The sequence below is a fragment of the Pseudomonas laurylsulfativorans genome, assembly GCF_002906155.1.
GTDB classification, from domain to species: domain Bacteria; phylum Pseudomonadota; class Gammaproteobacteria; order Pseudomonadales; family Pseudomonadaceae; genus Aquipseudomonas; species Aquipseudomonas laurylsulfativorans.
In genome coordinates, this window is record NZ_MUJK01000006.1 from 284,228 (window position 1) to 327,956 (window position 43,729).

At 59.7% G+C, this 43,729-nt stretch carries 38 protein-coding genes and 1 pseudogene (1 of these 39 only partly in view); 21 read left to right on the forward strand and 18 right to left on the reverse strand.

Going from position 1 to position 43,729, the window contains the following annotated elements; all coding sequences use genetic code 11:
• Both B0D71_RS20445 and B0D71_RS20455 read right to left on the reverse strand, forming a co-directional pair.
• A protein-coding gene (locus tag B0D71_RS20445; protein WP_103396354.1) for an imelysin family protein crosses the window boundary here: on the reverse strand, positions 1–1,178 show its 5' portion. It extends 178 nt beyond the left edge of the window; the window shows 1,178 of its 1,356 coding nt (coding positions 1–1,178); its start codon is at positions 1,176–1,178; its stop codon lies beyond the left edge, outside the window.
• Positions 1,179–1,416: 238 nt separating this feature from the next.
• The gene (locus B0D71_RS20455; RefSeq protein WP_103396356.1) at positions 1,417–3,468 is read right to left on the reverse strand and encodes a putative bifunctional diguanylate cyclase/phosphodiesterase; all 2,052 of its coding nucleotides are present in this window, start codon (positions 3,466–3,468) and stop codon (positions 1,417–1,419) included.
• A gap of 1,240 nt (positions 3,469–4,708) precedes the next feature.
• Here B0D71_RS20455 and B0D71_RS20465 point away from each other — a divergent pair.
• Positions 4,709–4,975 (forward strand): DUF6124 family protein, encoded by a 267-nt coding sequence (locus tag B0D71_RS20465; protein WP_103396358.1) that lies wholly within the window; start codon positions 4,709–4,711, stop codon positions 4,973–4,975.
• Between the two features lie 113 nt (positions 4,976–5,088).
• On the opposite strand, the gene B0D71_RS20470 is transcribed toward B0D71_RS20465, so the two are convergent.
• The 3 genes from B0D71_RS20470 to B0D71_RS20480 form a co-directional block, all read right to left on the reverse strand.
• Entirely contained in the window at positions 5,089–5,685 is a 597-nt protein-coding gene (locus tag B0D71_RS20470) for a superoxide dismutase (RefSeq protein WP_103396359.1), read from the reverse strand.
• Between the two features lie 164 nt (positions 5,686–5,849).
• On the reverse strand, positions 5,850–6,452 hold the full coding sequence (locus B0D71_RS20475; RefSeq protein ID WP_103396360.1) for a LysE/ArgO family amino acid transporter: 603 nt from the start codon (positions 6,450–6,452) through the stop codon (positions 5,850–5,852).
• 6 nt (positions 6,453–6,458) lie between these two features.
• On the reverse strand, positions 6,459–6,860 hold the full coding sequence (locus B0D71_RS20480; RefSeq protein ID WP_103396361.1) for an ACT domain-containing protein: 402 nt from the start codon (positions 6,858–6,860) through the stop codon (positions 6,459–6,461).
• A gap of 96 nt (positions 6,861–6,956) precedes the next feature.
• Between B0D71_RS20480 and B0D71_RS20485 the strand changes: the two genes are divergently transcribed.
• From B0D71_RS20485 to B0D71_RS20505, 4 genes are all read left to right on the forward strand, one after another.
• Positions 6,957–7,856 (forward strand): LysR family transcriptional regulator ArgP, encoded by a 900-nt coding sequence (locus B0D71_RS20485; RefSeq protein ID WP_103396362.1) that lies wholly within the window; start codon positions 6,957–6,959, stop codon positions 7,854–7,856.
• A 97-nt stretch (positions 7,857–7,953) separates the two neighbouring features.
• Positions 7,954–8,946, forward strand: a complete 993-nt coding sequence (locus B0D71_RS20490) for an NAD-dependent epimerase/dehydratase family protein (protein WP_103396363.1) — start codon at positions 7,954–7,956, stop codon at positions 8,944–8,946.
• A 117-nt stretch (positions 8,947–9,063) separates the two neighbouring features.
• A complete protein-coding gene (locus tag B0D71_RS20495; RefSeq protein ID WP_103396364.1) occupies positions 9,064–9,936 on the forward strand; it encodes an ATPase in 873 nt (290 codons plus the stop codon).
• Positions 9,937–10,163: 227 nt separating this feature from the next.
• On the forward strand, positions 10,164–11,012 hold the full coding sequence (locus B0D71_RS20505) for a cache domain-containing protein (protein WP_103396365.1): 849 nt from the start codon (positions 10,164–10,166) through the stop codon (positions 11,010–11,012).
• A 104-nt stretch (positions 11,013–11,116) separates the two neighbouring features.
• On the opposite strand, the gene B0D71_RS20510 is transcribed toward B0D71_RS20505, so the two are convergent.
• Positions 11,117–12,634: an MDR family MFS transporter gene (locus B0D71_RS20510; protein WP_103396366.1), complete on the reverse strand. Its 1,518-nt coding sequence runs from the start codon at positions 12,632–12,634 to the stop codon at positions 11,117–11,119.
• A 78-nt stretch (positions 12,635–12,712) separates the two neighbouring features.
• Positions 12,713–13,906, reverse strand: a complete 1,194-nt coding sequence (pobA, locus tag B0D71_RS20515) for a 4-hydroxybenzoate 3-monooxygenase (RefSeq protein ID WP_103396367.1) — start codon at positions 13,904–13,906, stop codon at positions 12,713–12,715.
• 181 nt (positions 13,907–14,087) lie between these two features.
• Here pobA and B0D71_RS20520 point away from each other — a divergent pair, with 181 nt between their 5' ends.
• Positions 14,088–14,984, forward strand: coding sequence for a helix-turn-helix domain-containing protein (locus tag B0D71_RS20520; RefSeq protein ID WP_103396368.1), 897 nt, complete (start codon positions 14,088–14,090; stop codon positions 14,982–14,984).
• 9 nt (positions 14,985–14,993) lie between these two features.
• On the opposite strand, the gene B0D71_RS31500 is transcribed toward B0D71_RS20520, so the two are convergent.
• Both B0D71_RS31500 and B0D71_RS20530 read right to left on the reverse strand, forming a co-directional pair.
• Positions 14,994–15,170, reverse strand: coding sequence for a hypothetical protein (locus tag B0D71_RS31500; protein WP_007986083.1), 177 nt, complete (start codon positions 15,168–15,170; stop codon positions 14,994–14,996).
• A gap of 195 nt (positions 15,171–15,365) precedes the next feature.
• Complete coding sequence (locus tag B0D71_RS20530; RefSeq protein ID WP_205886008.1) at positions 15,366–16,271, reverse strand: LysR family transcriptional regulator; 906 nt, start codon at positions 16,269–16,271, stop codon at positions 15,366–15,368.
• A 222-nt stretch (positions 16,272–16,493) separates the two neighbouring features.
• Between B0D71_RS20530 and B0D71_RS20535 the strand changes: the two genes are divergently transcribed.
• The 3 genes from B0D71_RS20535 (at position 16,494) to B0D71_RS20545 (ending at position 20,092) form a co-directional block, all read left to right on the forward strand.
• Complete coding sequence (locus B0D71_RS20535; protein ID WP_103396370.1) at positions 16,494–17,372, forward strand: MBL fold metallo-hydrolase; 879 nt, start codon at positions 16,494–16,496, stop codon at positions 17,370–17,372.
• A 439-nt stretch (positions 17,373–17,811) separates the two neighbouring features.
• Complete coding sequence (locus B0D71_RS20540) at positions 17,812–19,041, forward strand: alpha-xenorhabdolysin family binary toxin subunit A (protein WP_103396371.1); 1,230 nt, start codon at positions 17,812–17,814, stop codon at positions 19,039–19,041.
• 28 nt (positions 19,042–19,069) lie between these two features.
• On the forward strand, positions 19,070–20,092 hold the full coding sequence (locus B0D71_RS20545) for an alpha-xenorhabdolysin family binary toxin subunit B (protein WP_103396372.1): 1,023 nt from the start codon (positions 19,070–19,072) through the stop codon (positions 20,090–20,092).
• 68 nt (positions 20,093–20,160) lie between these two features.
• On the opposite strand, the gene B0D71_RS20550 is transcribed toward B0D71_RS20545, so the two are convergent.
• Positions 20,161–21,036 (reverse strand): LysR substrate-binding domain-containing protein, encoded by an 876-nt coding sequence (locus tag B0D71_RS20550; RefSeq protein WP_103396373.1) that lies wholly within the window; start codon positions 21,034–21,036, stop codon positions 20,161–20,163.
• Between the two features lie 159 nt (positions 21,037–21,195).
• Between B0D71_RS20550 and B0D71_RS20555 the strand changes: the two genes are divergently transcribed.
• The 6 genes from B0D71_RS20555 to B0D71_RS20580 all read left to right on the forward strand — a co-directional run bounded on the left by B0D71_RS20555 (position 21,196) and on the right by B0D71_RS20580 (position 28,654).
• Positions 21,196–22,833 carry a 5-guanidino-2-oxopentanoate decarboxylase gene (locus B0D71_RS20555; RefSeq protein ID WP_103396374.1) on the forward strand — a complete coding sequence of 546 codons (1,638 nt, stop codon included), beginning with the start codon at positions 21,196–21,198 and terminating at the stop codon, positions 22,831–22,833.
• Positions 22,830–24,278, forward strand: a complete 1,449-nt coding sequence (locus tag B0D71_RS20560; protein ID WP_103396375.1) for an aldehyde dehydrogenase family protein — start codon at positions 22,830–22,832, stop codon at positions 24,276–24,278. The genes B0D71_RS20555 and B0D71_RS20560 overlap by 4 nt, the downstream gene beginning before the upstream one ends.
• Before the next feature lie 297 nt (positions 24,279–24,575).
• Positions 24,576–25,679, forward strand: coding sequence for an extracellular solute-binding protein (locus B0D71_RS20565; protein WP_007978499.1), 1,104 nt, complete (start codon positions 24,576–24,578; stop codon positions 25,677–25,679).
• A gap of 147 nt (positions 25,680–25,826) precedes the next feature.
• Positions 25,827–26,735, forward strand: coding sequence for an ABC transporter permease (locus tag B0D71_RS20570; protein WP_103396376.1), 909 nt, complete (start codon positions 25,827–25,829; stop codon positions 26,733–26,735).
• On the forward strand, positions 26,732–27,580 hold the full coding sequence (locus B0D71_RS20575; protein ID WP_103396377.1) for an ABC transporter permease: 849 nt from the start codon (positions 26,732–26,734) through the stop codon (positions 27,578–27,580). The genes B0D71_RS20570 and B0D71_RS20575 overlap by 4 nt, the downstream gene beginning before the upstream one ends.
• An 18-nt stretch (positions 27,581–27,598) precedes the next feature.
• Positions 27,599–28,654: an ABC transporter ATP-binding protein gene (locus B0D71_RS20580; RefSeq protein ID WP_103396378.1), complete on the forward strand. Its 1,056-nt coding sequence runs from the start codon at positions 27,599–27,601 to the stop codon at positions 28,652–28,654.
• 120 nt (positions 28,655–28,774) lie between these two features.
• Here B0D71_RS20580 and B0D71_RS20585 read toward each other — a convergent pair whose 3' ends face one another.
• Positions 28,775–29,704 (reverse strand): AraC family transcriptional regulator, encoded by a 930-nt coding sequence (locus tag B0D71_RS20585; RefSeq protein ID WP_103396379.1) that lies wholly within the window; start codon positions 29,702–29,704, stop codon positions 28,775–28,777.
• A gap of 339 nt (positions 29,705–30,043) precedes the next feature.
• Here B0D71_RS20585 and B0D71_RS20590 point away from each other — a divergent pair, with 339 nt between their 5' ends.
• Positions 30,044–30,397 carry a putative quinol monooxygenase gene (locus B0D71_RS20590; protein ID WP_103396380.1) on the forward strand — a complete coding sequence of 118 codons (354 nt, stop codon included), beginning with the start codon at positions 30,044–30,046 and terminating at the stop codon, positions 30,395–30,397.
• A 41-nt stretch (positions 30,398–30,438) separates the two neighbouring features.
• Positions 30,439–30,669 carry a hypothetical protein gene (locus B0D71_RS20595; protein WP_103396381.1) on the forward strand — a complete coding sequence of 77 codons (231 nt, stop codon included), beginning with the start codon at positions 30,439–30,441 and terminating at the stop codon, positions 30,667–30,669.
• Here B0D71_RS20595 and B0D71_RS20600 read toward each other — a convergent pair whose 3' ends face one another.
• The 7 genes and pseudogenes from B0D71_RS20600 to B0D71_RS20640 form a co-directional block, all read right to left on the reverse strand.
• Positions 30,670–31,299, reverse strand: a complete 630-nt coding sequence (locus B0D71_RS20600) for a flavin reductase family protein (protein WP_103396382.1) — start codon at positions 31,297–31,299, stop codon at positions 30,670–30,672.
• 185 nt (positions 31,300–31,484) lie between these two features.
• A complete protein-coding gene (locus B0D71_RS20610) occupies positions 31,485–31,676 on the reverse strand; it encodes a hypothetical protein (protein ID WP_103396384.1) in 192 nt (63 codons plus the stop codon).
• A gap of 260 nt (positions 31,677–31,936) precedes the next feature.
• Positions 31,937–33,256 carry an MFS transporter gene (locus tag B0D71_RS20615; protein WP_103396385.1) on the reverse strand — a complete coding sequence of 440 codons (1,320 nt, stop codon included), beginning with the start codon at positions 33,254–33,256 and terminating at the stop codon, positions 31,937–31,939.
• A gap of 296 nt (positions 33,257–33,552) precedes the next feature.
• Positions 33,553–34,892 (reverse strand): annotated as a pseudogene (locus B0D71_RS20620) (sigma-54-dependent transcriptional regulator); the annotation flags it as partial.
• On the reverse strand, positions 34,886–36,652 hold the full coding sequence (locus B0D71_RS20625; protein ID WP_103396402.1) for a sensor histidine kinase: 1,767 nt from the start codon (positions 36,650–36,652) through the stop codon (positions 34,886–34,888). The gene B0D71_RS20625 and the pseudogene B0D71_RS20620, both read right to left, overlap by 7 nt.
• A 480-nt stretch (positions 36,653–37,132) precedes the next feature.
• Positions 37,133–37,351: a hypothetical protein gene (locus tag B0D71_RS20635; RefSeq protein ID WP_103396388.1), complete on the reverse strand. Its 219-nt coding sequence runs from the start codon at positions 37,349–37,351 to the stop codon at positions 37,133–37,135.
• A 165-nt stretch (positions 37,352–37,516) separates the two neighbouring features.
• Positions 37,517–39,040, reverse strand: a complete 1,524-nt coding sequence (locus B0D71_RS20640) for a fumarate hydratase (RefSeq protein ID WP_103396389.1) — start codon at positions 39,038–39,040, stop codon at positions 37,517–37,519.
• A 433-nt stretch (positions 39,041–39,473) separates the two neighbouring features.
• Here B0D71_RS20640 and B0D71_RS20645 point away from each other — a divergent pair, with 433 nt between their 5' ends.
• The 4 genes from B0D71_RS20645 (at position 39,474) to B0D71_RS20660 (ending at position 43,473) form a co-directional block, all read left to right on the forward strand.
• Entirely contained in the window at positions 39,474–40,580 is a 1,107-nt protein-coding gene (locus tag B0D71_RS20645) for a GGDEF domain-containing protein (protein ID WP_103396390.1), read from the forward strand.
• Complete coding sequence (locus B0D71_RS20650; RefSeq protein WP_103396391.1) at positions 40,573–41,508, forward strand: iron-sulfur-binding ferredoxin reductase; 936 nt, start codon at positions 40,573–40,575, stop codon at positions 41,506–41,508. The genes B0D71_RS20645 and B0D71_RS20650 overlap by 8 nt, the downstream gene beginning before the upstream one ends.
• Before the next feature lie 29 nt (positions 41,509–41,537).
• Positions 41,538–42,287: an enoyl-CoA hydratase-related protein gene (locus tag B0D71_RS20655; protein ID WP_103396392.1), complete on the forward strand. Its 750-nt coding sequence runs from the start codon at positions 41,538–41,540 to the stop codon at positions 42,285–42,287.
• Positions 42,288–42,444: 157 nt separating this feature from the next.
• The gene (locus B0D71_RS20660) at positions 42,445–43,473 is read left to right on the forward strand and encodes an IS110 family RNA-guided transposase (protein ID WP_103392895.1); all 1,029 of its coding nucleotides are present in this window, start codon (positions 42,445–42,447) and stop codon (positions 43,471–43,473) included.
• The last annotated feature ends 256 nt before the right edge of the window (positions 43,474–43,729 follow it).

Below are 43,729 nucleotides of genomic sequence, written 5' to 3' on the forward strand. Positions count from 1 at the left end.
TCAACCATGATCTGGATCTTGGCTTCGGTGGCGGCCAGGTCGTCTTTGAGCGCGGTGTCGGCAGCCGGGTCGGCCTTGGCCACCAGGGACGACAGGCTTGCGCCGGTCATTTTGGTGCCGTCGACACGGGTGTATTCGCCCAGGTACACGTTACGAATGCCCTTGGCATCGTAGAAGTGCGAGTTGTGGGTGTTGTCGCTGAAGCAATCCTGTTCGTCTTCAGGAGAGTTGGCTTCCAGGGACACCTTCATGCGCTCGCCCGCCAATTCGCCCAGGGACAGGCTGCCCATGCCGAACAGCATTTTGCGCAGGCCGGTTTCAGCCGGTTCTGCTTCCAGAGTGGCGCGGTAGTTGTCGGCCACGTTCGGCGTCCAGTTACCGACCATTTCTTCCAGGTCGCTGACCAGCAGCTGGGTCACGGACTTCAGGTAAGCACGACGACGGTCGTTGTGACCGCCAGTAGCGCCTTTGCCTTCCAGGTAGTCCGAAGCCGGACGGTTGCCGGCGCCAGGGCCGGTGCCGTTCAGGTCCTGGCCCCAGAGCAGGAATTCGATGGCGTGGTAGCCGGTGGCAACGTTGGCCTCGGAACCGCCCAGCTCGTTCAGGCTGGCGAGTTTTTCCGGGGTGATGTCTTTGACATCGACCTTGTCTTCGCCGATCTGTACTTCAGTGTTGGCGATGATGTTGGCAGTGGCACCCGGGTTGCCCAAGGCGTGTTCGTAGGACTTGTCGACATAGTCGATCAGGCCTTCGTCCAGTGGCCAGGAGTTCAGCTGACCTTCCCAGTCGTCAACGATGGTGTTGCCGAAGCGGAACACTTCGCTCTGCAGGTAAGGCACGCGAGCGGCAACCCAGGCAGCCTTGGCGGCTTTCAGGGTGTCGGCGTTCGGCTTGGCGAGGAAGGCGTCAATGGCGGTTTGCAGGGTCTTCGCAGTGGATTCGGCATCGCTGTAAACGGCGAAAACGATGTCGGCGTAATGGGCGACAACGGCTTTGGCGGCAGCTTCGTCGACTTTACCGGCAGCGGCAGGCGCAGCAGCTGGAGCAGCCGGGGCAGCCGCAGTGCTGGCAGCTGGCGCAGGCGCGGCAGCTTTCTCTTTGTCTTTACCTTCGCCACAACCGGCAAGGGAAATAGCGATGGCCAACAGACTGGCGGTAGCCAGAGGCATACGAATCATGGCGAACATCCTGCTTCGATAGGGGGTGGATGCATGCTGTGCGCACGCAAAACTGCGACATAATGCAAATCTTTCGCATTATGTGTAAAGAGTTGTAGGTGGAAATATTTCGTATTCACGGAATCGTGCGTTTCACCCTGTGCGAGCCTGCTCGCGATGAACGTCGAGGCACCGTGTGCATTCAGACTGCGCGCGTCGTCGTTCACGTCCATCGCGAGCAGGCTCGCTCCTACAGGGTTTACAAAATAGCGGCGTTACTGCGTTGCGCCTGCTTCAGGTAAACGCCCAGTTCCCGTGCCGGCAACGGCTTGCTGTAGTGATAGCCCTGACCTTCGTGGCAGCCTTCGGAAATGATGTAGGCCTCTTGCTCGGCGGTTTCCACGCCTTCGGCAATCACCTGCATGCCCAGGCTCTTGCCCAGCTGGATGATGGCGCGAACGATGGTCGCATCGTCGTCGTCATCAAGCAGGTCCTGAACGAAACTCTTGTCGATCTTGATCTTGTCCAGCGGCAGGCTCTTGAGATAGCTCAAGGACGAATAGCCGGTTCCGAAGTCGTCGATGGCGATCAGTGCGCCGGAGCGGCGCAGGCTGAGCAAGTGCTGGGCGGCAGTGCTGATGTCTTCCATCAGGCCGGTTTCGGTGACTTCCAGTTCCAGGCTGCGCGGTGGCAGGCGGTACATCTGCAGCAGGTTGTTGACCACCCGCGGCAGTTCGGCGTGGTGCAATTGAACCGTGGACAGGTTCACCGCCATGCGCAGGTCGCTGAAACCCTGGTCATGCCACTCGCGTAGCTGTTTGCAGGCCTGGTCCAGCACCCATTCGCCGATGGCAATGATGGTGCCGTTCTGTTCGGCCAGCGGGATGAACAGGTCTGGCGGCACCAGGCCGTGCTCGGGGTGTTGCCAGCGAATCAGGGCTTCGACGCCCACCACGCGGTTATCGCGATAGCTGATCTGCGGCTGGTAGACGAGGTAGAACTGGCTGCGGATCAGCGCATCGCGCAGGTCTTTTTCCAGCTCGCGGCGGCGGCGCATTTCGGTGTCGACGCTGGCGATATAGAACTGGTAACGGTTGCGCGAGCGGGTCTTAGCCAGCGTCATGGTCTGCTCGGCCTTTTGCAGCAACTTCTCGGTGCTGTCGCCGTCCTCGGGGAACAGAGTGATGCCGATGGTGGCGCGCAGGCGGATCTCCTGATGGTCGAGGGCAAACGCCGCTTCCAGATCATCAAGAATGCTTTGCGCCAGCTCGGCGGCTTCGTAGGGTTGCTCGATATCGGCCTGGACCAGGGCGAACTGGTCGCCACCGAGGCGGGCGAGGGCGCCCAGGCGACCGCTATGACCGCGCAGGCGATCAGCCAGGGCCAGCAGCAACTGGTCGCCGGTCTGGTAGCTGAACTGCTCGTTGATGCCCTTGAAGTCGTCGAGGCCGACACACAACACCGCGACCCGGCGCTGCAGTCTGCCGGCATCGATGAGGATCTTGTCCAGTTGCTGCTGCAATTGCTGCCGGTTCGGCAGTCCCGTCAGGAAGTCGTACTGAGACATGCGCAACAGGCTGTTTTCCGCTTCGTGGCGCAGATGGGTATTGCGTTCGATGGACTCGAGCAGCTGGTTGGCGGTGTTGATCCAGATGCCCAGTTCGTTTTTCTCGTGCCCCTTGAGCAGCGGAATCTTGTGTTCGCTGGGACGATCCGGGTTGATTTCCGTGAGGTGCTCGATGATCCGTGACAGCGGTTTGGTCAGCAGCCAGTGATAGACCAGGTACAACACCAGTGCCATTGCCAGCGCGCGCAGTACACCGGAGATGAAGATGATCACCGAGCTGACAATGAATCCCTGGCCGTAGGTAGCGGTATCGAGGGTGATGCTCAGGTCGCCGTAATACTCGCTGTAAGGCCCGCGACCGACCAGTTGGGTGGTGAAGGTGCGTTCCTTGCCAAGAATCAGGTCAGTCAGCCAGCGACTGCTGGAGTGCTGCAACTCGCGGGATTTTTGCGCGAGCATGGCTTCGTTGGGATGGCCGATAGAGGCCTGGCGCACGGCGTCGTCCTGAAACAGGCCTTCGATGACCTGCATGCCCATTTCCCGGTCCAGGCTGTAGACGGCCTGGGTCGAGGGGTCGCGAAACATGTCGAGGATGCGCTCGGCATCGCTGGCGACGGCCTGGCGTGTTTTATAGGCATCGAACACGATCTGCGCGCAGCTCAAGACCACGCCGACGATCAATGCCGACAGGAGCACGACCCGGAGCAACTTCACCGACAAGCTGTTCTTGAGTTCCAGCTTCAAAGGGTTATTCCTTGTTCCGTGCGGGTAGCATCAAGTTGCCATGAGTATTGGCAATCCCGTGATAGCAGTCAAAGAGACAATCATCCTTGGGGGATTTTGCCTGCAGCTTGGCCGATTTGCAGTTGTCTTGACGAGTTAGGCTATTAGCACTGTGTCGGTTGTCGAGTGCTTCAACTTGAGGGGCGGGGTGTAGATATTTTCCTTTTGTCTGATGTTAGCCGTCTGTGGCTGTGGGGCAAGGAGGTGCCGGCCTGTTTCATCGTCGGAAAATGCCTTGGGTTTTGTGGGGTGGGTTGGTTTTTTGACGGAGTACATATCCGTTTCTTTGGTAACGGCGACTTATGGTTTTGCCCTTACGGCGAGTCACTTTTAACAAGCGCCCGGAATGCCGGCCCAGTTAAAAGTAACCAAAAGCGCTCGCCCCTTGCGTCCGGCCCCTCGCTTAGGCTCGGCGTTCCTTCGCTCCGGTATCCATCCGGGGACACTGCCCTCCGGTCGGCTTCGCTTCGACCTACATGCAGCGTGTTCGACTGCGTCAAACGGCGCTGCGCGCCAATCCCCGGATGAACACCGGAACGAGGCCTCCCGAGGGGGGGCGGGTGGATCAAGATCAAGAGTTGCAGGCGAGCTAACGCTCGGCCCTGTAGGAGCGAGCTTGCTCGCGATGGACGTCAACGATAACGCGTGCTGCCTGAATTCCCGCGTTGTCCTGGCGTTTTTCGCGAGCAAGCTCGCTCCCACGGGGATCTTCAGCGGCCAGGAGTCCCGACTAAAAAACGGGGGGGCAATGTGAGCGAGCCTGCTCGCGAAGATGGCGGGACAGTCGACATTGCATTTTCAGCCACACCCCAACATATCGTTTCCACACGACCGCGTGGGAACGCTGCCAGAGAAGCTCCGCGTTACGTTTTTGCGAGATGGCGCGGTGTAGGAAAGCGCCAGAAGTTTCCCACGCAGTTTTCAGGTTGCCCGTCGGAAGCGGGCTCAATAGCCTCTGACTGTCGCTGAAAGCTCAGCGATCGGGTGTGAGAACCCGGCAAGTCATAGTCATCCAGTGCCAGTGTCCGCATAATTGCCGCCAGCTTATCCGCTGTCTGTAAGTGCGTTATGGCGGCTGTGTGCGGGCAGACTTTTGTCTGGCCGGGTGCCTATGACCGGTTTTCTCACCTCGCACATAGCTGCCACCTCTTTGCCGTGTGAGAACGGCATTGGGTGGCACCCACCGCATAGGAATATTTCAGTGGATAAATTAATCCCCGATCCGCCCTTAAATAAAGCCAAACCCTACACCCCCAACACCATGTTCATGATCGTCCCGGACATGGATACCGAATCCCTGCTGGCCCACGCTTGTGAGTCACTGGCTTCGGCCAACGTCATGGCGAGTGATTTTGCCACTTTCCTGACCGGCCCCCAGCGCAACACGGCGTTGGCCATTGCGCAGATCATCATGCTGGCGGAACTGGCGGTGAATCGCGCGTTGGATAACGTCGATCCGCAGGGATAGGTATTCAGTCAGGTTGACCGCGTTATCGTTCTTCGCGAGCCTGCCGAACGCTGAAAATCCTGGGCAATAAAAAACCCGGCTAAAAAGCCGGGTTTTTTTGACTGGCGTCGAGCTTAAGCGGTGAAGGTTTTGCCTTCGAACTGCTCAGCCACGAATTTCCAGTTGACCAGGTTCCAGAACGCTTCGACATACTTTGGACGAACGTTGCGGTAGTCGATGTAGTAAGCGTGTTCCCAGACGTCGCAGGTCAACAGCGGGGTGTCGCCGTTGGTCAGCGGGTTGCCGGCGCCGATGGTGCTGGCCAGGGCCAGGGAACCGTCAGCCTTTTTCACCAGCCAGCCCCAACCGGAGCCGAAGGTGCCGATGGAAGTCTTGCTGAACTCTTCCTTGAACTTGTCGAACGAACCGAAAGCTGCGTTGATGGCTTCAGCCAGCGCGCCGGTTGGTTGACCGCCAGCGTTTGGCGCCAGGCAGTTCCAGTAGAAGGTGTGGTTCCAGACCTGAGCAGCGTTGTTGAAGATACCGCCCGAGGAAGTCTTGACGATTTCTTCCAGGGTCTTGCCTTCGAACTCGGTGCCTGGCACCAGGTTGTTCAGGTTCACGACGTAGGTGTTGTGGTGCTTGTCGTGGTGGTATTCCAGGGTTTCCTTGGAAATGTGCGGCTGCAGGGCATCGTGTGCGTACGGCAGCGGCGGCAATTCGAAAGCCATAATGATTCTCCTAATCAGGTCAGTTGCGGTGAGCGCAAGGCCGATCACGGGCGGCCAGACAAGCGCCGGGGAGTTTGTACTCTTTGCGGCGCAGGGAGTCGGATCATAGCACCGGGGGGGCGGCATAACCACGCAACAACTGTGTGGAATAGAGGTTCCGCGAATCAGATGGCCGTGATCAACTGCAGCGCTACGGCAAACATCATCACCGCCACCAACAGATCGAGAATTCGCCAGGTGCTGGGGCGGGCGAGCCAGGGTGCCAGCCATGCCGCGCCGAGTGCCAGGGTGAAAAACCACAGCAACGAGGCACTGGCCGCGCCCACTACATAAGCGCCGGGCTCGGTTTGTTGTGCGCCCAGGGAGCCGATCAGCAGGACGGTGTCCAGATACACGTGCGGATTGAGCAACGTCACCGCCAGCGCACTGAGCATCACTGCCCGCAGTGAGCGTACGGTCTGGCCCTCGCCCTGCTCAAGGCTCTGCTTCGAAAAGGCCCGGCGCAGTGCCTGGCTGCCGTACCACAACAGGAAAGCTGCGCCACCCCAACGGGCAATCGCCAGCAGTGTCGGGTTTTGTGCCAGTACCGTCGCCAGGCCGAAAACCCCGGCCGCCACCAACAGGGCGTCGCAGGCCACGCAGAGTGCCGCGACCGGCAGGTGATGTTCACGCCGCAGGCTTTGCGCCAGGACAAACGCATTCTGGGTGCCGATCGCCATGATCAGGCCGAAGGCCACCAATAGGCCATTCACATAACTTTGCCACATGATTTTTTACTCCGCGTTGGCTGCCAGATCCCGCAGCACTTGTAGGGCGCGGTCGGCGTCGGCCTGGCCGACAAACAAGTGGTCGTGGTAGTAGCCGGCAATCACGTTGCAGCTGATGCCGGCTTTGCCCAATGCCGTGGCGAACGCGGCGGTCAGGCCAACGGCTTCGAGGGCTGAATGCACGTTCAGGGTGATCCAGGCGGCGATGTAGTCGAAGCTGAATCCGGCTTTTTCGGCGTGGGAGCGTTCGAGAATCACGGTCAGGCCTTCCTGCTCGCGGAAGCTGCCGACAATCTCCAGATCCGCAGGCAACTTGCTGTCGCGCAGGGTGCAGAACACGTATTCGCCGGCGTTGAGTTGCGGGCTCATGCTGCGCAGCAGCGTTGCCAATGAAGTTTCGCCAGCCATGTGGGTGATCCTTGTTCAAGAGTTCTTGCTGGTCATTGTCCTTGCGAAGGCTGTATAAGAAAAACCAATCTTGCTGATCGCTCATTAGGAAAACTGATGTTCGACTATAAATTGCTTTCTGCCCTGGCCGCCGTGGTCGAACAGGCCGGTTTTGAACGGGCGGCCCAGGTGCTGGGCTTGTCGCAATCGGCGATTTCCCAGCGCATCAAGCTGCTGGAAGCACGGGTTGGCCAGCCCGTACTCGTGCGGGCCACGCCGCCAACGCCGACGGAAATAGGCCGGCGACTGCTCAACCATGTGCAGCAGGTGCGCTTGCTTGAGCGGGATTTGCAAAGCCTGGTGCCGGCGCTGGATGAAGAGGGCCTGCCGGAACGCCTGCGGATCGCCCTTAACGCCGATAGCCTGGCCACTTGGTGGGCGCAGGCGGTGGGCGAGTTTTGCGCCGAGCAACATCTGTTGATGGATCTGGTGGTCGAAGACCAGACCGTCGGCCTCAAACGCATGCGCGCCGGTGAAGTGGCGGCCTGTGTCTGTGCCAGCGAGCGCCCGGTGGCCGGCGCGCGCAGCGTGTTGCTAGGAGCCATGCGTTACCGTGCACTGGCCAGCCCGGCCTTTATTGCCCGGCATTTTCCACAAGGTGTACGCGCCGATCAGTTGGCCCGCACCCCGGCGCTAGTGTTCGGCCCGGACGATTTCCTGCAGCATCGCTACCTTGCGTCCCTCGGTGTCGAGGGTGGTTTCGAACACCATTTATGCCCGTCCTCCGAAGGTTTCATTCGGCTGACGGAAGCCGGACTGGGCTGGGGACTGGTTCCGGAGTTGCAGGTACGCGAGCAACTGCAAAGGGGCGTGTTGCAGGAATTACTGCCAGATAAGCCGATCGATGTGCCGCTGTACTGGCATCATTGGCGTAATGGCGGCCAGTTGCTGGGGTTACTCACCGATCAATTGGTACGTGCGTCGAAACAATGGCTGGTGCCCTTGGAGCAGCCTTGAGCGTCAAGCTGCAAGCCGCAAGTGAAGCGCTTGCGGACCGTTTTTAATTTGCAGCGTGCAGTTTTGAAACTCGCGACTGCATTTGTTGGAGCAATTCATGAAGATTCTGGTTACCGGCGCAAGCGGCTTCATTGGCGGGCGCTTTGCGCGTTTTGCCCTGGAGCAGGGCCTGGACGTGCGGGTCAACGGTCGCCGGGCCGAGAGTGTGGAACATTTGGTACGCCGGGGGGCCGAGTTCATCCAGGGGGATTTAAGCGATCCGGAACTGGCGCGCGAACTGTGTTCCGACGTCGAGGCCGTGGTGCATTGCGCCGGTGCTGTCGGTTTATGGGGACGCTATCAGGACTTCCATCAAGGCAACGTCCAGGTCACCGAGAACGTGGTCGAAGCCTGCCTGAAGCAACGGGTTCGGCGGCTGGTGCATTTGTCGTCACCCTCGATCTATTTCGATGGTCGCGATCACCTGGGCCTGACCGAAGAGCAGGTGCCCAAGCGCTTCAAGCACCCTTACGCCGCCACCAAGTATCTGGCCGAGCAAAAAGTCTTTGGTGCCCAGGAGTTCGGCCTCGAAACCCTGGCCCTGCGCCCGCGTTTCGTGACCGGGGCCGGCGACATGAGCATCTTCCCGCGCCTGTTGAACATGCAGCGCAAAGGGCGCCTGGCAATCATCGGCAACGGTCTGAACAAAGTTGATTTCACCAGCGTGCAAAACCTCAACGAGGCGTTGCTCAGCAGTTTGCTGGCCAGCGGTTCCGCGTTGGGGAAGGTTTACAACATCAGCAACGGCACGCCGGTTCCGCTGTGGGACGTGGTCAATTACGTCATGCGCAAAATGGAAGTCCCACAGGTCACCCGCCACCGTTCCTACGGCCTGGCCTACAGTGTGGCGGCGCTCAATGAGGGTGTGTGCAAGTTGTGGCCGGGGCGTCCCGAGCCGACACTGTCGCGCCTTGGCATGCAGGTCATGAACAAAAATTTCACCCTGGACATCAGCCGCGCCCGGCATTATCTGGATTACGATCCCAAGGTCAGCCTCTGGACGGCCCTTGATGAGTTCTGTGGCTGGTGGAAGGCTCAGGATATTCGCTGACGCTCGAACAACCGCCCCTCACTGAACCTGATACGGGACTACAGGGTCAATGGTTGCGGCTGTGGGGTTTATACTGCGCGGCATAACGCCATTATTTGATTCATTAAGGTTGATTCAATGTCCATGCGTAACGATGCCAACGACGACTTCGACGATGTACCGAGCCTGCGTGCAGACGTTCTCGACGACGACTTTCCGCCCACCGTCCGCACGGTCGCGCATCCGCGCACGGCGCCGGTGGTGAAGGTCAAGGCGGCGAGCACCGGCCCCCTGTGGGCGTTGGTCGGGGCGTTGTTCTTTGCGTTCGCGGGCCTGGCCTGGTGGAGCTTTCAGCAGATTTCCCTGATGGAGCAGCAACTGGTGGCGACCCAGGAAAGTTTCGCCCGGATCAGCGAGGAAGCGGCCGGGCGCCTGCAGGATATTTCCGGCAAGGTGGTTGCCAGCCAGACCAGTGTCACCACCGACAGCGAAGCCCTGAAGCTGCAAATCCGTCAGTTGGAAAGCAAACTGCAGGACCAGAGCGCCCAGCAGCAAGGGGTTGCCGGCCAAGCCTCGGAGCTGGACAAGCGACTGGCACAAATGACCGCGCAAACCACCGAAGTGGACAAACGCCTGGTGCAGTTGACGGCTCAGGAAACCGAACATCAGGCTGCCAATACGCAGTTGCAGGCCGAGGTAAAAGCCTTGAGTGCTGAATTGGCTGCACTGAAAAGTGCCCCGTCCGACTCGGAAAAATTCGATGCACAGCTCAAGAGCCTGGGCGCCGATATCACCGCGCTGAAGAAGCAAGGCAACCCGAGCGCTGCCATCGAGCGTCTCGAGCAAGACATGATCGTGGTCAAAAGCGTGCTGGATAACCGTCCGGCCCCCGCACAGGGCTCGACCAACACTGCCGAGTTCGATGCATTCCGCAGCCAGGTCACCCGCAACATCAATACCCTCCAGGCGCAGATCCAGAACCTTCAGCAGCAGCTGCGCGCCAAGCAGTAAGCACTTGTGGCGAGGGGGCTTGCCCCCGTTCGGCTGCACAGCAGTCGCAAAACAGGTAAGCGCGGTGTGCCAGACCATCACCGATCGCAGATTTTAGCGCCGCTTCGCAGCGCAACGGGGGCAAGCCCCCTCGCCACATAAGCTTCGCGCTGCGTTTTCCTGAATATCCATACATCCCCCATAGCCGTCTACGCTCTTGAAACACCATCAGGAACGAGGGATGCGCAATGGGGTTTTTGCATAGGTTCGCCTTGCTGTGCGGCATGTTTTTGTTGTGTCTGGGCCAGGCGCAAGCCGCCGGGACGGAAAAGGACGACAGCAAGGCGGCCATCGCCCTGCTGGAAAAAGCCTTGGCCTACTACCACCAGAATGGCGACAAGGCCTTTGCGGCGTTCAGCCGCCAGGGCGAGTTTGTCGACAAGGACCGTTATGTCTTTGTGCTCGACACCAAGGGCGTGATGCTTGCCAGCGGCGGGCCGTCGTCGGCGCTGATTGGCCGGGACGTGTCTGAAGTGCTTGGGCCGGACCTGCAGAAAACCTTCAAGGACGCCCTGAAAGTGCCGGAAGGCAATGGCATTCAGCAGGCGGAATATCGCTGGCAGAACTGGAACGACGGCAAGGTCGAGCGCAAGCATGTCTACTACCAGCGCATCGGCCAGCGGATTCTGGCGGTCGGCTATTACCTGCCCCGGGCCTCCGCCGAACAGGCCATGGCCCTGCTGAACAAAGCGGCAACCGATCTGGCCAAGGACGAGAAGGGCACCCTGACGGCGATCAATTCCCTCAAGGGCGGCTACTTGCAGGATGACCTGTACGTATTTGTCGTTGACCTGGACACCCAGCGTTACGTGGCCCACGGCACCAACCTGCGGCTGATCAATACCGACTTCAGCAAGATCGTAGACCCGGAAGGCAAACCGGTGGGCGAGCCGATTCTGGCGTTGATGGCCAAACAGGATTATGGCGAGTACGAATATCGCTGGAAAAACCCGGTGACTGGCAAGGTCGAGAACAAGCATGCCTACCTGAAGAAGGTCGGGCATTTCCTGGTGGCGGTGGGGTATTACAGCCCTTGATTTTGAGGTGTTTGAAATGACGTCATCGCTGGCAAGCCAGCTCCTACAGGGTCGGGTAATTCTGTAGGAGCTGGCTTGCCAGTGATGGTCGCACCCCGGTCTATCTATCGAACCTTGTCCTCACGTCCACGCAACAACATGTTCGGCATGGCAATTGCTGCCGCCAACCCCAGCAACGACACCGCCGCGCTGACCGTCAGCAAATGCCGGAACGTCAACAACAGCTCGGCACGCAAAGCGTTTTGCGCGTCACCTGGCGCGGCGTTCAAGCCGTCCAGCAACACATTCCCCGAACTGCCTTCGGCAATCAGCGACGAGCCGGCCAGGTGCGCGAAGCTTGAATCCTGCAACAGCGCCAGCAGCAGCGCCGACATCAATGCCACGCCGACCGCGCCTCCCAGCGAACGAAACAGGTTGGTGGTGCTGGTGGCCACGCCGATATCCCGCTGGTCCACAGAGTTCTGAGTACCGACCAATGAAGTGGGGAACTGCATGCCGGAAGAGATCCCGCAGAGCAGCATGAACAGGCTGCTCATGATGAATGACTGCGGTGGGCTGAACGCCATGCCAATAATCGCAATGGGCATCAGTGCCGCGCCGGTGAGGATCATCGGTTTGTAGCGCCCGGTCACGGAAGTGCGACGACCAGCGAAATACGCACCCATCGGCAGGCCCATGGCCAGCGGCAGCAGGTGCAGGGCGGCGCTGTCGGCACCGGCGCCAGTCACGCTCTGGAAGCGCAATGGCATCAGCACGATCAGCGAGATGGCCTGGAAACTGGTGAAGAAAATCGTGCACCAGCACAGGATCGCATTGCGGTTGGCAAACAGATGCATAGGCAGCAACGGCTCCCGCGCCCGCCGCTCATGGACGACGAACAGCCCCAGAACCAGCACTGCACTAGCCAGCAGCGCCAGCACTTCGGCACTTCGCCACGAATGGCCCTGACCGACCTGGGTGATACCCAGCAACAACGCCGTCAGCCCAATGATCATCAGCACGGTACCGAGATAATCGATGATCGGCTTGCGTTGCGGAATCGGCAGGCCCACCAGCGTGCGATAGGCCACCAGCCAGGCGCCCAGGCCCAGCGGCAGGTTGATCAAAAATACCCAGCGCCAGGACAGGTATTCGGTCATATAGCCGCCAAGCACCGGACCGGCCACGCTGGCCACCGCGTACATGCTGCTGAAATAACCCTGATAACGACCGCGTTCCCGTGGTGGCACGATGTCACCGATGATCGCCTGACTCACCGAAATCATCCCGCCGGCCCCGATGCCCTGGAAGATCCGCGCCAGGACCAGTTGCTCCATGCTCTGGGCCATGCCGCAGAACACCGAGGCCAGTGTGAACAGGCCCATGCCGAACAGCATCAGCTTGCGCCGCCCGTACAGGTCGCCCAGTTTGCCGTAGATCGGCACCGCCACGGTCATGGCCACCATGTAGCCGGAAATCACCCAGGCGAGCAGGCTGACATCCTTGAATTGCGCGGAAATGGCCGGCATTGAAACGGCGACGATCGTCTGGTCCAGTGCCCCGAGAAAGATCGCCAGCATCAGGGCGATCAGCACGCTGCGGATGGCGGGTTTGGGCGTTTCAGGCAGTTGGAGATTGGTCACGGGAAAACCTGCGGGCAGTGATTGACCCGCACGAGGCAAGGCGAGCGGGAATGCTCGCCAGTGTAAGTCGATAGCAGCCTATTCGATAGCCTCATAAGGAAGCCCGACGTAGTTTTCTGCAATGGTCTTGCGACCCGCCTCGGAGTCGATGAAATAGTCCAGTTCCGACTCGGCAATGCGCTGGCTAAAGGCATCGTGATCATCGAAGCGGTGCAGCATCGAAGTCATCCACCAGGAAAACCGCTCGGCCTTCCACACCCGACGCAGGCAGATCTCAGAGTACTTCTCCAGCAGATCAAGGCGATCTTCGCGGTAGACCTTGAGCAGGATGTTGAACAGTGTACTCACATCACTGGCCGCCAGGTTCAGGCCCTTGGCGCCGGTGGGCGGGACGATGTGCGCGGCATCGCCGACCAGGAACATTCGCCCGTATTGCATCGGTTCGACCACGAAGCTGCGCAGTGGCGCGATGCTTTTTTCGATGGACGGGCCAGTGACCAGTTTGTCTGCCAGCTCTTGGGGCAAGCGCGACTTGAGTTCGTCCCAGAAGCGTTGATCCGACCAGTTGTCGACATGATCGCTGGTGGGCACTTGCAGGTAGTAACGGGTGCGTGTCGGCGAGCGCATGCTGCACAGGGCGAAACCGCGCTGATGGCGGGCGTAGACCAGCTCTTCGTGGACCGGCGGGGTATCGGCCAGGATCCCGAGCCAGCCGAACGGATAGATCCGTTCGAAGCCTTTCAGGCTGTCGGCGGGAATCGATTGTCGCGCCACTCCATGGAAGCCGTCGCAACCGGCGATGTAATCGCAATCGAGGCGATACTGTTCGCCGTCTTTCTCAAAAGTGACAAACGCTTCATCGGTTTTCATGCCGTGGGGAACGACGTTCTCGGCTTGATAAATCGTCTGCGCGCCAGCCTCCCGACGAGCGGCCATCAAGTCGCGAGTGACTTCGGTCTGGCCGTAGATCATCACGGATTTTCCACCCGTCAGGGCATGCAGATCGATGTGTACCCGGCGCCCATCGAGGGCCAGTTCGAAGCCGTCATGCACCAGTCCCTCGGCGTCCATGCGCTGACTCACGCCGGCTTTACGCAACAGCTCTACCATGCCTTGTTCAAGCACGCCGGCGCGGATTCGGCCGAGTACGTAATCCGGGGTCTGGCGTTCGAGAATGAGGGTGTCGATACCGGCGTTGTGCAGCAGTTGGCCGAGCAACAGGCCTGAAGGGCCGGCGCCAATGATGGCGACCTGGGTTTTCAGCGTTTTCATTGTTTTTATGACTCGCAAGCTTCACGCGACCAGGGCCGGTGAGTGATTTTTATGGATCGAGTGCTTGCATTTTTCCTTTGCGGGTCTGTCAATTGAAGGTGAAAACTGAGCCGATAGCTGTACATTCTGCCAATCGGTGCGATTATCGCCCGTCATCTACTCCGAAGCCTGGATTGAAGTGATGAACAAGCCTGACCTGCCTTCGATTCCAGTGTTCAAGCTCTACGGTGAAAGCCTGGATTGGCCGACCCCGGACTTGCTGCACTGTGAAACCATTTCCAAACGCAGCCGCGAACATCATTGGGAAATCAAACCCCACCGCCACGCTGATTTGTGCCAGTTGCTCTTCGTATTCAAAGGTCAGGCAGAGCTTGAAATCGAAGGCAAGCGTACGCAACTGGTGGAACCGGCCATCCAGATCCTGCCACCGCTGTCGGTGCATGGCTTTCGCTTTTCCGAAGACGTGGAAGGCTTTGTCGTGACCCTGGCCGCGCCGTTGATCGCCCACCTGCAGATGCAACTGGGGCACTCGGTCAATGCCCTGGCCCAGTCCGAAAGCTACCCGGCAGGCAAGGATGCCGAGTACCTCAACAGCCTGTTCAGTGCGTTGCAGAACGAATACACCAGCCATCAACCGGCGCGGGAAATGCTCATGCACTCGCTGGTCAGTGTGATCGTGGTGTGGGTCAGTCGCCAGGTGATCCAGCGTCGCACCGCCATGGCGCGACCACAGCGGGCCAGGGAATACCTCAACGGTTTTATTCAACTGGTGGAAGAGACCTATCGCCAGCACGTCAAGGTCGAGGATCTGGCGCACCGGCTGGGGATTTCCGTGTCCCACCTCAACGGCACCTGTCGTGAGCTGGCGGGGCAACCGGCGTTGCAGATCATGCATGAACGGCAATTGCTGGAGGCCAAGCGTTTGCTGACCTACACCAGCATGACCATTTATGAAATGTCCGACGTGTTGGGGTTTTCCGATCCGACTAACTTCACGCGCCTTTTCCGGCGTCGTGTGGGGATTTCGCCAAAGGCGTTCCGCGACCGCTTGAAGGCCGATCAGGACAACGAAGCCTGACCCCCTTCGTTACCGGAGGGCGTTGAGGGTCGCGTTGTGGGGAATGCAGCGCTCGAAGTTGCAGCTCGCGTATTCACGGGGCAGGTTGCGCAGTTGCTCGACGCGCCAGGCGGCAGCGCCATATAGCCCGAGCGTGACCGCACAGGTGATGAAAATCGCGAGGTATCTTCTTGTTCTGATGTTCATGGCGTTGACCTCTGAACGAATACCTTTCGGTATTACTTTGAGCATAGGTCAGTGCCAGTGAGTTGCCAGCCATAGCGCGCCATTCAGAACGTTGATGCCCTTGTAGGAGCTGGCTTGCCAGCGATGGGGGCATTGGATGTTGCGTAGGTCTTCAGGACGCCATCGCTGGCAAGCCAGCTCCTACAAGGTCGGTGTTTACAGGCCTGCGTCCCACGTTGGTTCTTCGGGAAACCTAAGCACCAGAAAATCCAGCAAGCTGCGCAATGCCGCTGGCATGTGCTTGCGCGAGGCATACACCGCATACACGTTCATTTGCCGGGGTTCGGCCGCCGGCAACAGGCGGATCAACTCGCCGCTGTGAATGTGCACACCGGCCTGATACGTGGGCAGCATCGCCACCCCGGCGCCGGCGATCGTGGCGCGCAACAGCGTGCTGGCCTCGTTGGCGCTGATGTTGCCCTGCACCGGTACTGAAACCTGCTCGCCGTCCTGCTCGAAATGCCAGAGGCTTTTGCCGAAGTAGGAGTGGGTCAGGCAATTGTGCAGGCTCAGGTCCTCGACCCGTTGCGGCACCGGATACTCGCGCAAGTAAGCAGGGGAAGCGCAGATCACCGAGCGGCAAACCGTCAGGCGACGGGCGATCAGGTTCGGGTCCAGGTCGTTGCTGGTGCGGATCGCCAGGTCGATGCGCTCATCCACCAGGTTCACGGTGCGGTCGAGCATCTGCATGTCAATGCTGACGCCGGGGTAGCGCTTGACGTACGCGGCCATGGCATCGGCCAGTTGCGCCTGGCCGAAGGAGGTGCTGACACTGATCCGTAACAGTCCGCGCGGTGCGTCATCCGGCTCACTGACAGCGGCTTGCATGTCGGTGGACAAGTCGAGCATTTGCCGGCAGCGCGGAAGGATTTCGTTGCCCGCGGCGGTCAGGCTCAACTTGCGTGTGGTGCGGTGCATCAGGCGCGCGCCGACCCAGTTTTCCAGTTCCGCCAGATAGCGCGACACCACCGGCCGTGACAGCTCCAGGTGATCGGCGGCGGCCGACTGGCTGCCGAGGTCGACCACCGTGACGAACACCCGCATTGCTTGAAGACGATCCATGATTTGCCCGCTTTCAGAAACAAACTATGTTCAAGCATCGCATTTTTTGTACCGAGTCAGGCAACTAAGCTCTGTTCCACCGTAGGAGCGAGCTTGCTCGCGATGGCCGTTAACGATGACGCGTGCTTCCAGGATGGCCGCGGCGCTTTTGCGTTCATCGCTGGCAAGCCAGCTCCTACAAAGTCATCGGCCAGGAATGGTCAACGAATAACGGAGCTATACATGATCGGTTTCACCACTCTCAAGCGGGTTTTACTGGCAAGCGCTACCCTGGGTTTCGTCGCCCATGCAGCCGCCTCGACCTTGACGCTGGACGTCTACAACCCCGGCGAAAAGGCCATCTTCCCAGTGACCTCGGTGCTGGTCAGTGGCGAAAAAGAAGCGATCCTGGTGGATGCGCAATTCGGCAAATCCCAGGCCGAACAGGTGGTGGAAAAGATCCGCGCCAGCGGCAAGCAGCTGACCACCATCTACATCAGCCACGGTGACCCGGACTACTACTTCGGCCTCGATACCCTGACGACCGCGTTCCCTCAGGCCAAGGTCCTCGCTTCGCAGCCGACCGTTGACCACATCAAGCAAACCGTCGACGGCAAACTGGCCTTCTGGGGGCCGAAAATGGGTGCCGATGTGCCGGCAAAAACCATCGTGCCGGGCGTGCTCAAGGGCGACAGCCTGATCCTTGAAGGGCAGAAGTTGCAGGTGCTTGGTCTTGAGGGCCCACAGCCGGATCGCAGCTTTGTGTGGATTCCGTCGATCAAGGCGGTAGTCGGTGGTGTCGTGGTGGCGCAGAATATTCACCTGTGGATGGCTGATACACAAACTGCGCAGTCCCATGCCGATTGGCTGACTACGCTGCATTCCATTGAAACCCTGAAACCGCAGACCGTGGTGCCGGGTCATTACCTCGGCGAGAGCGATCGCTCACTCACGGCCGTGCAGTTCACCGCCGCTTACATCAAGGCCTTCGATGAAGAATCCGCCAAAGCCAGGGATTCTGCCGCACTGATCGCCGCGATGAAAAAGCGCTTCCCGACCCTGGGTGATGAAAGTTCCCTGGAGCTGAGTGCCAAGGTCGCCAAGGGTGAGATGAAGTGGTGAATCTTTAATTGTTCCCACGCAGGTGGGGATAGACCCGCGCAAACACCTCGAATGTTCGGGGTGTTTGCGCAGAATCATAAAGTTAATCAGTAGTTCGAAGCACAGATCATTCTCCCAGCCGACAATGAGATGTGCTTCGTTTTTTATTGTGGAGCGTTTTTTGAGGGCCTTGCGAATTACATGATTCGCATAAATGATAAAAACTTCGGCGTGTATTGGTGGGGTATATAAGTGTCGCTGATGTGATTAGCTTTGAGGTTGTTCTTGTGGGCGTTTTTAATCGGTGGCGATAAGTCCTACGTGGCCTGGCGCAGACGGATGATAGTAGGTCGGTAGTTGGATGCGTATTATTTCCTGGTCGTGAACGCCATCGTTGCTTTTTGATGCGTGTGAACATTAATTCAATCGTTATCTTATTGTTAGAGGGCCTGGAAAAAATATGGAGATTGATCTGGAGGCGGCTGCCAAGGAGTTGGAGGCCAGGGGGGAGCAAGTTTTTTCAAAGTTGGAAGGTCTTAGTAGCATAGTTGATGCCGCCAGATTTGTACCTGTGCAGTACTTTGAAAAAAAGGTGGAGAATATTGATGATGAAACATTTATCGTCAAAAAAAATCATGTGGTAATGATTAAGCGGTATGTTCGTGCCGGGCTTTCGCTGCCAGTGAATATTAGCGAGATTGAAACGTATCTTGGGTACAAAAATGTGGGCCACCGGCTGCTTGAGCCGACAAGCATGCAGCAGTTTTACCAGGAAATTCATTCGCATGCTTTATCTTGGTCAACGTTGGAGCGAGAGACTAAGAATGTCGGAAACAGGCTGGACTTGTTTGCCAGTAATTTTTTTGAAACCGGTTCGGCGATCATCAATCTTTTGAAGGAGACCGAAACCTACAAACGCGTAGAAGGCAACATAGACTCACTGAGCGATGATGAAAAAACACAACTAGCGTCCATTCCACTGAGTAGTACCGATACAAAACGTGTTGAAAGCCTTCGCAAGGCGCTTAAGTTCGCAAAAAAAGATGTTGCGGAGTTTTACCTCGCGGTTGCTGATGTCAATGCTTTGGCTGTTGAGTTTTCTCGTAAGATATCGGATGAGTTATTGATCAAGCTTGCACTCAAAATGAATGCTGTCGATGAGGAAAGCATCGACAAGCATGAGGGCATTGACGAGCTTCGCAAGCAGATAAAAGAGCTTGATGAGACGATTGCTGAAAAGCAAACAGAGTACGACTATCAGGTAGGGTATGCCTTTACGGGTTTGGTATTCGGTCCACTGGGTCTGATAGTGACAGGCGGTATATTCGGCGCCGATGCTGAAAAAACCAGAGCGCAGAAAAATGAGTTGCTAGAGCAAAAGAATCGATTGGTTGTTCAGATGTCGGCTGCTCGACTCTCTCAAAATTTAATAACGCTGACGACAAATTTTTCCGAGATGCGCGCATTAATGAAGGATGCTGAAAATGGTATCAAGTGCATCGAGGATGTACTTGGTATTGTCTGGAATAGTCTGGGTGTGTCTTTGGATGGGTTTGAAGACGGAGCGAGTGACCTGGATTTGATTTTGTTGGTGCTGAACCTTCAAGCGATTTTTAATCCGTGGAAAACCATTCAAGGGCATGCTCATGCGCTGTCCACGGTTTTTAATCAGGTCGTTGAGGGTGAGTAAATATTTTGGTTCAAGGAGGAACCCTGCTATGAAAGACCATGAAGTTATTACAAGTAATCATTATGTGGTGCCCGATACAGGTGCGATGAGACGTGCCAAGGACCGATTGAATATGAGTGTGAATGATGGGGGATTTGATTTTTTGCCCTCGTCACGAGAGAAGTTATTGAGTGTCGGTAGTGACCTGAATGACGCACATCAAAAGTTATTTGATGATGTCAAGAAAATTGCTGCGTTGTTGGCCAACTCTGGCTTGGAAGCAACGCTGACGAGCATTGAGGAAATGCATAGCAATATTGCCTTGTCTGCCTTGCAGAAAAATGAGCACGTAAGTCGGCTGCTTGAGCATGGAGCTGCACGAGTTGCTGAATCTCAGATTGCATTAGTGGTTGCCAATAATTATCTGGCGCGGGTAACCGAAGATCTTGTTACGATCAGTTTCACCGAGTCAACCGTTAGCTTGCGTCGTACCTTTGATAGTGAAGTGAGCGCTATTGAACAGCGGATTGGGACTGACGAGGCCGACCTCGAAGTATTAAAGAAGGATAAGCAATTTATCGACGACGCTATCCAGAGATTCAAGGCCCCGGGCTGGCGGGATATTGTCAATAGTCTGCTGCCGAGTGCAGAGGAAATCGAGGCCGCTATAAAGTTGGTTGCCACCCGGAAACCGGATAAGGAATTCCTGCAAATAGTATTGAACAAGCTTCAAGGCAACTTTGAATCGCTCGACCGGGGGCGTCAATTCACCGATCTCGCCCAAGCCCGGGACGCAGTGCGCAATAGAATGAGCGAGCTGAACACGAGCATCAAGTCGGATAAATCGCAAGTTCGCGAGTTGCAGCGCAAGCTCGGCGCGCTGGATGAACTGGGCGAACTGGACTCGGTACTTTTCAGTTGGTCGGAGCAAGTCGCAAAGGTCGCTGAGGCATACACGCATTTTCTCCGGGTAAACAACCCCAGATCGATAGCGGATGTGCCGGCGTTGAAGGGCACTGCCGAGCGTTATGAAGTATTTTTGAGTTATTTGAAGTCCATCAAAAAAAGCTGAATCGTGATATCAGCAAAAGGCCATGCCTCGTGCATGGCCCGTTCGATTGAATGGGCGAACGCCAAGGTTCATCGCGCCTGTTCCACCAACCACTCCATCAACTCGCGCAGTTTGGGCGAAGGTCCGGGTTTTTCCGGGAACACCAGGTAATACGCCAGACCTGTTTTCACCTTCAATTCAAAGGGCATGACCAGCCGCCCGGCACTCAGGTCATCGCCGATCAGCGACCAATCGCCAATTGCCACACCCGTTCCCTGGGACGCCATCGACATCGCCAGGTCCAGTGTTTCGAAATGCTGGCCCTTGCCGACATTCGTCAGCTGTACATCCGCTGCTTTCAACCAGGCCTTCCAGTCCCGTTCATCGCGGGTCGGGTGCAGCAGCAAGTGTTGTTGCAGATCGCCAGGTGTCTGCAGAGGCATGGGGCCTTCGAGCATGGGCCTGGAACACACCGGCGTGAGTTGTTCATCGAAGAGTTTTTGCGACATCAATGAATCGTCCGGCGGTGTGCCGTACATCACCGCCGCATCGAACTGCTCGCGATGAAAATCCACGCCGTGCTTGACCGTGGTGGTCAGTTCCACCGGCACGTCCGGGCGCTCCCTTTGCCATTGCAGCAGGCGCGGCAGCAACCAGCGCATGACGCAGGTCGGTGCCTTGAGTTGCAGGGTTTCGCGTTTCTCGCCGATCTGCTCCACCGCCTCGTCGATCAGGCCGAAAATCTGCTGCACCCGTGGCAGCCACTCCCGCCCTTCGGCCGTCAGGTCCAGGCCTCGGGCCTGGCGAATGAACAGCTCATAACCGAGATGATCTTCCAGCCCGGCGATCTGTCGGCTGACCGCGCCCTGGGTGATGTGCAGTTGTTCGGCAGCCCGGGTGAAGTTGCAGCACTGCGCGGTAATCAGAAAAGTGTGCAGCGCCGGCAGGGGAGGCAGTCGTTTCATTGGGATCCAAGGTATGACGTGAGGACATGGCTAGTATGACTTTTTATCCATTGTTGCGGCTACGTGTCGCCCGTTCCAATGAGGCCATTCCCGGGCCTGCGAATCCATCATAAACACAGCGCATGCCCGGCGTCTCAAACGAACAAGAAGGGCAAAGACATGGCGACGTGCGGCGAAGTATTGGTCAAGTTACTCGAAAACTACGGAGTCGAGCAGGTGTTCGGCATTCCGGGGGTTCATACCGTGGAGCTGTATCGCGGGCTGGCCCGTTCGAGCATCAACCACGTCACGCCGCGCCATGAACAAGGCGCCGGCTTCATGGCCGACGGTTATGCCCGCACCAGCGGCAAACCGGGTGTGTGCTTCATCATCACCGGTCCTGGCATGACCAACATCACCACCGCCATGGGCCAGGCCTACGCCGATTCGATCCCGATGCTGGTGATCTCCAGCGTGCAATCGCGCAGCCAGTTGGGCGGCGGTCGCGGCAAGCTGCATGAACTGCCGAACCAGGGCGCACTGTGCGCCGGTGTCGCGGCGTTCTCTCACACCCTGATGTCGGCGTCGGAGTTGCCGGGCGTGTTGGCTCGCGCCTTTGCATTGTTCCAGGCTGGCCGTCCGCGTCCGGTGCACATTGAAATTCCGCTGGACGTTCTGGTTGAAGACGCTGACGACTTGCTCGCCAGCCTGCCGGTCAACATCGACCGCGCCGGTGCTTCGCCGAGTGCCGTGTCGCGCATGACCGATTTGCTGGCCGGTGCCAAGCGTCCGCTGATCCTCGCCGGTGGCGGTGCCATCGATGCCGCTGCCGAGCTGACGGCGCTGGCCGAACTGCTGGACGCGCCGGTAGCGCTGACCATCAATGCCAAGGGCATGCTCGCCTCCGGCCACCCGCTGCTGATCGGTTCGACCCAGAGCCTCGTCGCCACCCGTGCGTTGGTTGCTGAAGCCGATGTGGTCTTGGCCATCGGCACCGAACTGGCCGAGACCGACTATGACGTGACCTTCGCCGGTGGCTTCGAGATTCCAGGCCAACTGCTGCGCGTGGACATCGACCCGGACCAGACTGTGCGCAACTATCCACCGCACGTGGCACTGGTGGCCGACTCGCGCAACGCCGCCCAGGCCTTGCTCAGCGCCTTGTCGCATAAATCCCTGGCCGAGCGCCGCAACGATTGGGGCCAGGTACGTGCCGCTCGTCTGCGTGAAGACCTGGCCGCCACCTGGGACGCACCGACCCTGGCCCAGACCCGATTCCTGGAAGCCGTGCTGCACGAACTGCCGGATGCGGTGTTCGTCGGCGATTCGACCCAGCCTGTGTACACCGGCAACCTGACGTTCAACCCGGAGCGCCCGCGTCGTTGGTTCAATTCGTCCACCGGTTACGGCACCCTCGGTTACGCCTTGCCGGCGGCGATTGGCGCCTGGCTCGGCGGCAGCGCTGAAAACGGTCATCGCCCGCCAGTGGTGTGCCTGATCGGCGATGGTGGCCTGCAGTTCACCCTGCCGGAACTGGCCAGCGCTGTCGAAGCGCGCACGCCGGTCATCGTGCTGCTGTGGAATAACCAGGGCTACGAAGAGATCAAGAAATACATGGTCAACCGCGCCATCGAGCCGGTCGGCGTGGACATCTACACCCCGGACTTCATCGGTGTGGCCAAGGCACTGGGTTGCGCTGCCGAAGCGATCAACAGTGTCGAGCAACTGCGCGGCGCATTGCGCGTGGCGGCGGATCGCCAAGGCCCGACCCTGATTGAAATCGATCAGGCCGAGTGGATGAAGGCGGTGTCGAAATGACTTTCCCGACTACCCTGGATGGCCTGTACATCAACGGCCAATGGTCGGCCGGTAACGAACACCTGCGGGTGATCAACCCGGCGACCGAAGCCCTGTTGACCACGGTCAATGGCGGCGATGAGCGCGCTGTTGATCAAGCGGTGAGCGCGGCGACCCTGGCGTTCGCCGACTGGTCGAAAACCACGGGTGCCGAGCGCGGTGCAATCCTGCGCAAAATCGCCACTGGCGTGCAGGCCAACCGTGAAAAATTGATGCACTTGCAGTCGAGCAACAATGGCAAGCCGCAATTTGAAGCGGCGATCGACGTCGATGACGTGATCGCCACGTTCGAGTACTACGCCGGTCTGGCCGAAGGGCTGGATGCTAAACAGGACAGCGTAATTGAACTGCCAACCGACGACTTTAGCGCTCGTCTGCGCCGCGAGCCGTGCGGTGTGGTCGGGCTGATCGTGCCGTGGAACTTCCCGATGGTCACCACCGCGTGGAAACTCGCCCCGGCCCTGGCCGCCGGTTGCTGCGTGGTGCTCAAGCCTTCGGAAGTGACGCCGCTGCCGGAGCTGGAACTGGCGGCAATCATCGCCCAAGCCGGCGTGCCGGCGGGCGTGTTCAACCTGGTGTCCGGCACCGGCCTGGCCGTTGGCGCTCCGCTGTCGGCAGACCCGCGCATCGCCAAGGTGTCGTTCACCGGCAGCAATGCGGTCGGCGTGCAGGTCATGCAACGTGCGGCGGAAACCGTCAAAGGCGTAAGCCTGGAGCTGGGCGGCAAATCTTCGCTGCTGGTGCTGGCCGATGCCGATATCGACCTGGCGGTGGAAGTGGCCTGCGGCGGTGGTTTCTTCAACGCCGGGCAGATGTGTTCCGCCACCAGTCGCGTGCTGGTCGCCGATGAACTGGCCGATGAATTCCTCAGCCGCGTTAAGGCGCGTGCCGAAGCCATTCGCGTGGCCGACCCGTTCGACCCGAATGTGGAAATGGGCGCACTGGTCAATCAGGCGCAATACCAGCGCGTGCTCGGCCACATCGATCGCGGCTTGAGTGCCGGTGCCAAGCTGGTTTGCGGCGGTAATCGCCCGGCCGACCTGCCGCGCGGATATTTTTTGCAGCCGACAGTTTTCACCGACGTGCCCCTCGACAGTGCGCTGTGGTGTGAGGAAATTTTCGGCCCGGTAATCTGCGTGCGCAGTTTCACCTCCGAAGCCGAGGCGATTGCCCTGGCCAACGACAGTCAGTTTGGCCTGGTGGCCAGCGTGGTGACGCGCAATGCACAGACCGCTGACCGCGTCGCCAACGCTTTGCAGGCGGGGCTTGTGTGGATCAATGCGCCGCAGGTGATCTTCCCGCAGACCGCCTGGGGCGGCTACAAGCAGAGCAGCATCGGCCGCGAATTGGGGCCGTGGGGCTTGCAGGCTTTCCAGGAAATCAAACACGTGATTCGGGCCGTCTGACGCCCCTCCTTGTGTAGGAGCGAGCCTGCTCGCGATGGACGTCAACGATAACGCGGGGAGTCAGACAGCCCGCGTGTTTCATGCGTCATTTGCGAGCAAGCTCGCTCCTACATGAGGCATGCACAGGCGTCATGGCTTCGATGAGTTTTTATCGATAGTCAGGTGTTTTACACGACCTCAGGATGAACTCACTGGTTCAACCAACCCCCCGAAAATAGAGGGGCCAACGCTGATCCAGTCGCGCGGATACAACAGTTTCGACCTGCCTCATACCTACAAAAACAAAGGGAGTCCGTAATGGGCGAGCATGATCTGAACAGACGTCAATTCATCAAGACCGTGGGCGTAGCCTCGGTGGCAGCAGCGGCGATGAGCATGCCGTTCATCAAGGCTAATGCCAGCGACACACGCTTTGCGGGCAAGACCCTGCGTTTGCTGACCTGGTCCGACGATACCGGCCTGGCTGCACTGCGCAACATCGCCGCGACTTTCGAAGACAAGTACGGCTGCAAGGTCATCGCCGACCGCACCGGCAGTACCTCGGAAATGGTCGCCAAACTCAAGGCCGGCGGTGATCGTCCGCAGTACGACATCATCACCCTGGCCGGCGTCGGTGCCGAAGGTCTGGCCGCCGCCAACCTGTTGGAAAAACCCGACCTCAACCGCATTCCCAACCTGGTCGATGTACCGGAAAAATACCGCACCGGCGCCAATGGCCACGGTATCGGTTACCTGTTGTGGTGCAACAGCCTGGTCTACAGCACCCGCACCCAGAAGGAAGCGCCAACCAGCTACGCCTCCCTGTGGGACGCCGACGCGGCGCCGAACATCTTCCTGCCGCCGCCGAACTGGACCGAGGCCATGGACCTGATCATCATCGCTGCCAAACTGGCCGGTGGTGACGAGCACAACATTGAGCCGGGCTTCAAGAAACTCGCTGAACTGAAGGATCGTGTGGTGACCCTGGGTGAAAACCCGAACCAGATCGCCGAACTGTTCCGCACCGGTTCCCTGGACATGGGCGGCCTGTACGCGCCAGCGTTCTTCCCGAAACAGATCCGCGATCCGAACTACGGCCTGGGCGCCACGTTCGGCATGAAGGAAGGTTTCTACACCGACCTGATGCTGTCGGTGATGCCGAAGAACCGTCCTGGCGATACCGACATGGCCTATGCCTTCATCAACCACTCTCTGGACCCGCTGGTGCAGGGCAAGATGGCTGAAGACATCTACAACGGCCCGGTCAACGCCAAGGCGATCATCTCCGCCGAAGCACGCAAGAGCCCGTACATCCTCACGCCGGAGCAGATTGCCGAGAAGGCGATCATGCACGACAACGCCTTCCTGGCGACTGTGCATGACCAATGGATTCGTCGTTACACGGAAATCTTTTCTTCCTGATCTGAATGGCAGGGAGGCTCTTCGAGCCTCATCGCCAGCAAGCCGGCTCCTACAAGGGCAGCGCATGACCTGTAGGCGCTGGCTTGCCAGCGATTGAGTGCGCAGCACTCGCCATGCGCCTGATCTTCCATTGACGAGACCTTTGCTATGGAACACCAACCTCTGACCCATCCGGTGAGTGCCGCCCCCGTGCGCGCCGCTCAGGGTGTTTCACCCACGACGCGCGCCTGGCTTTTCCTCTCGCCGTCGATGCTGTTTCTAGGCGTATTGATTGCCGCGAGCCTCTTGGTACTGCGCATGAGCGTGGGCACCAAAGGCGCGGAATGGTCCGGGTTCAGCCTGGCCAGTTACGCCCAGCTGCTGGAACCCTATTACCTCAAATCGCTGATGCTGACCCTGCGCCTGGCGCTGATCAGCGCGGTGATCGCAGTGATTCTGGCGATCCCGGTGGCCTACACCATGTCGCGCCTGACCTCGCCATTCGTGCGGCGGATCTTCCTTGCGGCGGTGTTGCTGCCATTGCTGGTCAACCTGCTGCTGCAAAGCTACGGCTGGCTGGTGATCCTCGGTCCCGGTGGCATGCTCAACCAGACCCTGATGGGCCTGGGCCTGATCAAGCGTCCGATCATGCTGTTGTACAACCAGAACGGCGTGTTGATGGGCCTGGTGCAAACCGCCTTCCCGCTGGCCGTGTTGCCGATTGCCAGCGCCATGCGCGGCGTCGCCCGCAGCTACGAAGAAGCGGCCGCCACCCTCGGCGCCAGTCGTTTCCAGGTGTTCCGCCAGGTGGTACTGCCGATGAGTCTGCCGGGGATCATCACCGGTGCGACCCTGGTGTTCGCCTACAACGCCAGCAGTTTCGTGGTGCCGTTGCTGCTCGGTGGCCGGCGCGTGCCGATGCTGGCAGTGATGGTGCATGACCAGATCGCCCCGCTGATGAACTGGCCCGCCGCGTCCGCTGCCGGCGTGGTGCTGATCGTCACCACCCTCGCGATCATGACCTTGTCCGAATACATCACTGGCCGTCGTCGGCGCATGCTGGAGGCTTCCCAATGAGCACCCTGACCAAGAAGCGTTATGGGCTGTTGCCCGGCGAGACCGGCAAGTTTGCCGGCATCCTTTCGGGCTTCATCCTGCTGCTGGCGGTACTGCCGATCCTGACCATGATCGTCATGTCGTTCAGCGGCGCATCGAACCTCGACTTCCCCCCGAGCAGCTACAGCCTGCAATGGTACAAAGCCGCCTGGCACACCTTTGTGTCACCCGATTCCAGTGACGTGCTGAGTCTCGGCCAAGCCATGACCACCAGCCTGATGGTGTCGTGCCTGACCATGATCTTCGCCACGCTGATCGCGGTGCCCGCGGCCTACGCGCTGACCCGTTGCGAGTTCCGCGGCAAGGCCGTGGCGCTGCAACTGATGTCGTTGCCGCTGGTGTTCCCGATGGTGGTGTTGGGCCTGGCGCTGCTGCTGGTGTTCGACAGCCTGCCGTTCCATATGACCACCTCGCGCCTGGTGATTGCCCACGTGATCCTGGCATTGCCATTCGTGGTGAAGAACTGCACGGCGGCGATGCTTTCAATCGGCACTGAAGTCGAGGAGGCCGCGCAAATGCTTGGCGCTTCGCCGATGCGGGCGATTGTCGATGTGGTGGTGCCATTGATGAAGTCGGGGATCCTGGCGGGCATGCTGCTGGCGTTCATCGTCTCGTTCAACGAATTCACCGTGACCTACTTCCTCTACACCATCGATGTGATGACCGTGCCGATCTGGATGTACAGCCGCACTGTGTCTTCGCTCGACCCAACCGTATTTTCGTTTGCCGTGCTGATTGTGTTGATCGACTTCGTCCTGATTTGGGCGCTCGAAAAACTGGTTGGTGAAGGTGGCGTTTCGTTCTGATTTCTTGAGGTGCTTCTTATGTCTGGTTTGATTCTGGAAAACGTCGAGAAACATTACGGCTCGGCCTGCGCGGTAAAGGATGTGAACCTGCATTTGCCCGAAGGCAAACTGGTGTGTTTCCTCGGCCCTTCGGGCTGCGGCAAGACCACTCTGCTGCGCATGATTGCCGGCCTTGAAACCCTGACCGGCGGCGAGATCCGCCTGGACGGCGAGGACATCGGCCACACCCCGGCGCACCTGCGCAACTTCGGCATGGTGTTCCAGTCCCTGGCACTGTTCCCGCACATGACCGTTGGGGAGAACATCGCCTATCCGCTGAAGCTGCGCGGGGTCAGCAAGGCTGACCAGCAGGCGCGGGTGGTGGAGTTGCTGGAACTGATCCAGCTGCAACCGATGATCAATCGCCCGGTGGCCAAGCTCTCTGGCGGGCAACGCCAGCGCGTGGCGATTGCCCGGGCGATTGCCAATCACCCGAAAATCCTCCTGCTCGACGAGCCGTTGTCGGCGCTGGACGCCAAGCTGCGCGAGTCGATGCAGGTGGAAATCCGTCAACTGCAACAGCGCCTGAACATCACCACCATCATGGTGACCCACGACCAGCGCGAGGCCATGACCATGGCCGATATCGTGGTTGTGCTGGGTGAGCATCGGGTGCAGCAGGTGGGCACACCGATTGAAATCTACCGCCATCCGGCCAACGAGTTCGTCGCGGATTTCATCGGCTCTGGCAACATCTTCCCGGCCACGGTGCTGGGCAACGGCAAGGTCAGCCTGCCGGGTGGCGATGCGCTGCAAGTACCGATCTGCAGCAGCATTGCGGCTGGGGAAAAGGTCAAGATGCTGATTCGCCCGGAAGACCTGCAACTGTCGGCTCCACAGGCGACTGCGGGCAACCGCTTGCTGGGCAAGGTGACGTTCGTGCGCGATATCGGCGCGACCATCGAGACCACGGTGGAGTGTTCCGGGGTGTCGTTCACCGCGCTGAGCACGCCGTGCCAGGGCTTTGGCTTGAGCGTTGGGCATCCGGTATCGGTGACCTTGCCGGTGGAGGCTTGCCGGGTACTTGGCGCCTGATGTTCCGGGGGGCTGCTGCGCAGCCCATCGCTGGCAAGCCAGCTCCTACAAGAATCGCGATACTCCTGTAGGAGCTGGCTTGCCAGCGATAGCGCCATCTGCAGCACCACAGCCTCCTGATCAGACCGTCAAACGCAACCGCGCCAAATCCCTTAACGGCGGCGCCCCAAACAACCGACTGTATTCCCGGCTGAACTGCGAAGGGCTTTCATAACCAACTCGATACCCCGCCGCCGAAGCCTCCAGCCCTTCGGCCAGCATCAACCGCCGCGCTTCCTGCAGGCGCAACTGTTTCTGATACTGCAACGGACTCATCGCCGTCATCGCCTTGAAGCGGTGATGCAGCGTCGACACGCTCAGGTTCACTTCCTTGGCCAGATCATCGATGCGCAATGGCTGTTCAAAATTGCCATTGAGCCACTTGATCGCCTGGCTGATGCGATGGCTCTGACTGTTGGTGATGGCGATTTCATACAACCGATGCCCCTGTTTGCTGCGCAACAGTCGATAGAGGATCTCCCGGCGAATCAGCGGCGCGAGCATGGCGATGTCTTTCGGCGTGTCCAGTAACCGTGCCAGGCGCAGCACGGCATCGAGCATGGCGGTGTCGAGCCGTTCGACGTACAGCCCGCGCCCGGTCGGCCGGGTGGGTACGCCGAGGGGGCCGGCGTCGGCGATCAATGCAGTGATTTCCGCCGGGTCGATGTCCAGGCGCAAGGCCAGGATCGGTTCTTGGGCCGAGACATCCACTACCCGTCCACTCAGCGGCATCGAAACCGAGACCACCAGGTAGTTCAACGGGTCGTAGTTGAAGTACTCGTTGGCCAACTGAACTTCCTTACGCCCTTGGGCCATGATGCAGAGCGCCGGTTGTGCGAGCACCGGTGCGAACTCGTGGGACTGGCTGTGGCGGGACATGAACAGCGAGCCGATGGCCGTGGCATAACTGCCATCTTCGGCGGTGCTGCGGCGGATGATGGCTGCCAGCTCCGCGCGCTGCTTTTCCATGTCGGTGTCCAGCGGGGCTTGAAAGTGATCGAGCGACGACATGCGCGGCATCCTCGGCAAGGCATGGAAGGAATGGGGCAGAGCATATGTTTGTGCAAGTGACAGCGGTAGACACATCCTGCCGGATGCTTGCCTGATTCTGCCCGGGGTCGACCGGCGGTGTAGCCACTAGAGCCTTGTACCTGCAGAACTTGCTTGAAACGCGTATGGCAGAACCGTGACAGGGTTTTACCGTTTGTTACAGGCTTGTCATGCAGTTTCGCAGGATTGTGCAACGCCCCGGCAGGAATCGACTAACGAGACAGGCGTCGCAGCCCTTAACCTTTGATCCTGTCGCAGCCCGTCCCCCGGCTGCCACGCGACTCCCCGGGAGGGTTGAACATGTCCAAGCAGATCCCCGTCAGTCATATGGCCTTCGTTCGAGCGCGCGCCGGGCGTTCGGCGGAACTCGGTGTGCGCCTCAGCGCCCTGATCGAACCGTCCCGCGCAGCGCCAGGCTGCCTGAGCTTTGCCTTGCAGCATTCGCAGTGCGATCCGCAGTTGTGGCTGGTGTCCGGTTTTTGGAGCAATCAACAGGCCATGACCGCGTACTTCAGCACGCCGGCGATGGAGATTTTTGCCGAGCTGGTGCAGGAACTGGTGGTCAACAGCCTGGATTTTCACACCTTCAAGGATGTCTCGGCGGCGCAGGCCTTGCATCAGTCCGGGGTGACGGTACACAAACTGGCCGGTTGAGGGTTTAATGACGGCATTCTCAACCAGCCAGGATTCGCGACATGGCACGTAAAGCCTTTGAACACTTCGAAGCTGTTTCCGCTGTAGTACCGGGCGAGGGTGGTTACCACGCTGCTATCGCCGTCAAAGCGCTGGGTGGTTCCGGCGCCCCGCGTTTTCACAAAGTGCTGGAAGGCCAGGTTTTCAAAACCGCCCATGACGCCGATCTGGCGGCCGCCAAGGAACTGACCCACCTCAAGGACGTCAAGGAAGACACCGACCTGCTCTGGTGATTACTTCACCGCCCCCGGGCGGTACATCTTGAACAACGCCTCAGGCCCCAGCTGGAAGTAATCCGCCGGCCCGCCGCCGCGCAGAATCGGTTCTGCCGCGGCGGTGTCGTATATCCCGTCTTTCAACAGCCACTTGGCGATATGCACGGCGACCACTTCGCCGAGGATCAGCCAGCTCGGCACCACGTTGCCATCCGCCCGCTGCAACTGAATGATCTGCGTGACCTTGCACTCGAAGGACACCGGGCTTTCGGCCACCCGTGGCACCTGAATCACCTTCGAGGCAACGGTCGTCAGGCCGGCCAGTTCGAACTCGTTGACCTCCGGCCCGACCATGGCGCAGCTCTGGTTCATCTGCTCGGCCAGCGGCCGGGTGGCCAGGTTCCAGGCGAACTCGCCGGTTTGCTCGATGTTGTTCAGGCTGTCTTTGCGCCCGACGCTGGAAAACCCAATGATCGGCGGAATGTAGTTGAAGGCATTGAAGAAACTGTAGGGCGCCAGGTTCAAGCGGCCCTCGGCATCCTGTGACGAGATCCAGCCGATGGGGCGCGGGCCGACGATGGCGTTGAACGGATCGTGGGGCAGGCCGTGGCCGTTGGCGGGTTCGTAGAAGTGGATGTCGTCGGACATGGAAATTTCCAGAGCTTGCGGGGAGACGTGCATGGTGCAAGCACGCGCCGCGGATTTCCAGTCTGATGAAGATCACTGTAGGAGCGAGCCTGCTCGCGAAAAACTCAAGGGCACCACATTTCTCCAGGATTCTCGCGTTATCGTTGACGTCCATCGCGAGCAGGCTCGCTCCTACAGGTTTGAGGTCAGCCGATAGCTTCAGCGCTACCGGTTTTATCAAAACCGTCAGAGGCATAGGTGCCGGGCTGGCTGTGTTCGATGGCGGCACTGGCGCCGGAACCGAACGAGGCCGAACCGGTTTTGTCGTAGCCGTCGGCCGCAAAGGCATTGGCAGCCAGCACGGAAAGGGTCAGGGCAAGGATCAATCGGGTTTTCATGGCAGGTACTCCAGGTACGTTCGCTGTGGGTTCGTTCAGACACTCCTTCGAGGCCTGTAACGGATATACGTGCGTCCTGTTGATTTGGATGCAGTCAGCAGCAGGGTGCTGCCGGTGCATTAACCGATGATTATCTTGCCGGAGGGGGAGACAAATGGTGCCCTTCACGAGCAAGCCCGCTCCCACACTGAAGCCATGCGGTCAGTGTGGGAGCAGGCTTGCTCGCGAAGAGGCCAGTACAGCCAGGCTCTATTGATCTGTCAGTCCGTGACGATCCGCGAGTGCTTGCGGGTGTCTTTCATGGTGACGTACACCAGCAACGACACGGCAATACACGCGGTCACGTACCAGTAGTAACCCGTTTCCATGCCGATGCTCTTGAACCACAGCGCGATGTATTCAGCGGTGCCGCCGAAGATCGAGACGGTCAGGGCGTACGGCAGGCCCACGCCCAGGGCGCGGATTTCGGTTGGGAACAGTTCGGCTTTCACCACGGCGTTGATCGAGGTGTAGCCGCTGACGATGATCAGCGCCGCCATGATCAGGAAGAACGCGCCCCACCAGGTCGTGATGGTGTGCAGGGTGGTGAGGATCGGCACGGTGAACAGCGTGCCGAGGATGCCGAAGGCAATCAGGATCGGCCGGCGACCGATTTTATCCGACAGCCCGCCGATGACCGGTTGCAGGCACATGAACAGGAACAGTGTGGCGGCGGAAATGGTGGTGGAGTCGGAAATGCTCATGCCGACGGTGTTCACCAGGTATTTCTGCATGTAGGTGGTGTAGGTGTAGAACGCCAGGGTACCGCCCATGGTCAGGCCGACCACGGTCATCAGCTCCTTGGGGTGACGCATCAAGGTGCGCATCGCGCTTTCCTTGGCCTTCTCTTTCTTGGTGAACGACTCGGTTTCTTCCATGCCACGACGCAGGTACAACGCCACCACGGCACACAGCGCGCCGATGGCGAACGGGATGCGCCAGCCCCAGGCGTAGAGCTCTTCGGTGGTCAGGAAGTTCTGCAGGACAATCAGCACTGCCAGGGCGATGAGCTGACCGGAGATCAGGGTCACGTACTGGAAGCTGGAGTAGAAGCCGCGGCGTTCCTTGGTCGCCATCTCGCTCAGGTAAGTGGCGGAGGTGCCGTATTCGCCACCCACCGACAGGCCTTGCAGCAAGCGCGCGAACACCAGCAGGATCGGCGCGCCGATGCCGATGACTTCATAGCTCGGGCTCAGGGCGATCAGCAGCGAGCCGAAGCACATCAGGTACACCGAGGCCATCAGGGCCTTTTTGCGCCCGACCTTGTCGGCATACAGGCCCATCAGCCAGCCGCCGATCGGACGCATCAGGAAGCCCACGGCGAAGATCGCGGCGGTGTTGAGCAGTTGGGCGGTGGTGTCGCCTTTGGGGAAGAAAGTCTTGGCGAAGTACAGGGAGAAGGCGGCGTAGACGTACCAGTCGTACCACTCGACCATGTTGCCAACGGAACCGCTGAAGATCGATTTGATGCGACTGGAGGTGGTTCTTTCTTTGACCGGCGCGGCGGCCGACCCAAGCGGCAGGGAGTTGGAGTTATCCATTGAAGGATCCTTCATTTAATTGTTTTTGTGGAGCGCGATGAAACGCAGCCTGCAGGGGCTATAGCAGGAGCTGTGCCAAGGGGGAGAGGGCCGGTCTAGAGGGGTGAGGGTGTTTCGGTGAGCGGAAATCCGCCTATAAAAGTTTGGTGGTGAGCGGAAAATTGCTGATTCGATTCGTGGATTATCACTGTTTGCACTGGCCTCATCGCTGGCAAGCCAGCTCCTACAATGACCGAGTTGAATGCAGATTGTTGTGCACGACACAGAACCTGTAGGCGCTGGCTTGCCAGCGATGAGGCCGGTTCAGACGCTACAGGAACATCTCCCTGCTCAACCCATGCCGCTGCATCTTTTCATTGAAGGTCCGGCGCGGCAGTTGCAGTTCTTCGAGCACCGCTTTCACATCACCCTGGTGCCGGGTCAATGCCGCACGCAGGCATTGCGCCTCGAACGCTTCCTGCTGTGCCGCCAGCGACTGGCCAGGTTCGATGCCCATCGGTTCCGGCTCACCCAGTCCCAATACCTGACGCTCGGCGACGTTCGCCAGTTCGCGCACGTTGCCCGGCCAGTCATGGCTCAGCAGATGGCTCAACTGCGCGCCGCTCAACGGTGGAAATTTACGCCCCAGCCGTTCGGCGGCGTTTTGCGCAAAGGATTCGAACAGCAAGGGTATGTCTTCACGGCGTTCACGCAAGGGCGGCAGGCGGAGTTCCGCGACGTTCAATCGATAAGCCAGGTCTTCGCGGAAACGTCCGGCCCGCGCTTCGTCCAGCAGGTCCGGCTTGGTCGCGGCAATGATGCGCAGATCCACGCGGATGCTTTGGTTCGAGCCCAGTCGCTCAAGCTTTTGCTCTTGCAACACCCGCAGCAGTTTTACCTGCTGGGCCAGCGGCATGCTTTCGATTTCGTCGAGAAACAGCGTGCCACCGTCGGCGTATTCGAGTTTGCCGATGCGCTTGCCGGACGCCCCGGTGAACGCACCGCTCTCGTGACCGAACAGCTCGGCCTCGAACAATTGCTCGGGGATGGCCGCGCAGTTGAGTGCGACAAAGGGCTTGTCAGCTCGCGGCCCGAAGTCGTGCAGGCAGCGGGCGACCAGTTCCTTGCCGCTACCGGTTTCGCCGCGAATCAGCACGTTGACTGGCAGTGCTGCCAGGTCCAGCACCTGTCGCCGCAGGGTCTGCAAACCCCGGGATACGCCGAGCAGCGTGGCATCCAGTTTGGCGCGGTTGTCCGCCTGCTCGTGCAGGGCGCGGTTTTCCAGCACCAGCCGGCGCTTGTCGAGGGCGCGGCGCAGGCTGCCGAGGAGGGTTTCCGGGCTGAAGGGTTTTTCGAGGAAATCGTAGGCGCCATCACGCATGGCCTCGACGGCCATCGGTACATCGCCGTGTCCGGTGAGCAGGATCACCGGCAAATCGGCATCCCGACGCTGTACTTCGGCCAGCAGTTCCAGGCCGGTCATGCCAGGCATGCGCACATCGCTGAGAATCACCCCGGCAAAATGCCTGGGTAATTGCGCCAGGCATTCATCGGCGCGGCTGAACAACTGCACCTCGAAGCCCGACAGGCTCAACCACTGCTCGACGGCGCTACGGATGCTGCTTTCGTCGTCGACCACGATCACTGAGTTCAGCATGGTTCATGCACCTCCAGGTCGATGGGCAAGGTCACGGTAAACACGGCACCCTTGTCATGATTGCCGGCACACAGGCGACCGCCGGATTCGTGGACGATGGCGAACGATACGGCCAAACCGATCCCTAGGCCATCGCCCACCGGTTTGGTGGTGAAGAATGGATCGAACACCTTGGGCAGGTTCTCTTCGGTGATACCGCTACCGTTGTCGATCACGCTCAGCCGCCACAATTGTTCGTCGGCTTCGAGGCGGATTTCCAGGCGTTTGCAGGGTTTGTCCTGCATCGCATCAAGGGCGTTGCGCAGCAGATTGATCAGCACCTGTTCCAGGCGAATCGCATCGCCGCGCACCCAAGCCGGGCGGGTCAGGTGCAGCACGGTGCTGACCTGCTCGTCACGCAACCGTGTATCGAGCAGTTGCAGTGACTGGTCCACCACCGCCGCCAGGTCCAGTCGTTCGCGCAAACCGCTGGGGCTTTTGCGGGCGAAGGTTTTCAGGTGGCCGGTGAGGGCGGCCATGCGCGTGAGCATTTCATCCACCAGTCTGAGCGCCTTGTAGGCGTCGTCGACGCGACCGTGGTCGAGCAGCAGGCGCAAGGTCGCCAACTGCATGCGCTGGGCGGTGAGCGGCTGGTTGATTTCGTGGGCAAGGGCGGCGGACATCTGCCCCAGTGCCGCGAGTTTGGCCGATTGCACCAGACCTTCCTGGGCGGTGCGCAGGTCGCGGGTTCTCTCTTCTACGAGCTGTTCGAGTTCTTCACGACTGCGCTGGCGCAATTTGGCCAGGCGCCAGCGCTGGTTGAGAAACAGCAGCAGGAACACCAGGGTCAACCACAGCCCGGCTGCGGCAAGCGCGGCGTTACGGCTGTCTTCGAAGGCGACTTGCGGGCGACGCAGCAGGTGCAGGGTCCAGCCCTCGGCACTCAGCGGCAGGGATTCCCACAGGTAATCCGCCTTGCCGTCCGGGCCATCGACCCGGGCCAGGTCACTGTTGTCATCGAAGCGCCGTAGCGATTGAAACTCAAGCGGCGTGAGCGGCTGCTTGTCGTACTGGCGGGTGGTCTTGAGTTCGGCATGATCGCTGTCACTCAGCGGCTTGAGCAGGCGATAACGCCAGCCCGGCTGGTTGGCGATGAAGATGATCCCGCGTGCGTCGCTGACCAGCAGCGTGTCGCTGCCCTGGCGCCACTCGCGTTCCAGTTCGGGAAACTCCAGCTTCACCACCATGGCGCCGAGGAACTGGCCGTCGTCATCCGTGACCGCGCTGGAAAGGAAGTAGCCAGGAATCCCGCTGGTCACGCCCACCGCGTAAAAGCGCCCGGTGCCCTGGGTGCGGGTCTGGTTGAAATAAGGGCGGAAACCGTAGTTGTGGCCAACATAACTGCTGGGCAAACGCCAGTTGCTCGCCGCCACGGCGAGGCCAGTGCGGTCGAGCAGTTCCAGGGTCGAGGATTCGGCCGCGCCATTGATTTTTTCCAGTTTGCGGTTCAGTGCTTCCTGCTGCTCCGGGCTCACCGCCCCCTTGAGCGCCGAACGCAACTCCGGGTCCAGCGCCAGCACCGCGGGCAGGGCGCGGTAGCGTTCGATCAGGGTATGCAGGGACGTGGCGTACAAGGCCAGTTGTTGATTGGCGCGGCCAGCATCCTCGACCATTGACTGGCGCACGGCGTGGCGCATGGCCAGGGTGGCGGCGAGGGCGGCGCCGGCGATGATCAACAGGGTGTAGAGCGCCAGGCGCAGGGATCTGGAGGTCGGGAGCATCGAACGGAAGTCGGACAAAAGATAGGAGGCGCAAGATAGCATGCGGACTATCTTGCGCCAGTTCTCATCTCACTGCGCCCGAGTCGATACCTTGAGCTTTCAACGATTGATGTTTCGTCTCATCTGTTCCAGTTCATCTGTCAGTTTCCCCAACGAAACGACCGAGTTCCTGGCGTTAATCAGGTCGTCATTGTTCAGGTGTGCTTCATGCATGCTGTTGGCTAGCCCGGTCTGTTCAGATGGGCTGTCACCAGGATCCTGATTGGCTCCACGGGTTCGATAAAGGGCGATCCGGTGAAAACGCATGAGTGTTTCACGGAGGAACGTTTCCCATGCTCAGGGGGAAACTCAACGGGTAGATGGCCGCTGATGAGTCGCCTTGTGCGGCGTTACCCCGAGAACATTCCCAAGCGTTTCACTGTGAAACGCTTCGAATGACCAGCACCTCACGCACGGCACCGCCCTCGAGCATGGCGCGCATCAAAACAACCCCGCTTGGATTTTTTGCTGCAGCAGCGCAGCCAGTTCCCGGCTGGGGTATTGGGTTTGCAGTCCCCAGGCTTTACAGCCGAGTGCATGCCGAAAAGCGCCGGCGTCCATGAGGTCCTGAACGCTCCCACACAGCCGACAGCGCACCAGCGGGCCGTCGAGTGTCCAGTGTTTATTCCAGGCTTCCAGCGGCAGGTAGGTCACGGACATTCAAAACTAGGCCTTTGGCGAGGTACGACAGGGGCTGCGTGCGCGTAAAACCACTCATTACAAGTGATGGTAGGCCAGTCCCCGGGGGTTGGTGACCAGCAGGCACAAAAAAAGCCGCGCTGTCGTACAAACAGCGCGGCTCTTTTTTAATCAGCGGTTAAGTGCTTACTGCACTTCCACCGCCAGGCTTTCACTGATCTTTTTCTGCCAGATGGCAGGACCGGTGATGTGTACCGACTCGCCCTTGCTGTCGACCGCAACGGTCACAGGCATGTCTTTTACGTCGAACTCGTAGATCGCTTCCATGCCCAGTTCGGCGAAAGCTACCACGCGGGATTTCTTGATCGCTTGCGCCACCAGGTAAGCCGCGCCGCCGACTGCCATCAGGTAAACGGCTTTGTGGTCCTTGATCGCCTCAATCGCGGTCGGGCCGCGCTCGGATTTGCCGATCATGCCCAGCAAACCGGTCTGCTCGAGGATCTGACGGGTGAACTTGTCCATCCGCGTGGCGGTGGTAGGACCGGCCGGGCCAACCACTTCGTCACCGACCGGATCGACCGGGCCGACGTAGTAGATGAAGCGACCCTTGAGGTCCACCGGCAGGGTTTCGCCCTTGTTCAGCATCTCGACCATGCGCTTGTGCGCAGCGTCGCGACCGGTGAGCATCTTGCCGTTGAGCAGGACGGTTTCGCCCGGCTTCCAGCTCTGTACTTCTTCCGGGGTCAGGGTGTCGAGGTTGACGCGACGGGCCGACGGACCGGCTTCCCAGACGATTTCCGGGTAGGCGTCCAGCGGTGGCGCTTCCAGCGAGGCCGGGCCGGAACCGTCGAGCACGAAGTGCGCGTGACGGGTGGCGGCGCAGTTCGGGATCATGCACACCGGCAAGGAAGCGGCGTGGGTCGGGTAGTCCATGATCTTCACGTCGAGCACGGTGGTCAGTCCACCGAGGCCTTGGGCGCCGATGCCGAGTTGGTTGACCTTCTCGAACAGCTCCAGGCGCATTTCTTCAATGCGGTTCTGTGGGCCACGTGCTTTGAGTTCGTGAATGTCGATGGATTCCATCAACACTTCTTTTGCCATGACAGCGGCTTTCTCGGCGGTGCCGCCGATGCCGATGCCGAGCATGCCCGGTGGGCACCAGCCGGCGCCCATGGTCGGAACGGTCTTGAGCACCCAGTCGACGATCGAGTCGGACGGGTTGAGCATGGCCATCTTCGATTTGTTCTCGGAACCGCCGCCCTTGGCCGCCACGTCCACTTCCACGGTGTTACCCGGAACGATCGAGTAGTGGATAACGGCCGGGGTGTTGTCCTTGGTGTTCTTGCGAGCGCCCGCCGGGTCGGCGAGGATCGAAGCACGCAGGACGTTTTCCGGCAGGTTGTAGGCGCGACGCACGCCTTCGTTGATCATGTCGTCCAGGCCCATGGTGGCGCCATCCCAGCGCACGTCCATGCCCACACGGACAAACACGGTGACGATGCCGGTGTCTTGGCAGATCGGGCGGTGGCCGGTGGCGCACATGCGCGAGTTGATCAGGATCTGTGCCATCGAGTCACGGGCCGCTGGCGATTCTTCGCGCAGGTAGGCTTCGTGCATCGCCTGGATGAAATCCACGGGGTGGTAATAGGAAATGAACTGCAGGGCGTCGGCAACGCTCTGAATCAGGTCGTCTTGCTTGATCACGGTCATGAGTCGCGCTCCTCTAAAAGACGGGAACATTCAATAAGGTGCTTGCAGCTTGGGTGCATCGGTCGGTTGCAAGCACCTTTCAAGGCACGCCGGGCAAGCTGGCGCGACGCTAAAAAGGCGCGGCAGTATACCGCGCCTCGTTGAACGGCACACGCGCCAGTGGTCAAACCTTGGTCTCATTGTCGAACTCGAACCCTGTAGGAGCTGGCTTGTCGGGTCGCCGCATCGCAGCGAAAGCGGTGGATCAGCCTCCATCCGTATCGCCTGCGAGAGCGCCTTCGCTGGCAAGCCAGCTCCTACAGGGGGCGTGGCGTGGCAGCTGTTTTAGACCCGACGAAAATTGAATGGTCATTTATCGGCCACGCCACTAAAGTGACATTCGGTCTGTAGAGTAGGACGCTCTGTCAGTCTCCTTTCATTTGGTGAGTCACGATTGACCCATAACGCCATCCAGCGCCTGTTGCTCAAACGTTTCGCCCTCGCGGCCGGCACCTATGCCCTGGCATTGCTGTTGTTGTGGCTGGCATTTTTTACCGGTCACTACGACGCGCCGCTGTCCAGCGTCGCCATCGGCAGCGCACTGGTCGTGACCAGCCAGGCCATCCTGTTTGCCGTGTTCTACAGCGGCTGCAACCTGCGTTTCGCCGACCCCAGCCTGACCGAGGCGCAAGTGTTGCTGGGGCTGGGCTGGCAAACCTGGCTGATCGCCCACCTGGACGAAGCCCGGGGTGCGTTTCTGGTGTTTTACGTGCTGATCCTGCTGTTCGGCCTGTTCCATCTGTCGCGCCGGTCCTTTGTGCGTTGCGCGCTGCTGGTGTTCTTCAGTTTCAGTGCGATCACACTGTGGGAGGGCTATCACTTTCAGTTGCCCGACCCGGCCATGGCGGTGTTGCAGGTCTGCGTGCTGTTCATCGTGCTGGTGTGGCTGGTGCTGTATGCCCGCTATGTCCAAGCTTCGCGGCAGCGTATGCGCCAGCGGCGTTTTGCGTTGCAGGCGCACCAGGACACGTTGCGCGGGATGATGCGTCAGCTCGAAGACCTGGTGGCCACCGACGAGCTCACAGGCCTGTTCAATCGCCGGCACTTCCTGCATCTGGCTTCCCGCGAGCTGGACGCCATGGACGCCGATGTGGTGCATGGCCTGGCGCTGATCGACCTCGACCATTTCAAGCGCATCAACGATCTGCACGGGCATGCTGCGGGCGATCAGGTGCTGCAAGCCTTTGCCGGCGTTGCCACCGCGTGCCTGCGCGACGGTGACGTTCTGGCCCGTTACGGCGGTGAAGAGTTCGTTATTCTGCTGCCCGATTGCGATGCCGATAGTTTGACCTCGTGCTGCGAACGGCTGCGCATTGCGTTCACCGATGTCGAATTGATTGGTCTGAATGTGCGCAACCTCAGCCTATCCGCCGGCATGACCCTGCTGGAGCGGGGTGATGACCTCGATGACGCCCTGCAACGGGCCGATCAGGCGCTTTATCGCGCCAAGCGTGACGGTCGCAACCGATGCGCGGCAGCGTGGGAGAACATCGATGCCTGAGCTGCGGGTCGGCGAGCGCCACTGGTCGGTGGCGGTGGGCAGCAACCTGCTCGATGCGCTGAATCAGAACGGCGTGCCGGTGCCTTACAGTTGCCGCGCCGGCAGTTGCCATGCGTGCCTGGTGCAATGTGTGCGGGGCCTGCCTGGCGACAGTCGCCCCGATGCCCTGAGTGCACAGCAGCGTGATCAGGGCTGGCGCCTGGCCTGCCAGTGCCAGGTGGTCGAGGACTTGCAGGTGCATGCCTTCGACCCGCAAACCGATGGTCGACCGGCCGAAGTGGCTGCGGTCGATTGGTTGAGCGCCACGGTCCTGCGTCTACGCGTAGTCCCTCAGCGCCCGTTGCGCTACAGCGCCGGCCAGCACCTGGTGTTGTGGGCGGGAAGCGTAGCGCGGCCGTACTCCCTCGCCAGCCTGCCGCAAGAAGACCGGTTTCTGGAGTTTCATCTCGATTGCCGCAAGCCCGGGGAATTCAGCGATACCGCCAGGCAATTACGCATCGGCGACCCGATACGCCTCGGTGAACTGCGCGGCGGCGCCTTGCATTACGACCCGGACTGGCACGCCCGGCCGTTGTGGTTGATGGCCGCAGGTACCGGGTTGGGGCCATTGTTTGGCGTATTGCGCGAAGCGCTGCGCCAGGATCACCAGGGCGCCATCCGTGTCATTCACCTGGCTCATGATGCCGATGAGCACTACCTGGCCAAACCGCTGCAAGCCATGGCCGCCAGCCGTCCGAACCTGAGTGTCGAACTGTGGACCGCGGCTGAGTTGCCAGCGGCTTTGGCGCAACTGCGGCTTGTTTCCCGGCAAACCCTGGCCTTACTCTGCGGAGCCCCCGACAGTGTCGACGCCTTTGCCCGGCGCCTTTATCTGGCGGGATTGCCGCGCAATCAACTGCTGGCCGATGTGTTCCTGCCCCGTGGTTGAGCGCTGACTTTTCAGACGCGAGACCTGTCATGACCGATGCCATCCAAGTTGAACGCGAACGCGGCCTGTTGACCCTGCGCCTGAATCGCCCCGAAAAGAAAAACGCCCTGACCCGCGCCATGTACAGCCACCTGGCCGAAGCGCTGAAACAGGCCGACAGTGACCCTGAAATCAACGCCGTGCTGATCACCGGTTCCGCCGAATGCTTCACCGCCGGCAACGATATCGCCGATTTCGTCCAGCAACCGCCGAGCAACCTCGACAGCCCGGTGTTCCACTTCATGCTCAACCTGCTCGAATGCCGCAAACCGGTGATCGCCGCCGTGGCTGGCGCGGCAGTGGGCATTGGTACGACGATGCTGCTGCATTGCGATCTGGTCTATGTCAGCCGCGATGCGCGGTTGCGCATGCCATTCGTCAACCTTGGCCTGTGCCCGGAATTTGGCTCCAGCCTGATTCTGCCGCGCTTGCTCGGGCAGGCGAAAGCGGCGGAGTTGTTGCTGCTCGGTGATGGTTTCAATGGTGAACAGGCTGCGGCGTGGGGCATTGCGTCCGAAGCCTTGGGCAGTGGTGAAGAAGCCTTGGCCAAGGCGCGGGAGATGGCGTTGCGTTTTGAGTCGCTACCGCCGGAAGCGGTGCGCATCAGCAAGCAGTTGATGAAGGCGCCGGACCGGGAGCTATTGCGCAAGGTGATTGAAGAGGAGGGGGCTTTGTTTACCCAGCGGCTGAGATCGCCGGAAGCGTTGGCGGCGTTGACGGGGTTTATCAAGCGGCATTGAGTCTTTTGCTGGCTGGGCCGGCCCCATCGCGAGCAAGCTCGCTCCTACAGGGTTCGTATGAACGCCGCCAATCAACTAATGAAATGGCTACCCCCCCCCGCTGCCCCCTGTGATCGCCCACTAAGCTTTCACAGAGGGCTCATCGGAGATCATTGCCATGAACAACGTAGCTATTGCCGCCATCGACCTCGGAAAACATTCCTTTCATCTTCATGCTCAAGATGATCGCGGCCACGAGGTTCACCGCAGAAAGTTTACGCGCGCAGCACTCACCCAATATCTGGCGAAACTGGAACCCTGCACCGTCGTGATGGAAGCCTGTGGCGGCGCCCATTTCATGGCGCAGGAAGTCGCCAAGCTGGGGCATACGCCCAAGCTTATTGCGCCACATCTGGTACGCCCTTACGTGAAGAGCAACAAAAACGACTTCGCTGATGCCGAAGCGATCTGCGAGGCGGCGACCCGGCCCACAATGCGCTTCGTGCACCCCAAAACCCAGGCTCAGCAGGCGCTGGCGATGCTCAATTCGGTTCGTGAGTCGTTCATCAAAGACCGTACCGCCACCGTCAATCGGATTCACGCAGCCCTGCTGGAGGTGGGTATCAGCCTGGCTCCCGGCTTCAAATCCATCAAAGAGCTTCCAGCATTGCTTGAGATGAGTTCATTTTCCGGCTCCATCAAAAAAATTCTGATGGGGTTGCATGAGCACTTCAACTATCTGGATGGGAAGGTCAAAGCGCTGGACAAGGAGGTGGAATGCCAAGCAGCTGAAGATGATCTGGCGGCTCGTTTGATGACCATGCCGTGTGTCGGCCCGATCACCTCCAGCGCCTTGGCTGCCGAGTTGGGCGATGGCAAACAGTTCAAATGCGGCCGAGGCTATGCGGCGTCGATCGGGCTGGTACCCAAACAGCACGGTACGGGCGATAAAACCGTGTTGCTCGGCATCAGTAAACGCGGCGATCGAAATCAGAGGCGCCTGCTCATCCAGTGCGCCCGTGTGTACTTGATACAACTGGAACGACAGAAAGGCGCCTTGGCGGACTGGGTCCGCCAACTATTAGCTTCCCGCCATCACTCCAATCTCGTGGTCTGCGCACTGGCCAACAAGCTGGCAAGAATCGCCTGGGCGATAGCCGCACACCACACTGAATTCGATGCGGGGCCAGCCGCGATGAACGCCTGACCCCGCTGTCACCCGAGCACCACCCACCTGGTTTTGCGATGCTGGATAACTGATGACGTGAACGGCCAACCGGCCTGACGACAACCCTGGGCTCCTACACGGCTGTAAGGCCGTTCAACTAATTAGGGTCGTTGGGCATCGATTCTCATCGAGGCGCGGGGCGACACCCCCACTCAGACGCCGGATAGATGAAAGCAAGCCAAACACGCATCAAATACAGTATTGCAGAAAAGGGGGTAACCATAGATGTAGGAGC

What these genes read in the sequence shown, in the direction of transcription:
- B0D71_RS20595 (WP_103396381.1), top strand. Translation starts at nt 30,439, where the DNA reads ATGGCACGTAAAGCCTTTGAACACTTCGAAGCTGTTTCCGCTGTAGTA.
- B0D71_RS20650 (WP_103396391.1), top strand. Translation starts at nt 40,573, where the DNA reads ATGCCTGAGCTGCGGGTCGGCGAGCGCCACTGGTCGGTGGCGGTGGGC.
- B0D71_RS20480 (WP_103396361.1), bottom strand. Translation starts at nt 6,860, where the DNA reads ATGGCTGGCGAAACTTCATTGGCAACGCTGCTGCGCAGCATGAGCCCG.
- B0D71_RS20490 (WP_103396363.1), top strand. Translation starts at nt 7,954, where the DNA reads ATGAAGATTCTGGTTACCGGCGCAAGCGGCTTCATTGGCGGGCGCTTT.
- B0D71_RS20535 (WP_103396370.1), top strand. Translation starts at nt 16,494, where the DNA reads ATGATCGGTTTCACCACTCTCAAGCGGGTTTTACTGGCAAGCGCTACC.
- B0D71_RS20590 (WP_103396380.1), top strand. Translation starts at nt 30,044, where the DNA reads ATGTCCAAGCAGATCCCCGTCAGTCATATGGCCTTCGTTCGAGCGCGC.
- B0D71_RS31500 (WP_007986083.1), bottom strand. Translation starts at nt 15,170, where the DNA reads ATGAACATCAGAACAAGAAGATACCTCGCGATTTTCATCACCTGTGCG.
- B0D71_RS20615 (WP_103396385.1), bottom strand. Translation starts at nt 33,256, where the DNA reads ATGGATAACTCCAACTCCCTGCCGCTTGGGTCGGCCGCCGCGCCGGTC.
- B0D71_RS20505 (WP_103396365.1), top strand. Translation starts at nt 10,164, where the DNA reads ATGGGGTTTTTGCATAGGTTCGCCTTGCTGTGCGGCATGTTTTTGTTG.
- B0D71_RS20520 (WP_103396368.1), top strand. Translation starts at nt 14,088, where the DNA reads ATGAACAAGCCTGACCTGCCTTCGATTCCAGTGTTCAAGCTCTACGGT.
- B0D71_RS20570 (WP_103396376.1), top strand. Translation starts at nt 25,827, where the DNA reads ATGGAACACCAACCTCTGACCCATCCGGTGAGTGCCGCCCCCGTGCGC.
- B0D71_RS20600 (WP_103396382.1), bottom strand. Translation starts at nt 31,299, where the DNA reads ATGTCCGACGACATCCACTTCTACGAACCCGCCAACGGCCACGGCCTG.
- B0D71_RS20655 (WP_103396392.1), top strand. Translation starts at nt 41,538, where the DNA reads ATGACCGATGCCATCCAAGTTGAACGCGAACGCGGCCTGTTGACCCTG.
- B0D71_RS20495 (WP_103396364.1), top strand. Translation starts at nt 9,064, where the DNA reads ATGTCCATGCGTAACGATGCCAACGACGACTTCGACGATGTACCGAGC.
- B0D71_RS20575 (WP_103396377.1), top strand. Translation starts at nt 26,732, where the DNA reads ATGAGCACCCTGACCAAGAAGCGTTATGGGCTGTTGCCCGGCGAGACC.
- B0D71_RS20610 (WP_103396384.1), bottom strand. Translation starts at nt 31,676, where the DNA reads ATGAAAACCCGATTGATCCTTGCCCTGACCCTTTCCGTGCTGGCTGCC.
- B0D71_RS20565 (WP_007978499.1), top strand. Translation starts at nt 24,576, where the DNA reads ATGGGCGAGCATGATCTGAACAGACGTCAATTCATCAAGACCGTGGGC.
- B0D71_RS20585 (WP_103396379.1), bottom strand. Translation starts at nt 29,704, where the DNA reads ATGTCGTCGCTCGATCACTTTCAAGCCCCGCTGGACACCGACATGGAA.
- B0D71_RS20530 (WP_205886008.1), bottom strand. Translation starts at nt 16,271, where the DNA reads ATGGATCGTCTTCAAGCAATGCGGGTGTTCGTCACGGTGGTCGACCTC.
- pobA (WP_103396367.1), bottom strand. Translation starts at nt 13,906, where the DNA reads ATGAAAACGCTGAAAACCCAGGTCGCCATCATTGGCGCCGGCCCTTCA.
- B0D71_RS20580 (WP_103396378.1), top strand. Translation starts at nt 27,599, where the DNA reads ATGTCTGGTTTGATTCTGGAAAACGTCGAGAAACATTACGGCTCGGCC.
- B0D71_RS20625 (WP_103396402.1), bottom strand. Translation starts at nt 36,652, where the DNA reads ATGCTCCCGACCTCCAGATCCCTGCGCCTGGCGCTCTACACCCTGTTG.
- B0D71_RS20560 (WP_103396375.1), top strand. Translation starts at nt 22,830, where the DNA reads ATGACTTTCCCGACTACCCTGGATGGCCTGTACATCAACGGCCAATGG.
- B0D71_RS20550 (WP_103396373.1), bottom strand. Translation starts at nt 21,036, where the DNA reads ATGAAACGACTGCCTCCCCTGCCGGCGCTGCACACTTTTCTGATTACC.
- B0D71_RS20640 (WP_103396389.1), bottom strand. Translation starts at nt 39,040, where the DNA reads ATGACCGTGATCAAGCAAGACGACCTGATTCAGAGCGTTGCCGACGCC.
- B0D71_RS20545 (WP_103396372.1), top strand. Translation starts at nt 19,070, where the DNA reads ATGAAAGACCATGAAGTTATTACAAGTAATCATTATGTGGTGCCCGAT.
- B0D71_RS20660 (WP_103392895.1), top strand. Translation starts at nt 42,445, where the DNA reads ATGAACAACGTAGCTATTGCCGCCATCGACCTCGGAAAACATTCCTTT.
- B0D71_RS20555 (WP_103396374.1), top strand. Translation starts at nt 21,196, where the DNA reads ATGGCGACGTGCGGCGAAGTATTGGTCAAGTTACTCGAAAACTACGGA.
- B0D71_RS20470 (WP_103396359.1), bottom strand. Translation starts at nt 5,685, where the DNA reads ATGGCTTTCGAATTGCCGCCGCTGCCGTACGCACACGATGCCCTGCAG.
- B0D71_RS20635 (WP_103396388.1), bottom strand. Translation starts at nt 37,351, where the DNA reads ATGTCCGTGACCTACCTGCCGCTGGAAGCCTGGAATAAACACTGGACA.
- B0D71_RS20485 (WP_103396362.1), top strand. Translation starts at nt 6,957, where the DNA reads ATGTTCGACTATAAATTGCTTTCTGCCCTGGCCGCCGTGGTCGAACAG.
- B0D71_RS20475 (WP_103396360.1), bottom strand. Translation starts at nt 6,452, where the DNA reads ATGTGGCAAAGTTATGTGAATGGCCTATTGGTGGCCTTCGGCCTGATC.
- B0D71_RS20540 (WP_103396371.1), top strand. Translation starts at nt 17,812, where the DNA reads ATGGAGATTGATCTGGAGGCGGCTGCCAAGGAGTTGGAGGCCAGGGGG.